Origin of the sequence: Neorhizobium puerariae (genome assembly GCF_042429745.1) — a bacterium.
Classification (GTDB): Bacteria; Pseudomonadota; Alphaproteobacteria; order Rhizobiales; family Rhizobiaceae; genus Neorhizobium; species Neorhizobium puerariae.
Genome location: NZ_JBHMAA010000004.1, coordinates 55422 through 110913, shown reverse-complemented (window position 1 = coordinate 110913; position 55492 = coordinate 55422). Strand labels below are relative to the sequence as shown.

The 55492-nt window shown below is 62.6% G+C and carries 55 protein-coding genes (3 of these 55 cut by a window edge); 23 read left to right on the top strand and 32 right to left on the bottom strand.

The annotated features are described in order from the left end of the window. A protein-coding gene (locus ACFFP0_RS02685) for an urease accessory protein UreD (protein ID WP_377255752.1) crosses the window boundary here: on the bottom strand, positions 1 to 15 show its start. 831 nt of this gene lie to the left of the window's left edge; only the first 15 of its 846 coding nucleotides appear in the window; its start codon is at positions 13 to 15; its stop codon lies off the left edge, out of view. After that, on the bottom strand, positions 1 to 1010 hold the 5' portion of the coding sequence (locus ACFFP0_RS02680) for a CE1 family esterase (protein ID WP_377255749.1). Its footprint begins 49 nt before the window's first position; 1010 of the gene's 1059 nt are visible here — the first part of the coding sequence; its start codon is at positions 1008 to 1010; the stop codon falls past the left edge of the window. Before ACFFP0_RS02680 ends, ACFFP0_RS02685 begins: the two co-directional genes overlap by 64 nt. Positions 1011 to 1317: 307 nt before the next feature. Beyond that, positions 1318 to 2013 (bottom strand): urea ABC transporter ATP-binding subunit UrtE, encoded by a 696-nt coding sequence (gene urtE, locus ACFFP0_RS02675; RefSeq protein WP_377255746.1) that lies wholly within the window; start codon positions 2011 to 2013, stop codon positions 1318 to 1320. Positions 2014 to 2072: 59 nt separating this feature from the next. Then, the gene (gene urtD / locus ACFFP0_RS02670; RefSeq protein WP_377255743.1) at positions 2073 to 2834 is read right to left on the bottom strand and encodes an urea ABC transporter ATP-binding protein UrtD; all 762 of its coding nucleotides are present in this window, start codon (positions 2832 to 2834) and stop codon (positions 2073 to 2075) included. A gap of 12 nt (positions 2835 to 2846) precedes the next feature. Beyond that, positions 2847 to 4019 carry an urea ABC transporter permease subunit UrtC gene (gene urtC, locus ACFFP0_RS02665; RefSeq protein ID WP_377255740.1) on the bottom strand — a complete coding sequence of 391 codons (1173 nt, stop codon included), beginning with the start codon at positions 4017 to 4019 and terminating at the stop codon, positions 2847 to 2849. Beyond that, positions 4016 to 5620: an urea ABC transporter permease subunit UrtB gene (gene urtB / locus ACFFP0_RS02660; protein WP_377255737.1), complete on the bottom strand. Its 1605-nt coding sequence runs from the start codon at positions 5618 to 5620 to the stop codon at positions 4016 to 4018. The genes urtC and urtB overlap by 4 nt, the downstream gene beginning before the upstream one ends. 167 nt (positions 5621 to 5787) lie before the next feature. Continuing rightward, entirely contained in the window at positions 5788 to 7077 is a 1290-nt protein-coding gene (gene urtA / locus ACFFP0_RS02655) for an urea ABC transporter substrate-binding protein (RefSeq protein WP_377255734.1), read from the bottom strand. A 237-nt stretch (positions 7078 to 7314) separates the two neighbouring features. On the opposite strand from urtA, the gene ACFFP0_RS02650 reads away from it, so the two are divergent. Next, positions 7315 to 7758: a DUF488 domain-containing protein gene (locus ACFFP0_RS02650; protein ID WP_377255731.1), complete on the top strand. Its 444-nt coding sequence runs from the start codon at positions 7315 to 7317 to the stop codon at positions 7756 to 7758. Between the two features lie 91 nt (positions 7759 to 7849). Here the strand turns inward: ACFFP0_RS02650 and olsC are convergent, their stop codons facing one another. Next, complete coding sequence (olsC, locus tag ACFFP0_RS02645; protein WP_512699789.1) at positions 7850 to 8689, bottom strand: ornithine lipid ester-linked acyl 2-hydroxylase OlsC; 840 nt, start codon at positions 8687 to 8689, stop codon at positions 7850 to 7852. 318 nt (positions 8690 to 9007) lie between these two features. Here olsC and ACFFP0_RS02640 point away from each other — a divergent pair, with 318 nt between their 5' ends. Together ACFFP0_RS02640 and ACFFP0_RS02635 are read left to right on the top strand one after the other, a co-directional pair. Continuing rightward, positions 9008 to 12394 (top strand): hybrid sensor histidine kinase/response regulator, encoded by a 3387-nt coding sequence (locus ACFFP0_RS02640; protein WP_377255727.1) that lies wholly within the window; start codon positions 9008 to 9010, stop codon positions 12392 to 12394. Next, positions 12387 to 13322 (top strand): response regulator, encoded by a 936-nt coding sequence (locus tag ACFFP0_RS02635; RefSeq protein ID WP_377255725.1) that lies wholly within the window; start codon positions 12387 to 12389, stop codon positions 13320 to 13322. Before ACFFP0_RS02640 ends, ACFFP0_RS02635 begins: the two co-directional genes overlap by 8 nt. Before the next feature lie 188 nt (positions 13323 to 13510). Here ACFFP0_RS02635 and ACFFP0_RS02630 read toward each other — a convergent pair whose 3' ends face one another. The 11 genes from ACFFP0_RS02630 to ACFFP0_RS02580 all read right to left on the bottom strand — a co-directional run bounded on the left by ACFFP0_RS02630 (position 13511) and on the right by ACFFP0_RS02580 (position 25333). After that, a complete protein-coding gene (locus ACFFP0_RS02630; protein ID WP_377255722.1) occupies positions 13511 to 14077 on the bottom strand; it encodes a hypothetical protein in 567 nt (188 codons plus the stop codon). Positions 14078 to 14390: 313 nt separating this feature from the next. After that, a complete protein-coding gene (locus tag ACFFP0_RS02625; RefSeq protein WP_377255719.1) occupies positions 14391 to 15506 on the bottom strand; it encodes a branched-chain amino acid ABC transporter substrate-binding protein in 1116 nt (371 codons plus the stop codon). Between the two features lie 141 nt (positions 15507 to 15647). Next, positions 15648 to 16001 (bottom strand): DUF6867 family protein, encoded by a 354-nt coding sequence (locus ACFFP0_RS02620; protein ID WP_377255716.1) that lies wholly within the window; start codon positions 15999 to 16001, stop codon positions 15648 to 15650. A gap of 24 nt (positions 16002 to 16025) precedes the next feature. Further along, positions 16026 to 16754: an ABC transporter ATP-binding protein gene (locus tag ACFFP0_RS02615; protein WP_377255713.1), complete on the bottom strand. Its 729-nt coding sequence runs from the start codon at positions 16752 to 16754 to the stop codon at positions 16026 to 16028. Beyond that, positions 16754 to 17632, bottom strand: coding sequence for an ABC transporter ATP-binding protein (locus ACFFP0_RS02610; protein WP_377255710.1), 879 nt, complete (start codon positions 17630 to 17632; stop codon positions 16754 to 16756). The genes ACFFP0_RS02615 and ACFFP0_RS02610 overlap by 1 nt, the downstream gene beginning before the upstream one ends. Further along, positions 17632 to 19020: a high-affinity branched-chain amino acid ABC transporter permease LivM gene (livM, locus tag ACFFP0_RS02605; RefSeq protein WP_377255706.1), complete on the bottom strand. Its 1389-nt coding sequence runs from the start codon at positions 19018 to 19020 to the stop codon at positions 17632 to 17634. Before livM ends, ACFFP0_RS02610 begins: the two co-directional genes overlap by 1 nt. Position 19021: 1 nt before the next feature. After that, on the bottom strand, positions 19022 to 19924 hold the full coding sequence (locus ACFFP0_RS02600) for a branched-chain amino acid ABC transporter permease (RefSeq protein WP_377255703.1): 903 nt from the start codon (positions 19922 to 19924) through the stop codon (positions 19022 to 19024). A 356-nt stretch (positions 19925 to 20280) separates the two neighbouring features. Continuing rightward, positions 20281 to 20829: a sarcosine oxidase subunit gamma family protein gene (locus ACFFP0_RS02595; RefSeq protein WP_377255700.1), complete on the bottom strand. Its 549-nt coding sequence runs from the start codon at positions 20827 to 20829 to the stop codon at positions 20281 to 20283. 8 nt (positions 20830 to 20837) lie between these two features. Then, the gene (locus ACFFP0_RS02590) at positions 20838 to 23795 is read right to left on the bottom strand and encodes a sarcosine oxidase subunit alpha family protein (RefSeq protein WP_377255697.1); all 2958 of its coding nucleotides are present in this window, start codon (positions 23793 to 23795) and stop codon (positions 20838 to 20840) included. After that, on the bottom strand, positions 23792 to 24073 hold the full coding sequence (locus ACFFP0_RS02585) for a sarcosine oxidase subunit delta (RefSeq protein ID WP_377255694.1): 282 nt from the start codon (positions 24071 to 24073) through the stop codon (positions 23792 to 23794). Before ACFFP0_RS02585 ends, ACFFP0_RS02590 begins: the two co-directional genes overlap by 4 nt. A 9-nt stretch (positions 24074 to 24082) precedes the next feature. Next, on the bottom strand, positions 24083 to 25333 hold the full coding sequence (locus ACFFP0_RS02580) for a sarcosine oxidase subunit beta family protein (protein WP_377255691.1): 1251 nt from the start codon (positions 25331 to 25333) through the stop codon (positions 24083 to 24085). Between the two features lie 250 nt (positions 25334 to 25583). On the opposite strand from ACFFP0_RS02580, the gene ACFFP0_RS02575 reads away from it, so the two are divergent. The 3 genes from ACFFP0_RS02575 (at position 25584) to sciP (ending at position 27958) form a co-directional block, all read left to right on the top strand. After that, on the top strand, positions 25584 to 26612 hold the full coding sequence (locus ACFFP0_RS02575) for a DUF2793 domain-containing protein (RefSeq protein ID WP_377255688.1): 1029 nt from the start codon (positions 25584 to 25586) through the stop codon (positions 26610 to 26612). A 215-nt stretch (positions 26613 to 26827) separates the two neighbouring features. Then, the gene (locus ACFFP0_RS02570; protein WP_377256037.1) at positions 26828 to 27475 is read left to right on the top strand and encodes a sugar transferase; all 648 of its coding nucleotides are present in this window, start codon (positions 26828 to 26830) and stop codon (positions 27473 to 27475) included. A 207-nt stretch (positions 27476 to 27682) separates the two neighbouring features. Then, positions 27683 to 27958 carry a CtrA inhibitor SciP gene (sciP, locus tag ACFFP0_RS02565; RefSeq protein ID WP_018327815.1) on the top strand — a complete coding sequence of 92 codons (276 nt, stop codon included), beginning with the start codon at positions 27683 to 27685 and terminating at the stop codon, positions 27956 to 27958. Positions 27959 to 28113: 155 nt separating this feature from the next. On the opposite strand, the gene ACFFP0_RS02560 is transcribed toward sciP, so the two are convergent. After that, positions 28114 to 28566 carry a paraquat-inducible protein A gene (locus tag ACFFP0_RS02560; RefSeq protein WP_377255684.1) on the bottom strand — a complete coding sequence of 151 codons (453 nt, stop codon included), beginning with the start codon at positions 28564 to 28566 and terminating at the stop codon, positions 28114 to 28116. A 107-nt stretch (positions 28567 to 28673) separates the two neighbouring features. Here ACFFP0_RS02560 and ACFFP0_RS02555 point away from each other — a divergent pair, with 107 nt between their 5' ends. After that, the gene (locus ACFFP0_RS02555; protein ID WP_377255681.1) at positions 28674 to 28952 is read left to right on the top strand and encodes a GNAT family N-acetyltransferase; all 279 of its coding nucleotides are present in this window, start codon (positions 28674 to 28676) and stop codon (positions 28950 to 28952) included. A gap of 234 nt (positions 28953 to 29186) precedes the next feature. On the opposite strand, the gene ACFFP0_RS02550 is transcribed toward ACFFP0_RS02555, so the two are convergent. Further along, on the bottom strand, positions 29187 to 29537 hold the full coding sequence (locus ACFFP0_RS02550) for a flagellar export protein FliJ (protein WP_377255678.1): 351 nt from the start codon (positions 29535 to 29537) through the stop codon (positions 29187 to 29189). A gap of 425 nt (positions 29538 to 29962) precedes the next feature. Here ACFFP0_RS02550 and ctrA point away from each other — a divergent pair, with 425 nt between their 5' ends. Beyond that, entirely contained in the window at positions 29963 to 30664 is a 702-nt protein-coding gene (ctrA, locus tag ACFFP0_RS02545; RefSeq protein ID WP_377255676.1) for a response regulator transcription factor CtrA, read from the top strand. Positions 30665 to 30799: 135 nt separating this feature from the next. On the opposite strand, the gene ACFFP0_RS02540 is transcribed toward ctrA, so the two are convergent. Both ACFFP0_RS02540 and chpT read right to left on the bottom strand, forming a co-directional pair. Beyond that, positions 30800 to 31162, bottom strand: a complete 363-nt coding sequence (locus tag ACFFP0_RS02540; RefSeq protein ID WP_377255673.1) for a response regulator — start codon at positions 31160 to 31162, stop codon at positions 30800 to 30802. 108 nt (positions 31163 to 31270) lie between these two features. After that, entirely contained in the window at positions 31271 to 31918 is a 648-nt protein-coding gene (gene chpT, locus ACFFP0_RS02535) for a histidine phosphotransferase ChpT (protein ID WP_377255669.1), read from the bottom strand. Between the two features lie 235 nt (positions 31919 to 32153). Here chpT and ACFFP0_RS02530 point away from each other — a divergent pair, with 235 nt between their 5' ends. Next, positions 32154 to 32702 carry a DUF1134 domain-containing protein gene (locus tag ACFFP0_RS02530; RefSeq protein ID WP_377256034.1) on the top strand — a complete coding sequence of 183 codons (549 nt, stop codon included), beginning with the start codon at positions 32154 to 32156 and terminating at the stop codon, positions 32700 to 32702. A gap of 149 nt (positions 32703 to 32851) precedes the next feature. Next, a complete protein-coding gene (locus ACFFP0_RS02525) occupies positions 32852 to 34063 on the top strand; it encodes a coiled-coil domain-containing protein (RefSeq protein WP_377255666.1) in 1212 nt (403 codons plus the stop codon). A 36-nt stretch (positions 34064 to 34099) separates the two neighbouring features. Here the strand turns inward: ACFFP0_RS02525 and ACFFP0_RS02520 are convergent, their stop codons facing one another. Next, positions 34100 to 34921: a TrmH family RNA methyltransferase gene (locus ACFFP0_RS02520; RefSeq protein ID WP_377255663.1), complete on the bottom strand. Its 822-nt coding sequence runs from the start codon at positions 34919 to 34921 to the stop codon at positions 34100 to 34102. An 11-nt stretch (positions 34922 to 34932) separates the two neighbouring features. Continuing rightward, positions 34933 to 35319, bottom strand: coding sequence for a hypothetical protein (locus ACFFP0_RS02515; protein WP_377255660.1), 387 nt, complete (start codon positions 35317 to 35319; stop codon positions 34933 to 34935). 38 nt (positions 35320 to 35357) lie between these two features. On the opposite strand from ACFFP0_RS02515, the gene ACFFP0_RS02510 reads away from it, so the two are divergent. The 6 genes from ACFFP0_RS02510 to rpoH all read left to right on the top strand — a co-directional run bounded on the left by ACFFP0_RS02510 (position 35358) and on the right by rpoH (position 40031). Further along, complete coding sequence (locus ACFFP0_RS02510; RefSeq protein WP_377255657.1) at positions 35358 to 36383, top strand: RluA family pseudouridine synthase; 1026 nt, start codon at positions 35358 to 35360, stop codon at positions 36381 to 36383. A gap of 59 nt (positions 36384 to 36442) precedes the next feature. Continuing rightward, positions 36443 to 37276 carry a helix-turn-helix domain-containing protein gene (locus ACFFP0_RS02505; RefSeq protein WP_377255654.1) on the top strand — a complete coding sequence of 278 codons (834 nt, stop codon included), beginning with the start codon at positions 36443 to 36445 and terminating at the stop codon, positions 37274 to 37276. A gap of 91 nt (positions 37277 to 37367) precedes the next feature. Further along, complete coding sequence (locus tag ACFFP0_RS02500; protein WP_377255651.1) at positions 37368 to 37529, top strand: hypothetical protein; 162 nt, start codon at positions 37368 to 37370, stop codon at positions 37527 to 37529. Between the two features lie 82 nt (positions 37530 to 37611). Beyond that, positions 37612 to 37929 (top strand): YjiS-like domain-containing protein, encoded by a 318-nt coding sequence (locus ACFFP0_RS02495; protein WP_377255647.1) that lies wholly within the window; start codon positions 37612 to 37614, stop codon positions 37927 to 37929. Positions 37930 to 38145: 216 nt separating this feature from the next. Next, entirely contained in the window at positions 38146 to 38934 is a 789-nt protein-coding gene (locus tag ACFFP0_RS02490; protein ID WP_377255644.1) for a class I SAM-dependent methyltransferase, read from the top strand. 194 nt (positions 38935 to 39128) lie between these two features. Further along, positions 39129 to 40031 (top strand): RNA polymerase sigma factor RpoH, encoded by a 903-nt coding sequence (gene rpoH, locus ACFFP0_RS02485; protein WP_377255641.1) that lies wholly within the window; start codon positions 39129 to 39131, stop codon positions 40029 to 40031. 123 nt (positions 40032 to 40154) lie between these two features. Here the strand turns inward: rpoH and ubiA are convergent, their stop codons facing one another. From ubiA to ACFFP0_RS02460, 5 genes are all read right to left on the bottom strand, one after another. Next, positions 40155 to 41069 (bottom strand): 4-hydroxybenzoate octaprenyltransferase, encoded by a 915-nt coding sequence (ubiA, locus tag ACFFP0_RS02480; RefSeq protein ID WP_377255638.1) that lies wholly within the window; start codon positions 41067 to 41069, stop codon positions 40155 to 40157. Positions 41070 to 41311: 242 nt separating this feature from the next. Then, on the bottom strand, positions 41312 to 42718 hold the full coding sequence (locus tag ACFFP0_RS02475; RefSeq protein WP_377255635.1) for a PepSY-associated TM helix domain-containing protein: 1407 nt from the start codon (positions 42716 to 42718) through the stop codon (positions 41312 to 41314). 158 nt (positions 42719 to 42876) lie between these two features. Beyond that, the gene (locus tag ACFFP0_RS02470; RefSeq protein WP_377255632.1) at positions 42877 to 43278 is read right to left on the bottom strand and encodes a DUF2946 family protein; all 402 of its coding nucleotides are present in this window, start codon (positions 43276 to 43278) and stop codon (positions 42877 to 42879) included. A 177-nt stretch (positions 43279 to 43455) separates the two neighbouring features. Then, complete coding sequence (locus tag ACFFP0_RS02465; RefSeq protein WP_377255629.1) at positions 43456 to 45903, bottom strand: hypothetical protein; 2448 nt, start codon at positions 45901 to 45903, stop codon at positions 43456 to 43458. Positions 45904 to 45961: 58 nt separating this feature from the next. Continuing rightward, the gene (locus ACFFP0_RS02460; RefSeq protein ID WP_377255626.1) at positions 45962 to 47260 is read right to left on the bottom strand and encodes an adenylosuccinate synthase; all 1299 of its coding nucleotides are present in this window, start codon (positions 47258 to 47260) and stop codon (positions 45962 to 45964) included. A 283-nt stretch (positions 47261 to 47543) separates the two neighbouring features. On the opposite strand from ACFFP0_RS02460, the gene ACFFP0_RS02455 reads away from it, so the two are divergent. Then, the gene (locus ACFFP0_RS02455; RefSeq protein ID WP_377255622.1) at positions 47544 to 48431 is read left to right on the top strand and encodes a DMT family transporter; all 888 of its coding nucleotides are present in this window, start codon (positions 47544 to 47546) and stop codon (positions 48429 to 48431) included. Positions 48432 to 48482: 51 nt separating this feature from the next. On the opposite strand, the gene ACFFP0_RS02450 is transcribed toward ACFFP0_RS02455, so the two are convergent. Beyond that, entirely contained in the window at positions 48483 to 49037 is a 555-nt protein-coding gene (locus ACFFP0_RS02450) for a transglutaminase-like cysteine peptidase (RefSeq protein WP_377255619.1), read from the bottom strand. A 257-nt stretch (positions 49038 to 49294) separates the two neighbouring features. Between ACFFP0_RS02450 and ACFFP0_RS02445 the strand changes: the two genes are divergently transcribed. Beyond that, the gene (locus ACFFP0_RS02445) at positions 49295 to 50083 is read left to right on the top strand and encodes a creatininase family protein (RefSeq protein ID WP_377255616.1); all 789 of its coding nucleotides are present in this window, start codon (positions 49295 to 49297) and stop codon (positions 50081 to 50083) included. A gap of 11 nt (positions 50084 to 50094) precedes the next feature. Here ACFFP0_RS02445 and ACFFP0_RS02440 read toward each other — a convergent pair whose 3' ends face one another. After that, positions 50095 to 51033 carry a LysR family transcriptional regulator gene (locus ACFFP0_RS02440; RefSeq protein WP_377255613.1) on the bottom strand — a complete coding sequence of 313 codons (939 nt, stop codon included), beginning with the start codon at positions 51031 to 51033 and terminating at the stop codon, positions 50095 to 50097. A gap of 191 nt (positions 51034 to 51224) precedes the next feature. Here ACFFP0_RS02440 and ACFFP0_RS02435 point away from each other — a divergent pair, with 191 nt between their 5' ends. From ACFFP0_RS02435 to ACFFP0_RS02415, 5 genes are all read left to right on the top strand, one after another. Beyond that, entirely contained in the window at positions 51225 to 52241 is a 1017-nt protein-coding gene (locus ACFFP0_RS02435) for an ABC transporter substrate-binding protein (RefSeq protein WP_377255610.1), read from the top strand. A gap of 264 nt (positions 52242 to 52505) precedes the next feature. Then, positions 52506 to 53330, top strand: coding sequence for an ABC transporter ATP-binding protein (locus tag ACFFP0_RS02430; protein ID WP_377255606.1), 825 nt, complete (start codon positions 52506 to 52508; stop codon positions 53328 to 53330). Beyond that, positions 53330 to 54160 (top strand): ABC transporter permease, encoded by an 831-nt coding sequence (locus tag ACFFP0_RS02425; RefSeq protein WP_377255603.1) that lies wholly within the window; start codon positions 53330 to 53332, stop codon positions 54158 to 54160. The genes ACFFP0_RS02430 and ACFFP0_RS02425 overlap by 1 nt, the downstream gene beginning before the upstream one ends. Further along, positions 54160 to 55485, top strand: coding sequence for a cytosine deaminase (locus ACFFP0_RS02420; protein WP_377255601.1), 1326 nt, complete (start codon positions 54160 to 54162; stop codon positions 55483 to 55485). Before ACFFP0_RS02425 ends, ACFFP0_RS02420 begins: the two co-directional genes overlap by 1 nt. Positions 55486 to 55487: 2 nt before the next feature. Continuing rightward, positions 55488 to 55492: the start of an FAD-binding oxidoreductase gene (locus tag ACFFP0_RS02415; protein ID WP_377255598.1), read on the top strand. It continues 1402 nt past the right edge of the window; the window shows 5 of its 1407 coding nt (coding positions 1-5); the start codon lies at positions 55488 to 55490; its stop codon lies off the right edge, out of view.

The following is a 55492-nucleotide window of genomic DNA, read 5'->3' as shown; positions in this document are numbered from 1 at the left end:
TGGTTGCTGTTGCACGTCGTCCCCTGAAGATCGGCTTGCTTTCCGCAATCCGATGCAACAGCCGTGCCAGACTTGGCGGTAGCGGGAGCGGCGGTGGCGATCACATCGGTGCTGTCGGCCTTGCTGAAGAACTCCCACATCCGTGACGCCGGATCAACATTCGGATCGAAGGCCGGCTTGACGGCCGTAACCGCAGCCACCTTGGTGACGCCTGCGGCGCCTTCTCTCGCCGCGGTCAGCACGGCCTCCGTGGCGGGCGCCGGCCTCGGCCAGACATGCGTACCGTTGGCGAAAACATAGGATGCGATGCGCGCACCGTTCTTGCATGCGCCATAGAGGCTGAACGTCACGTCATCCACCGTCTTCGGATCGCCGTTGCCTTTGCAGCCATCGAGTTCGGTCCAGCGCTGAACGGCAATCTTGAAACCGTATTGCCAGTAAGGCCCGCCGCCGCCGGCATAGGGGTTGGCGTCGTCCTTCACACCCGCAAACGCCATGATCGAGATCGGCCGGGCGGGATTGCAGTTCGCCTGCTCGGGCAGCCACTTGCCGTCGACCTCCATCGGCCGGCCGGCGCGCAGGGAATGCACGAAGCCCGCGGCGGCAAATTCGTCATGGCCGGAGCAGAGATAGGCCGACAGCATCCGCCCTCCGCCCGAATAGCCGGAGGCATAGATGCGCGCCGAATCCACGCAGAACTCCTCCTTGGCCTCTTCCACCGCGTCCTCGATGAATTCGATCTCGTCAAGACCGCCCGCCTGGGTGGTCACATAGGGCACGTTCCAGGCATAGGTGCCGGTGGAATTGCCGGGCAGGCTGCCCTGGAGCGCCATGACGATGAAGCCGTTCTTCTCCGCGACCTTGTCCCAGGCGCTCCTGTTCAACTGTCCCCGGGGATTGCTGTGGCTGCCATGGAAATCGAAAACGACCGGAACCTTGTCCTTGCCGCTATAAGATGAGGGAATGAAGAAGACGGCCGACCGGGCGACGCCATCGCTCTCGATGGTCATCGGGTGAAGTCCCGGCTGCATGGGCAGGCCGCATCCCGCTGCAAAGGCATTGCCGGTCATGGTGCCTAAAAAAGTCGTGGCGCCTAAAAAAACCGCCCCTGCCGCGAACAAACGGGCAAGAGCAGGACTGGAAGAGATACCGGCAACGCGAACGAAATCCATCAGCGCCTCATCATGGGTGCAAGAGGTGTATCAACAATGTGCGGGTGTTTGCTTCAAACGCCGCCTTGGTAACACATATCAGCCCATGATGAAACGCACGAAATGCTGCGACGCGATACAAACATTCACCAGTAAAAACAGCGGGTCACACCGTCAGGTGCCGCCTGGCTTCCGGCGTATCCAGCGTCTCGGCAGCCCCTTCATGCACGATCTCGCCGCGATCCATGATGTAGACCTGATCCGCAAGCTCCCGGCAGAAATCGAGATACTGTTCGACAAGAAGGATGGCCATGCCCGTGGTGTCGCGGAGATACCGGATCGCCCGGCCGATATCCTTGATGATCGACGGCTGGATACCTTCGGTCGGCTCATCCAGCACGAGGATCTTGGGGCGGGTGACCATGGCGCGGCCGATCGCAAGCTGCTGCTGCTGGCCGCCGGAAAGGTCTCCGCCCCGCCGGCCGAGCATCGATTTCAGCACCGGAAACAGCGAGAATATCTCGTCGGGGATGAACCTGTCCCTGCGCGCAAGCGGCGCATAGCCGCTCTCCAGGTTTTCCTGCACCGTCAGCAGCGGGAAGATTTCACGCCCCTGCGGCACGTAGCCGATGCCATGCTTGGCGCGAGCGTAAGGGGGAAGTCCGTTCAGGACCTCGCCCTGAAAGCTGATCGTGCCGCCGCTCACCGGATGCTGTCCCGTCACGGCGCGCAGCAGCGAGCTCTTGCCGACACCGTTGCGGCCAAGCACGCAGGTGATCCTGCCCATCTCGGCGTTAACCGAAACGCCTCGCAGCGCCTGCGCCGCGCCGTAGTGAAGATTGACGTTGTTGACTGTCAGCATGCCGCACCTTCCCTGGCCCCGTCATGGGAGGTTTCACTCCCTCAACGCAATGCCCGTAATTACCGCCCCAGATAGTTCTCGATCACCTTCGGATCGTTTGAAACAAAGTCGATCGAGCCCTCGGCCAGCACCGAACCTTCCGCAAGGCACGTCACCTTGACGCCGAGTTCGCGGATAAAGCCCATGTCGTGCTCGACGACAACGACCGAGCGTGTCCTGGCGATCTTCTTCAGAAGCACCGCCGTCTCCGCCGTTTCCGCGTCCGTCATGCCCGCCACCGGCTCGTCGACCAGAAGCAGCTTCGGCTCCTGCGCGAGCAGCATGCCGATCTCCAGCCACTGTTTCTGGCCGTGGCTGAGATTGGCCGCATATTCCTGCCTGCGATGCGTCAGGCGGATCGTATCGAGGATTTCCTCGATACGCGCCTTGTCCTCGGGCGTCAGCGTATAGAACAGCGTCGCGAAGACACCGCGGTCACGGTTGAGCGCCAGTTCCAGGTTGTCCCAGACCGTATGGCTTTCGAACACGGTCGGCTTCTGGAATTTCCGGCCGATGCCGAGCTGGGCGATATCCGCCTCGTCCTGTCTGGTCAGATCGATCGTATCCTCGAAAAGCACGATGCCGGTATCCGGCCGCGTCTTGCCGGTGATGATATCCATCATCGTCGTCTTGCCGGCGCCGTTCGGGCCGATGATCGCCCGCAGCTCGCCCGGCTCCACCACGAAGGACAGCGAATTGAGCGCCTTGAAGCCGTCGAAGGAAACGGAGACGTTTTCGAGATAGAGAAGACTTTTCGATCTGGTTTCAGCAATCGTGTTCATCGTCTCGCCTCCTTACTCGGCAGCCTGGACGGCCTGCGCGACCGTTGTCTCGTCGCCTCTTCCCTTCTCGGCCTCCGCCGCGGCCTTCAGCGCCTTCCGGGCCTTGAAGCCGTACTGGATGGTCCCGACGATGCCCTTCGGGAGGAAGAGGGTCACGGCGATGAAGAGGCCGCCCAGCGCATAGAGCCAGAATTCCGGGAAGGCGCCGGTGAAGAAGCTTTTCCCTGCATTGACCAGCACCGCCCCGATGATCGGGCCGATCAGCGTGCCGCGTCCGCCGACCGCCGTCCACACGACGACTTCGATCGAATTGGCCGGAGCGAATTCACCCGGATTGATGATGACGACCTGCGGCACGAAGAGCGCACCGGCGATGCCCGCCATCATCGCCGAGACGACGAAGGTGAAGAGCTTAATATTCTCGACGCGAAAGCCGAGGAAGCGCACCCGGCTTTCCGCATCCCGCACGCCGACAAGGACTTTGCCGAACTTCGAGCGCGTGATGGCGGACGCGATGACGAGGCAGAGCGCCAGCATGATAGCCGACATGGCGAAGAGCACCGCGCGCGTGCCATCCGCGGCCACCGGGAAACCGATGATATCCTTGAAGTCGGTGAGGCCGTTATTGCCGCCGAAACCCATGTCGTTGCGGAAGAAGGCGAGCATCAGCGCATAGGTCATCGCCTGGGTGATGATCGAAAGGTAGACGCCGTTGACGCGCGAGCGGAAGGCGAACCAGCCGAAGACGAAGGCGAGCAGGCCCGGCACGATCAACACCATGACCATGGCGAAGGCGAACCAGTCGAAACCGTACCAGAACCACGGCAGTTCCTTCCAGTTCAGGAAGACCATGAAATCCGGCAGGACCGGATTGCCGTAGACGCCGCGGCTGCCGATCTGGCGCATCAGGTACATGCCCATCGCATACCCGCCGAGCGCGAAGAAGGCGCCGTGGCCGAGCGAGAGGATGCCGCAATAGCCCCAGACGAGATCGAGCGCCAGGGCAAGCAGCGCATAGCAGAGATACTTGCCCATCAAGGCCATGGCGTAGGTGGGGACATGCAGCGCGCTGTCCGGCGAGGTCATGAGGTTGAGCGCCGGCACGAGGATCGCGATGCCGGCCAGGATCGCGGCGGCAATGACGATCTTCCCTTCGAGTGCCCGCAGGATGAAACCCGTGATCATGCTTCCACCGCCCTTCCCTTGAGCGCAAAGAGGCCGCGCGGACGTTTCTGGATGAAGAGGATGATGAGAACCAGAACCAGGATCTTGCCGAGCACGGCGCCGACCGACGGTTCGAGGAACTTGTTGAGGACGCCGAGCGAGAGAGCGCCCACCAGCGTGCCCCATAGATTGCCGACGCCGCCGAACACCACGACCATGAAGCTGTCGATGATGTAGCTCTGGCCGAGATTGGGCGAGACGTTGTCGATCTGTGACAGCGCCACGCCGGCAATGCCCGCGATGCCTGACCCAAGCGCAAAGGTGAGCGCGTCGACCCATGGCGTCCTGATGCCCATGGAGGAGGCCATGCGGCGGTTCTGCGTGACGGCGCGCATATTGAGCCCGTAGGCAGACTTCTTCATGACCACCAGCAGCGCCATGAAGATCGACATGGAAAAGAGCACGATCCACAGGCGGTTCCAGGTGATCGTCATGCCGCCGAGCGCGAACGAACCGGACATCCAGGACGGATTGCCGACCTCCTGGTTGGTGGGCCCGAAGATCGAGCGGATCGCCTGCTGCAGGATGAGCGAGACACCCCAGGTGGCCAGCAGGGTTTCAAGCGGCCGTCCGTAGAGAAAGCGGATGACGCCGCGCTCGATGACGAAACCGACGGCGCCGGTGATCAGGAAGGCCACCGGCAGCGCGATCGCCAGCGACCAGTCGAACAGGCCCGGCGCATTGGAACGGATCGCCTCCTGCACGATGAAGGTGGAATAGGCGCCGAGCATGACCATCTCGCCATGCGCCATGTTGATGATGCCCATCACGCCGAAGGTGATGGCAAGCCCGATCGCGGCAAGCAGCAGCACCGAACCGAGCGACAGGCCGTACCAGACGTTCTGCACCATGTCCCAGAGCTTCTGCTCACCTTCGATGGCATCGATCGCGGCGGCGAGATCGCCCTTCAGACCGGCATCGATCGAACCGGATACCGAATTCAGAATGCCGAGCGCATTGCGCCCCCCGAGGTTCCTGATCGTCTCGATGGCCACGCGCTTCTCGTCGATCGAACGATTGGAGGAAAGCACGGAAACGGCGCGCGCTTCCTCCATGCGGGTCTTGACTTCGCTGTCGGTCTCCTTGGCAAGCGCGGCTTCCACGAGTTCCAGATTTTCGGGACCCGGCGAGCGCAGCACGGCGTCGGCCGCCTGCAGCCGGACAGCCCGGTCCGGGCTCATGAGCGTCAGGCCACCCATGGCGGAGCGGATGACCCGGCGCAGATTGTTGTTGACCTTGATCTTGGTGACGGCGTTCTTCGGCGCCTGGCCGGCGGACATGCCGGTCAGCGGATCGATCAGCTCGAAACCGGAGCCGGCGGCCTTGGCGATGAAAACCAGATCGTCGGATTTGCGGAAATAGAGGTCGCCGTTCGAAAACGCATCCAGCGCCGGCACGACGCGCACGTCTCCGGTCGCCGCGATCTGCCCGATCAACGTTTCGGCTTCATTGAAATCGGCCTTCGAGAGCGCGTCGATCAAAGGCTTGGGATCGCTCTGCGCATGGGATGGTGCGACGAGTGAAAGGAGAAGGAAAATCAGACTGAAAAAACGGATGAGCATGCTTTTGTCCCCCGTGGAAGCGGCCGGGTGCCTTGCTCCCTCCTCTCCCCGGCGGGGAGAAGTGCCGAGCGAATGCGAAGCGATGAGGGGGAAGCCGTCAGGCTGTGCTTCCCCCTCATCCGGTCCTTCGGACCAATCTTCTCCCCAGGGGGAGAAGGGTTAACTCATCAGCTGCCCTTGCCGCCGCACTTGCCGGAAGCGACGTTGAAGTTGCCGCAGGAAAGCGGCTTGCGCCAATCGGAGATCAGGTTCTTGGAGTCCGGCAGGTAATCGGACCATTCGTCGCCGACCACGGCAGGCGTTTCCTGCACGATGTCGAACTGGCCGTCGGCCTGGATTTCGCCGATCAGAACCGGCTTGGTGATGTGGTGGTTCGGCATGACGGTGGACGTGCCGCCCGAGAGGTTCGGCACGGAAACGCCGATGATCGAGTCGAGAACCGCATCCGTGTTGGTCGTGCCGGCCGCTTCCACCGCCTTCACCCAGGCATTGAAGCCGATATAGGCAGCTTCCATCGGGTCGTTGGTGACGCGCTTGTCGTTCTTGGTGAACGCGTGCCAGGTCTTGATGAACTCGGCGTTGACATCGGCATCGACGGACTGGAAGTAGTTCCAGGCGGCGAGATGCCCGACAAGCGGAGCGGTGTCGAGACCGGCGAGTTCCTCTTCGCCGACCGAGAAGGCGACGACCGGAATGTCCTCGGCCTTGATGCCCTGGTTGGCGAGCTCCTTGTAGAAAGGAACGTTGGCGTCGCCGTTGATGGTGGAGACGACGGCGGTCTTCTTGCCGGCCGAACCGAATTTCTTGATATCGGAGACGATCGTCTGCCAGTCGGAATGGCCGAACGGCGTGTAGTTGATCATGATGTCGGATTCGGCGACGCCTTTCGACAGCAGGTAGGCTTTCAGGATCTTGTTGGTCGTCTGCGGATAGACGTAGTCGGTACCGGCAAGAACCCAGCGCTTCACGCCCTCGGTGTTCATCAGGTAGTCGACGGCCGGGATCGCCTGCTGGTTCGGGGCGGCGCCCGTGTAGAAGATGTTGCGGGAGGACTCCTCGCCCTCGTACTGAACGGGATAGAACAGGATGGAGTTCAGCTCCTCGAAGACCGGCAGGACGGACTTGCGGGACGACGAGGTCCAGCAGCCGAAGACGGCGGCGACCTTGTCCTGGGAGATGAGCTGGCGGGCCTTTTCGGCGAAAAGCGGCCAGTCGGAAGCGGGATCGACGACGACGGCTTCGAGCTTCTTGCCGAGCACGCCGCCCTTCTTGTTCTGCTCTTCGACGAGCATCAGCATGACGTCCTTGAGCGTCGTCTCGGAAATCGCCATGGTGCCCGAAAGCGAGTGGAGGACGCCGATCTTGATGGTGTCGTCGGCCGCAAAGGCGCCATGCAGCGCCGTCGTCGAAAGTACCGCGGCGAGCAATGCGCCACCGAGTTTTGCCTTGAATGTCATTGGATTCGAACCCCTCTTCTCGTTCGTTCCGCAACGAAGACCTAGCCGTTGCTTCGGCGACTATCGGGCGCTGCACCGCAAAACCGTATACGTAAAATGACGTACTCCGGGGGGAGAAGCGGGAAGACCGGAAACGTCGTCCAGCGGATGTCCGGCATCGATCGGAATGCCGAAATCGACGGTGGCGGGAAACTCCCGCTTCCGTCATGATGGCGCCATTGCATGGAGGGGAGAGACATGAGCATCGATGTCACGACGATCGGCTTCACCAAAACCACGGCCGAGGATTTCTTCAGCCGCGTCAGGGCCGCAGGGGTCAGGAAGATGATCGACGTCAGGCTCCACAACACCTCGCAGCTTGCGGGCTTCGCCAAATCGGACGACCTCGCCTTCTTCCTCAAGACGATCTGCGGCGCCGCCTACGTGCACGAACCGCTGCTCGCGCCGACCGAGGAAATCATGACGGCGTTCAAGAAGGAAAAGGGTGACTGGAACGTTTTCCAGAACGATTTCATGGGCCTGATGGCCGAACGCAAGGTGGAGAGCCATTTCAGGGCCGAAGAATTCGACGATAGCTGCCTGCTCTGCTCGGAGGACAAGCCCCATCGCTGCCACCGCCGGCTCGTCTGCGATTACCTGAACGGGAAATGGGGCGGCAAGCTCAGCGTCCGCCATCTCTAGGGTCGACCGGAAACCCCGCACGAGGCTGAGCGGGGACCACCCCCATGAGGAGGAACGACGCCCTCCTCCGTCGTGATCGCGCAGGCTCCAATCAGCCGTTTGCGCCGGGCCGGTTCCGCCAGGCTTCCGCCTGGGCGTAGAATTTCTTTTCCCATTCCTTGTGGTTGTCCAGCCCCTCCTTGATGAAGGGCGTGAAGATCGCCAGATGCATCAGCAGCCAGTTCACAAGTCTTGCCGGGAACCTGAGCGGCTTGACGAAGTCGACGAAGAGGACCACGCGCGTCTTGTCCGTGTGGTTCCAGGCCTCATGCTCGTAGGCATCGTCGAAGATCAGCACCTTGCCCTCTTCCCAGTGGCAGATCTGGTCCTTGACGCGGATCGCCAGCTTATCGCGCGGTTCCGGCACGACGAGGCCGAGATGCAGGCGCAGCACCCCGTTATAGGGGCCGCGATGGGCGGGCAGATGTTTTCCAGGCTCGAAGATCGAGAACATCACGGTCGTGAGTCCGGGAATCTTCTGCATCGCCTTCCAGGTCTCGGGGCAAGCCTGGATATTCTGCTCCGACCTCAGCCCGAAACCAAGCAGGAAAAATGTCTTCCAGCCCCTGTCGGTCGAGATCGTCTTCACGTCGGTGGAAATGTCCTGGAAGGTCGGCAGCTCGTCCTTGCGCACGAGGATGCGGTCGAGTTCGGCGCGAATGGCCGGCGCCGCCTTTTCGATCTCGGCCGCCCACGGGAAGGTGGCATTGTCATAGACCGGCGGGTTGCCGAGCCTGGCATATTTGAAATTCATTCGCTCCGCCCAGGCGACGATCGACATGAAGAAGCGGGTGGTCGCGCTCGGGCGGTTCATCGGTGCGATACCGGTAGTACCGAAGCTCTGTTCAGTTTTGCTGGAAGATGACGGTTTCACTTGCGAAGCGCCTGATATGGAAAGTTGATCTGATACGGTAAAGGCGCTTGCCGTCACGCCTTTTTCCGTTTTGGCACGTTACTTGACATGGGACGTCAAGTTCCAGCTTGCAAGCATGTGTGTCATATATGCGGCGTCATGGAACAAGATTGAGCCCGAGTGTGGCAGAAGAATCGCTCGCCCGCCGCCTGTGCCGTCACGCCGGAGGCGAAGAAATGGGCCGGCGGATGGCCTGACAAATACTTCGCACCTGCGAAAGCCTGCTTGCAAAACGCTGCGCCACAGCCGAAAGTGCCTAAACCGCAATCTTTCCTCGCAAGGCGCTAGAAATTAGGCATGGCAGCGCGGCAACGCATCATTCCTGTCCGGCGTGAATACAACCGTTGGGTCGCCAACCAGACGCTGGAAGACTATGCCCTGCGTTTCACCGCCAAGAGCGCGCGGCGGTTTTCATCAAGCCGGATCTCCCAGACGGCCATCGGCGCGATCTCCTTCCTCGCGCTGGAGGCGATCGGCGGTGCGATCACCCTTTCCTACGGCACGACCAACGCCTTCTTCGCGATCGTCGCGGCCGCGATCGCCATGCTGGTCATCGGCCTGCCGATCAGCCGTTATGCCATTCGCCACGGGGTGGATATCGATCTGCTTACCCGCGGCGCGAGTTTCGGTTATATCGGCTCCACGATCACCTCGCTGATCTATGCGAGCTTCACCTTCATGCTGTTCGCGATCGAAGCATCGATCATGACCGGCGCGCTCGATCTTGCCTTCGGCATCCCGCCCTGGATCGGCTACTTCATCAGCGCCGCGGTGGTCATTCCGCTCGTCATCTACGGCGTGCAGCTGATCTCGCGCTTCCAGCTCGTGACGCAGCCCTTCTGGATCGTGCTGAATATCCTGCCTTTCGCCTTCATCGCCTTTCTCGACTGGGAAAAGTTCGACCTCTGGCGGGCCTTTGCCGGCGTCAACCATTCGAACGCGCAGGTTGGCGGCGTCGCTCCTTTCAACCTTGTCGAATTCGGCGCCGCCTCGGCCGTCATCCTCGCACTGATGCCGCAGATCGGCGAACAGGTGGACTTCCTGCGCTTCCTGCCGCCCGAGGGGCAGCGGAAATGGCGCCACCGCATGGCGGTCTTCCTCGCCGGCTCCGGCTGGGTGATCGTGGGCGTGCCGAAGCTGCTGGCCGGCTCCTTCCTCGCCGTACTGACGCTCTCGACCGGCGTGCCGGTGCGCGAGGCTGCCGACCCGGCCCACATGTATCTCGCGGCCTTCGGCTACATGATCCCCAACGAGACGGCCGCCCTACTCCTGATGGCGGCCTTCGTCGTCGTCTCGCAGTTGAAGATCAACGTGATGAACGCCTATGCGGGCTCGCTCGCCTGGTCGAATTTCTTCTCGCGCCTGACCCACAGCCATCCCGGCCGCGTCGTCTGGCTGGTCTTCAACGTGGCGATCGCGCTGCTGCTGATGGAGCTTGGCATCTACCGGCTTCTGGAGGCGACGCTCGGCATTTTTTCGATCATCGCCATGGCCTGGCTCTGCACCATCTCGGCCGATCTCTTCATCAACAAGCCGCTCGGGCTCGCGCCGCCCGGCATCGAATTCAAGCGCGCCCATCTCTATGACGTCAATCCCGTCGGGCTTGGCGCGATGTTCGGGTCCGCCGGCGTGGCGCTCGCCGCCCATTTCGGCCTTTTCGGGCCGCTGATGGCCTCCCTCGCGACCTACGTGACCCTGATCGCCTTCCTCATCTCGCCGGTCATCGCATTTGCGACGCGCGGCAAGTTCTATCTGGCCCGCAAACCGCGTGAGAGCTGGAAAAGCCTCGGGTCCATCACCTGCTCCATCTGCGAACATCCCTTCGAGCCGGAAGACATGGCGTGGTGCCCGGCTTATGCCGCGCCGATCTGCTCGCTCTGCTGCTCGCTCGACAGCCGCTGTCACGACATGTGCAAGCCGCATGCGCGCCTGAACACACAGGTTGGCACGGTCGCCCGCTCCTTCCTGCCGGAGAGCGTCATCAACAGGCTGACGACCCGGCTCGGCCGTTATGCCATGACGGCCGTCGTCTCCATCTCCATCATCGGCACCATCCTGGCCATGATCGCCTATCAGGTCGGAGAAGCCGCTCCAGCCAATGCCGAGGTGATCTACGGCACGATCTTCATCGTCTTCTTCGTCTTCGCGATCATCGCCGGCATCGTCTCCTGGTTCTATGTGCTCGCGCATGACAGCCGCGTGGTGGCCGAGGAGGAATCCTCCCGCCAGAACACGCTTCTCCTGAAGGAGATCGCCGCCCACAGGAAGACCGATACCGCGCTGCAGGAGGCCAAGGAAACGGCCGAGGCGGCCAATCGCGCCAAGAGCCGTTATGTCGTCGGCCTCAGCCACGAATTGCGCACCCCCCTCAACGCGGTGCTCGGTTATGCGCAGATCCTCGAACGGGACGAAACCATCCCCGTCCCCCGCCAGTCGGCGATCAAGGTCATCAAGCGTTCCGCAGACCATCTCTCCGGCCTGATCGACGGACTGCTCGACATCTCCAAGATCGAGGCCGGCCGCCTGCAGGTCTATTCCAACGAGATCAACATCCAGGATTTCCTCGACCAGATCGTCGAGATGTTCGGCCTGCAGGCCCAGGCGAAAGGGCTTGCGTTCGAGCACGAGCGCGCCCGTTCCCTGCCCCGGTATGTCCGAACGGATGAAAAGCGCCTGCGCCAGATCCTCGTCAACATCCTGTCCAACGCCATCAAGTTCACGGATGAAGGCAGGGTCCGCTTCGATGTCGCCTATCGCAGCCAGGTCGCGACCTTCACCATCTCCGATACCGGCCGCGGCATCGCGGAAAAGGACCTCGCCCGCATCTACGAGCCCTTCCAGCGTGGCGAGGCAGACAGCGTCCGCCCCATGCCGGGGCTGGGCCTCGGGCTCACCATCACCCAGCTTCTCACCAACACGCTCGGCGGCGAGATTTCGGTGACGAGCAGGAAGGACGAAGGCTCGACCTTCAGGGTAAGGCTGATGCTGTCCGCCGTCGAGCGGCCGAACACGGCGCCGGCGGCCGAAAAGAAGATCGTCTCCTATACCGGTCCCCGCCGGACCATCATGGTGGTGGACGACAACGAGGATCACCGCGACCTGATGCGCGAGGTTCTCTCGCCGATGGATTTCGTCGTGCTGACCGCGGGCGGCGGCCCGGATTGCCTGACCCTGATCGAAGGCATGACGCCGGATCTCTTCCTGGTCGACATCTCCATGCCCGGCATGAGCGGCTGGCAGCTCGTCGGCAAGCTGCGGGAGATCGGCCAGACCGCCCCCGTCATCATGCTGTCCGCCAATATCGGCGACGGGTCCGGCGCCAATGCCGGCGACGAGATGCACAATGATGCAATCGCCAAACCGGTCGATATCCGCCGGCTGGCGGACAAACTTGCCGCCCATCTCGGCCTTGTCTGGATCTATGAAAACGAAACGGTCCTGCCTTTGCCCGTGGGACCGAAGCCGTCGGTCAGAAGTCCGGGGACGAACCATGTCCAGGACCTTTTGCGGCTCGGCGAAATCGGATACGTCCGCGGCATCGAGGCAAAGCTCGCAGACTTGGCGAAGGACGAGGCGAACCGGCCGTTCACGGACGAACTGGGCGCCTATGTGCAGGCCTTCGATCTCGCCGGCTACATGAAATTCCTGACCCGCCTGGAAACAGAGAGGACGAGTGATGGCTGAAACGGCCCTTCCGCGCGATATCGTCCTGCTCGTCGACGACAGCCCGGATGCGCTCGGCTTCCTGACCGAAGCGCTCGAAAAATCCGGCTTCTCCGTGCTGATCGCCACGTCCGGGCAGGCTGCGCTCAACATTGTCGAACGCATCACGCCGGACCTTATCCTGCTTGACGCCGTCATGCCCGGCATGGACGGGTTCGAGACCTGCCGCCGGCTCAAGACCAATGCCGCGGTCACCCAGGTGCCGGTCATCTTCATGACCGGGCTGACCGAGACCGAACATGTGGTCAACGCGCTCGATTCCGGCGGCGTCGACTACCTCACGAAGCCCATCAACATCGATGAACTGCGCGCCCGTATCCGCGTCCATCTTTCCAATGCCCGCTCGGCGCAGAGCGCGCGCGTGGCGCTCGACGCCGCCGGCCGGCATCTGCTGGCGGTCAAGGCCAGCGGCACGATCCACTGGTCCACGCCCCAGGCGACGCGACTGATCAATGCCGCCACCGGCAGCGACGACGGCCTCGATATCGTCTCCCGCCGTCTCACCGACTGGATGACCGAGCGCGACAGGCCGGGCTTCGCCCGCGATGCGGCCTTCGCGCTTGCCGAAGGTGGACAGGCAAGCCTGCAGTTCACCTTTCTTGGCGCGATCGGAGCCGACGAGTATCTCTTCCGCCTCACCGCCAGCAACCGGCGCCCGGACGACGAGGTCCTGCGCCAGCATTTTGCGCTGACCGTGCGCGAATCCGAGGTGCTGCTGTGGATCGCCAAGGGCAAGTCGAATCGCGATATCGGCGATATCCTGGGCCTGTCTTCCCGCACGGTGAACAAGCATCTGGAACAGATCTACGTGAAGCTCGGCGTCGAGAACAGGGCATCGGCGGCAGTCAAGGCCGCCCATGTGCTGCACGGCGAGGAACGGTCGGCGTAGAGCGCGAAACGACCCGGAAAACCGTTTCCAGCGGCAGATACCCGAGGCCATGACCGAGGGCCGGAGCGCCCCATGCAAGAGCCGACCGGTTCCCGGACTGGTTGCAGCAGCAAACGCCACGAACCCGAAGCGGAGAACGACATAAGCCGGCCTCGCGCCGTCGCTGTACGCGGCCCGGCGAACCCCGCCTATGCCGATGGACTGTTCACGCCGCAGGCGGCATTGGAAAGTGTCGCTTCGATTTCGTCGGTTATCAGCTGCGGACTCTGCAGCAGGAAAGCATTCAGGGCGTTAAGCGCTATCGGCCCCAGGGCCTGGTTCTGCCGTCCGGCATTGTTGGCATCGGTTATCGCCTGGAACGAATCGAACTTCGCCTGGTACGCAACCTGCAATTTCGTCCTGCGTTCACCCGTCATATAGGGCCTGGCTTCCCGCCAGATGCGGTCCACCGCGTTTCCCATGCTCTGAAGATTGCCGAATAACGTCCGCAGCTTTTCGGGATCGGTCGGCAATATCGGGAGCCCGCCGCTCGGATTGTACATGATGATGGCGATTTCCTTCAGAGAACTGTCGATATCGGGAAATCGACTTTGAATGATCTCGTTTAAGCTTTCCACTTTTGTATTGCAAACTGAATAGGATTGCTTGATCTGCTCAACGTCTTTTTGAGATGAACAGGAAACGACCGCCGAGAATATGCTCACCAATACGGCGCATGCAGATGCACCTGCGTTTATTTTTTCATGAACCGTCATACGCACCCCCAATAGCCGAAGCAATTAAAGCAGGTTTTCTACTTTAAGTCGAGAATGCAGCCTGAAACATATTCAAGACCGGCAAATGTGAACTCACCGACTGAGGATGAGAGCTTGGATGAACAGCGACGACGCCTGTCCGGACTACTTTTTACTCAAGCTTCAAGTCCGCCATGAACATTGTTGGAAGCAGGGTTCGCAACAGCTTCCAGGATCGGGCGCGGGCTGAACGTCCCGCCCAAACGCGAAGAAGCCCGGCAATGCCGGGCTTCCCGCAGGGCGTATTCCCGATGCGGACCGATCCGCAACGAAATTACATTTCGTTATAGGTGTACTTGCCGTCGGAGCCCTTGCCCCACTTGTACATGACGTAGTCCGGGCGGGTGATGTCGCCCTTCTTGTCGAAGCCGATCTCGCCGATCGCGGTCTTCCACGGGCCGGAGGACTTCATGGTTTCGGCAACCTTCTCGCCTTCCGTGGACTTCGCCTTTACAGCGGCCTGCGCGATGATCTGCAGGGCCGCATAGGAATAGAGCGTATAGGCTTCCGGTTCGAAACCGGCCTTGCGGAACTTCTCGACGAGTTCCTTTGCGGCCGGGTTCTTGCGCGGGTCGGGAGCGAACGTCATCAGCGTGCCGTCGACGGCGTCGCCGGCAATCGAAGCAAGCTCGTTCGAAACGATACCGTCGCCCGACATCATCGGAGCCTTGACGCCCTGGTCCTTCATCTGGCGCATGATGAGGCCGGCCTCGGTGTGCAGGCCGCCGAAATAGACGAGCGTGACGCCCGCTTCCTTCATCTTGGCGATCAGAGCCGAATAGTCCTTGTCGCCGGGCGTGATGCCTTCGTAGATGACTTCCTTGACGCCGGCGGCGTTCATCGCCTTCTTGGTTTCGTCGGCGAGACCCTGACCGTAAGGGGTCTTGTCATGGACGACCGCGACCTTGCCGGTCTTGAAGTTGTCGGCGATGTACTTGCCTGCGACACCGCCCTGCTGGTCGTCACGGCCGCAAGTGCGGAAGGTGTTCCACAGGCTGCGCTCGGTGAAGGTCGGGTTGGTGGAAGCCGGCGTCACCTGGATGATGCCGTTTTCGGCGTAAACTTCCGAAGCCGGGATGGAGACGCCGGAGTTGAAGTGACCGACAACGAACTTCACGCCGTCGGCGACGAATTTGTTGGCGACCGAAACGCCCTGCTTGGCGTCGGAGACGTCATCTCCGAGAACGATCTTGATCTTCTCGCCATTGATGCCGCCGGCGGCGTTGATGTCGGCAGCGGCCTGCTCGGCGCCCTTCTGGAGCTGCGCGCCGAAGGCTGCGTTCGGGCCGGTGAGCGGGCCACCGACGCCGACGAGGATATCGGCCCATGCGCTGCCGCTGAAAGCGACCATGGCCGTCAGCGCAACAGCGGAAAGAAGAGACTTCTTCATTGATTTACTCCCAGTTTTTAAAGCGGGTTGGGTTTTGAAAAGCCGGCGCGATACCCACCACGATCAGGCCGGAAATTGTTCCACTCTAGGTTCGGTTTGAGGCTCGACCTAAACCAATCTGAAGACAGTTTCGCCTGCCTGTCAATCTTTCTTCTTCCAGGAAAAAGCCGAGGTCGGCTCGTACAGCCAGTAGTAATTCTGCACCATCTGGCGGGTCCTGCGGATGCGGAATCCGGCAATCGAGAAGACGGCCAGAAGCACCACGTCGACGACGTAATAGAAGCCGCTGATGAACGGTCCCTGGAACAGCGCATAGTGCAGGAAGCGCATCACGATGCCGAGCAGCAGGGTGTAGACGACCACCGTCGGAATGCCGCTCCAGCCCTCCGCGACGGCCCGGCCGGTGCGCCAGGCGGTCCAGAACCCCATCACCAGCACGAAGAAGCGCAGAACGAGGCGGACGCCCGTATCGTCTTCGAAGAAAAGTCCCTGCATATCAAATCTCCCTTCCCGGCCCGTTCAATGCCGTCCGCCCTCGAGATAGGCGGCACGCACTTCCGGATTGGCGAGAAGCTCCTTGCCGGAACCAGTCATCGTCACCTTGCCGTTGACCATGACATAGGCGCGGTCGGAGAGTTTCAGCGCTGCGAATGCGTTCTGCTCGACGAGGAAGACGGTGAGTCCCTCGTCCTGGTTGAGCTTCTTGATCGCCTCGAAAATGCCCTTGACGATGAGCGGCGCAAGGCCGAGCGACGGCTCGTCGAGGAGAAGGAGCTTTGGCCGCGCCATCAGCGCGCGCCCGATCGACAGCATCTGCTGCTCGCCGCCCGAAAGCGTGCCGCCGCGCTGGCCCTGACGTTCCTTGAGGCGCGGGAAGAGCGCGAAGATCTTCTCCACGTCTTCCTTGAAATACCTGAGATTATCGAGGTTTGCGCCCATCTGCAGATTTTCCAGCACGGTCATGCGCGGAAAGATGCGCCGGCCTTCCGGCGACTGGGCGATGCGCCTGCGGGCGATGAGATGCGTCGGCAGGCGGGTGATGTCCTCGCCGTCGAAGACGACATGGCCGACACGAGCCTGCGGGCTGCCGCAGATCGTCATCATCAGCGTCGACTTTCCGGCGCCGTTGGCGCCGATCAGGCTCACGATCTCGCCTTTGCTGACCTCCACATCGACACCCGCCAGCGCGCGGATATTGCCGTAATAGGTCTCGACGCCCTGCACTTTCAGAAGGGTTTCACCGGCCATCAGTGCGCCCCTCCTTCGAGTTCTTCCGCAATCACCTCATGCACCTCGTCATCCTCGACGCCGAGATAGGCGGCGATCACCTTCGGATCGTTCTTCACCTGGTCCGGCGTCCCGTCGGAAATCTTCTGGCCGTATTCCAGCACCACGACATGGTCGGAAATTTCCATGACCACCGACATGTCGTGTTCGATGAGCAGGATCGAGACACCTTCGTCGCGGATCGAATGAAGCAGTGTATTGAGTGCGGCGGACTCGCGCGGGTTGAGACCGGCGGCCGGCTCGTCGAGGCAGAGCAGTTCGGGGCCGGTGCACATGGCCCGGGCGATCTCGAGGCGCCGCTGGGCGCCGTAGGGCAGATCGCCGGCCGGATCGTCGGCGCGGTCGATCAGCTCCGCCTTTTCGAGCCAGTACTGCGCCTTCTCGATCGCCGCCCTGGCGGCATTGCGATAGGCCGGCAGGCCGAGCAGGCCGAGGATCGTGTAGCCCGAAGCCTTCATCAGCACATTGTGCTGGGCGACCAGCAGGTTTTCCAGCACCGTGAGGCCTGAAAAAAGGCGGATGTTCTGGAAGGTGCGGGCAACCTTGGCGAGCTTGGTGATCTCGAAATCCTTCAGCCGTTCGAGAAGGTGCTCCTTCCCGTCCCGCTGCCTGAGCACGATCATGCCCATGGTCGGCTTGTAGAAACCCGTGATGCAGTTGAAGACGGTCGTCTTGCCGGCGCCGTTCGGGCCGATCAGCGCGGTGATCTCGCCGCGCCGGGCCTCGAAGGAGAAGTCGTTGATGGCCATCAGGCCGCCGAACTTCATCGACAGGTGCTCGACCTTGAGGATGGTGTCGCCAGTCATCGTGGAAGTCATCGTGTCCGTCTGGGGGGTCATCAGCCGTGCCCCTCCTTGGTGAAGCTGCCGGAAACCGCCTTGCGCTGCTTCAGGAAAGCCGTCGGCTCCCTGCTGCCGACGAAACCGCGCGGCTTGAAGAGCATCACGACGATCATCGCGAGCCCGAAGAGCAGCATGCGGTAAAGTTCCGGCGTGAAGTCCGGCCCGAAGATCAGCTTCAGGAATTCCATCTCGCGCAGCAGCTCGGTTCCACCGACCATGACCACCGCGGCGATCGCGATACCGGTCAGCGACCCCATGCCGCCAAGCACGACAATCGCGAGGATGACCGCCGATTCCAGGAAGACGAAGCTTTCCGGCGAGACGAAGCCCTGGCGGGTGGCGAAGAAGGAGCCTGCGAACCCGCCGAACATCGCACCGGTCGCAAAGGCCGTGAGCTTGGTCGCGACTGTGTTGATGCCCAGCGACCGGCAGGCTATCTCATCCTCTCGCAGAGCCTCCCAGGCCCGGCCGATCGGCATGCGCCGCAGCCGGATCGTCACGTAGGCGGTAACGAGGCAGAGCGCCAGGATCACGTAGAAGAGGAAGATCTTGTAATAGGCCGACGACATCGGCAGGCCGAAGGACTTGGCGAAATTGTTCGGCGCCCCGACATCGAAGGACCAGAGCCCGAAGATGCTGGCCTTCTGGATGCCCGAGATGCCGAACGTGCCCCTGGTGACATCCGTCCAGTTGATGAGGACGAGGCGGATGATTTCCCCGAAGGCGAGCGTCACGATCGCCAGATAGTCGCCCCGCAAGCGCAACACCGGAAAGCCGAGAATGACGCCCCACAGGGCGGCAAACATGCCGGCAAGCGGCAGCAGCAGCCAGAAGGACAGGCCGAGATGCTGCGACAGCAGCGCATAGGAATAGGCACCCACCGCATAGAAGGCCACGTAACCGAGATCGAGCAGGCCGGCCAGCCCGACGACGATGTTGAGACCCCAGGCGAGCATCACGTAGATGAGGATCTGGATGCCGAAGTTGTCGACATATTTCAGCGAGCCCTGGGTGCCGAACAGCCAGACGGCGACCATCGGATAAAGCAGCAGCGCGATCAGGGCGATCTTGAGGAAGTGCTTGTGGAAAAAGCCCTTTTCCTCGGAGATTTCGAGGATGCCGCTCTTGGCCCTGGCAAGCTTGCGGCGGTCGACATGCGGCTTGATGAAACCGACGGTCAGGAAGCGCCCGAGCGCGGCCACGCCGACGAAGACCGCCAGCAGCCCCCAGCGCGTGCGCCAGACGAGCCGGTTGTCGATATCCTGATAGGTCTCGATGCCGACATAGAGAAGGAACATGCCGAAGGCGATGGCGCCCGCGAAAATGCCCTCCTTGACGGCCCGCATCATCAGGCCGGAAGAAGTGTTTTCAGATGGGGCAGCCATGTCAGACCTTCTCCACTTCCGGCCGGCCGAGAATGCCCGTCGGCTTGAAGATCAGCACGAAAGCAAGGATCGCGAACGTCGCGACATCCTTGTAGGCGATCGTGAAATAGGCCGACCAGAGCGACTCGATGAGGCCGATCAGCAGCCCGCCCAGGACCGCGCCCGGCAGCGAGCCGATGCCGCCCAGGACCGCGGCGGTGAAAGCCTTCACGCCGGGAATGAAGCCGTCGTTGAACGACGCCACGCCGTAATACATGAGGAACATCGTGCCCGCGACGGCGGCGAGCGCTGCCCCCATGACGAAAGTGACGGAAATCGTCCGGTCGACGTCGACGCCAAGCAGGGCGGCCATCTTGCGGTCCTGCTCGGTGGCGCGCTGCGCCCGCCCGAGCGGCGTCTTGTTGACGACATACCAGAACGCGAAGAGCAGCACCGCCGTGACGACGACGATGATGATCTGCTTCAGCGAGATGGTGATCGCACCGAGATGGTAGACGTCCGAAACGAGCTGCGGAATCGGCTTGTTTCGCGGCCCCTGCGTCACCTGGATAAAGTTCGACAGCACGATCGACATGCCGATGGCGGTGATCAGCGGCGCCAGCCGGAACGAACCGCGCAGCGGCCGGTAGGCGACCCGCTCGATCGTCCAGTTCCACAGCCCCGTCATCAGCATGCCGACGACCAGCATGATGAGCAGGAGTAGCGCCACCGGAATGCCGGCGAAGAAGGACGTGAGGATCAGAAAGATGATGAGAGCGGCAAAGCCGCCGAGCATGAAAATGTCACCATGGGCGAAGTTGATCATGCCGATGATGCCGTAAACCATCGTATAGCCGATTGCCACGAGGCCATAGATGGACCCAAGAGTCAGCCCATTGATGAGCTGCTGGATAAAATACTCCATATATTTTCCCCTGGATGCGGTCCGTAGGATAGCCGCATCTCTTGTATTTCGCCCCTTGCGGGATCTTGAGTTCTTGTGCGCAATCCATAACGGTTTCGTAAGAAATGTGAAGACAAAAAGCCGCGAGATGGGCAAAATCCCGCCACTTCTTAACAATCTGACTCCACAAGGATCATAAATTCCAAAAAACCGGCAGATCCTGTCAAAAAATTAGCCAGACGCCCGGCTTTGCGAAATTTTCGCAGCGCCCCGTTTCCTTGCCAAATGCCTCCGGTCGGCAGCCTGCCGCCGCCGGCAGGCCCTCGATGCGGTCTCGTCCGCCGTCCAGCCTGTTATCGGTCGGTCGCCTGACGGCGTCAGTCGGAAAAGCTCCGGCTCAGCGCGTGTTCCCGGCCCATTTCCATCAGCTCGTCGAAGGCCGAGCCGGCGACCGGGCGCGGCACGATGATCTCGAACGTATCCGGTCCCGTACGGGCGACATTCGCCGCCACATGGCAGCACATCATGTTGGCGGACTGCCTCTGTGCGAAAACATCCGGATGCAGGTCGACCGCCACGCATCTCGCCAGGATTTGCCGCACGCTCGGGCCGGAAATCACCAGCAGCACTTTCCCGTCGCTCTGGTCGGCGAAGGAAGCCCCGGTCATGCCGGACAGCACGCTCGCAACGGTCTCCGCGCGCGCGGTCTGCGAGACGGCAAGCCACTCGGAAGGGCCACAGAACCGCGGCACGATGTCCTCCGCCTTCCGCAAGCTCTCCGCCACGGCCGCCTCGTGGCCGACATGGGCCAGAACCGAAAAGATCACGGGACGCCGCACCACGACCAGGTGGTTGGGATTCGGATCGTTTTCGAAACCGGAGATGTGATCCTCAAGGACATGCCGGTGAAGAAGATTGTTCGCCATCGGTAGCCTCACGGATTGAGTTTCGCGTTTTCGGGATCGACGAAGACCGGAGAGCAGACTTCGGCCAGCACCTCCGAGCCGCGCAGCCCATCCCACGCCACGATCCTCTCGCCGAACCGCTCGCGGCCGGATTTCAGCATCGCCAGCGCAATGAAATGGCCGAGTACCGGCGAGAAGCAGGCCGACGAGACGAAACCCTGGTCATTGGCGAGCGACGGCTTCGCCTGGTCCTTCAGGAGATGGGCGCCCGCCTTGATCTCCTTGTCCGCCTCGACCGGCTTCAGGCCGACCAATTGCAACCGGTCGGCGGCCGTCAGGCCAAAACGGGTGGAAAGCCGCTTGCCGATGAAATCCGGCTTCTGCATCGCCATCATGCGGCTCAGGCCCACGTCATCCGCCGTGGTGCGTCCCTCAAGCTCGTTGTGGGTGACGTGCCCCTTCTCGATGCGCAGCACGTTGAGCGCTTCGACGCCATAGGCCGAGATGCCGTCCTCGCGTCCCGCCTCCATGATCGCGTCTGCGACCGCCTCTCCGTAACCGGCCGGAACCGCAAGCTCGTAGGCAAGCTCGCCGGAGAAGGAAATGCGGAAGAGCCGGGCCTTCAGGCCGCCCTGCAGCGTCACCTCGCCGGCCGCCAGGAACGGGAAGGCCGTATCGGAAATATCGTCCTGCACGATGCGGCCGAGGATCAGCCGCGCCTTCGGCCCGGCAAGCGACATCTGCGCCCACTGGTCGGTCGAGGAGACCAGCCGGACGTCGAGATCCGGCCAGAAGGTCTGTGCCGAGAATTCCAGGTGGGCGAGCACCTCTGCCGCACGGGATGTCGTGGTGGTCAGGACGTAGTGGTTCCCGGAAAGCCGGCTGGCGGTGCCGTCGTCGAAGACGATGCCGTCCTCGCGCAGCATCAGGCCGTAGCGTGCCTTGCCGACCGGCAGTTTCAGAAAGCTGTTGGAATAGACCCGATCGAGGAACTCCGCGGCACCCGCTCCGAAAATCTCGATCTTGCCGAGGGTCGAGACATCGCAGAGCCCCGCGTTGGAGCGCACGTTCAGCACTTCGCGGTTGACGCTATCGCGCCAGTTCTTCTCGCCGTCCCTCGGAAACCACGCGGAACGATGCCACAGGCCGGCTTCGACGAAGGCCGCGCCGTTCTTCCTCGCCCAGCTGTGCAGGGGCGAGACGCGGACGGGCGCCGCCCGTTCCGCCCGGACACCACCGGCCAGCGCTCCGAACGAAACCGGCGTGTAGAAGGGCCGGAAAGTGGTCGTGCCGATCTCGGCCGGCGACACGCCGCGCATGCCGGCGACGATGCCGGCCGCATTCACGTTGCCGAGCTTGCCCTGATCCGTCGCCATGCCGGCCGTCGTATAGCGCTTGGTGTGTTCGATGTGACGAAAGGCCTCGCGCTGGGCAAGGCCGAGATCGCCGACATGCACGTCGTTCTGAAAATCGACGAAAGCCTTGTCCTTGCCTCCCGGCACGTACCAGAGCGGTGAAAAGGACGGATCGTATTCGCCCTCGACGTCGGGAATATCGGTCTCGTAGGCGGCAAAACCGAGATCCCGCGCAAGCGCGACCGCCTTTGCCGCGCCGTCCCTCAGGCAGGCGGAAATCCTGTCGAAGCCGGCAGCGGAACCGGCCGGAACGAAGGCCGCGCCGATATCCGGCGCAAGAAAAGCCTGTTTCTCGTCCGACCACACGGGTTTGGCGCCGCGCTGGCACATGAGATGGACGACCGGCGACCAGCCGCCCGACATGGCGAGCGCATCGCAAGCCACCACCTCCTCGAAACCGGACCGTTCGGCGATCAGCGCATCGATGCGATGCCTGCCCTTGGTGGCGATCACCGAGCCGTTGCGGATCAGCCGCACGCCATCCGGCACCGGATCGGCCGATTGCGGCCTGGCGTCGATGATGGCCGCGACCTCGATACCTTTGGCCGAAAGGTCGGCCGCGGCGCGATAGCCCGAGCCGCCGTTGGTGAAGACGGCGACCTTGCTGCCGACGGCAACGCCGTAACGATTGAGATAGCCGCGCACGGCCTCAGCCGTCATCACGCCGGGCTTGTCGTTGCCGCCGAAGACCAGCGGCCGCTCCTCGGCGCCCGAGGCAAGGATCGACCGTTTCGCGACGATGCGCCACAGCCGTTCCATCGGCAGATCCGGCGATGGCGAGGCGACGTGCTTCTGCACCCGCTCGACCGCGCCGAAGACCATGTCATCATACCAGCCGAACACCGTCGTGCGCGGCATCAGGGTGACATTCGGCAGCGCGGCCAGCTCCGCGGCGACGGCGCTTGCGAAGTCCGCAGCCGGCAGGCCACCGATCGCAGCGCTCTCGCAAAGCAGCGCGCCGCCCAGCCTGAACCCTTCATCCGCAAGGATGACGCGTGCCCCGGCGCGACCGGCGGCAAGCGCCGCCATCAGCCCCGCGGCGCCGGAGCCGATCACCAGCAGGTCGCTATGCGCCCAGGATTTCTCGTAGCGATCCGGATCGGCCTGCATCGTGACCTTGCCGAGACCGGCCGCGCGGCGGATCAGCGGCTCGTAGAGCTTTTCCCACAAGAACCCCGGCCACATGAACGTCTTGTAGTAGAAGCCGGCACCAAGAAAGGGCGATAGGGGATTGTTGACCGCCGCGAGATCGGTTCTCAGCGAAGGCCAGCGGTTCTGGCTGGTGGCAACCAGACCATTGTAGAGTTCAGCCGTTGTCGCACGGACATTCGGCTCGCCGCGCGCCCCCGCGCCGATCGTCACAAGCGCATTCGGCTCTGCCGATCCGGCCGTCACCGCCCCCCGCGGCCGATGGTACTTGAAACTGCGGGCCATCAGCATCTGGTCGTTGGCGAGAAGCGCGGAGGCGAGCGTGTCGCCTTCGACCCCCCTGAAGGTTCGCCCGTCGAAGGTGAAGTTGAGCGGCTGGCCGCGATTGACCATGCCGCCAGAACCGAGGCGATGGGCGGTCATCCGGCAGCCCTCGCCCGCTCGAATTCCGCCGCATCCGTCACGCCGAACACCTCGTGGGTGAGGGTGTCGCGATCGACCACCAGCCAGCGCCGGCAACCGGCGGCATGGTGCCAGTATTCCTGATACCGTCCCTTAGGATTGTCCCTCACATGGACATAGCGGTGCCACTCCTCGTCCTTCGCCGCCGGCGGCGGACGCCTTGGCGCGGCGGCGCCCCGGATCGAAAACTCTTCCTTCGGCCTTACGCCGCAGTGCGGACAGTGAATCAGACTTGCCATGGGGATGTCTCAGTGAAGGTTTGGCTGCGGACCCCCGCCCGCTTCATCGATCGCATAGCCGCGCTCGAACCGGTCGAGACGCATGAAACGGGAGACGTGATGCGATTCGTTCCTGGCGATCAGATGGGCGAAACAGAAGCCGGAAGCGGGCGTCGCCTTGAAGCCGCCATAACACCAGCCGCAATTGAGGTAGAGGTTGTCGACCGGCGTGCGGTCGATGATCGGCGAACCGTCCATCGACATGTCCATGACGCCGCCCCAGCTCCGCAACACCTTTGCCCGCGACAAGCCGGGAATGAGCGAGACGCCCTCCTCCATCGTGTGCTCGACGGTCTGCAGATTGCCGCGCTGCGCATAGGAGGAATAGAAGTCGATCTCGGCGCCGAAAACCAGCCCGCCCTTGTCCGACTGCGAAATGTAGAAGTGTCCGGCCCCGTAGGTGATCACATGATCGATCACCGGCTTGAGCCCTTCCGAGACGAAGGCCTGCAGCACATGCGTCTCGATCGGCAGTTCCAGATCGGCCATGCGCCCCACCGTCGTCGTATTGCCAGCGGCCGCCAGCGCCAGCTTGCTGCAGCCGATGAACCCCTTCGTCGTCTCGACGCCGACGACGATGCCGTTCTCCCGGCGGACGCCGGTCACCTCGCAATGCTGGATGATGTCGACGCCGCGCTGGTCCGCACCGCGCGCATAACCCCAGGCAACCGCGTCGTGCCGCACGGTCCCGGCCCGCCTCTGGTAGAGCCCGCCGAGGATCGGGAACCGCGCATGGTCGAAATTGAGATACGGCATCATCTTGCGCACCCGCTCCCGGTCGAGCAGTTCCGCATCGACGCCGTGCATGCGCATGCCGTTGCCCTTGCGGGCATATTCGTCGCGCTGGCCGTCCGAATGGAAAAGGTTGACGATGCCGCGCTGCGACACCATGGCATTGTAGTTGAAGTCCTTTTCGAGCCCCTCCCAGAGCTTCAGGGAAAACTCGTAGAAAGGATTGTTGCCTTCCAGCAGGTAGTTGGAACGGATGATCGTCGTATTGCGCCCGACATTGCCGGAGCCGATATAGCCCTTTTCCAGCACCGCGACATTGGTGATGCCGAATTCCCTGGCAAGATAATAGGCGGTCGCGAGACCGTGCCCGCCGCCGCCGACGATGATCACATCGTAATGCGGCTTCGGCTGCGGCTCCCGCCAGGCAGGTTTCCACAGCCGGTTGCCGGAAAGCGCGTGCTTGAAGATGGAATATGCCGAATAGCGCATGCATCGGTCCCGTTCATTGCGGTCACACATTCGCATATGCGAGAGAAAGGACAAGCGCAATCAGGACATTCATGACGCTGATTGCGGGAAAGGCCGGTCAGGGCCGCAACCGCGGCTTTCCGGACATGGCGCATTGCCGCGGGCATGTTTCGGGCAGGCCGGCCAAGGTTTCTCAAACGCTTAGCCTCCACCGCCTCCCCGTTCCCCGCGCGAGCCGTAGACTCGCCGGCGAGCAAGAACGGAGAGAGCCATGGCCGAGACCACCGTCAACCTGAAGATGCCCTTCATCCTGCCTTCGCAGGCGCAGAAGCATGTGACCCACAACGAAGCGCTGCAGAGGCTGGACGCCCTGGTGCACCTGACGATCCTGGCCGAGCAGCCCGCTCCACCCAGCTCGCCTCCGGAAGGAGCCTGCTATCTGGTCGCGACGACGCCCACCGACGCCTGGACCGGCAAAGGGGGAAGGATCGCCATCTGGCAGGACGGCTTCTGGAGCTTCGCCGAGCCGAAAGGCGGCTGGCGTGCCTGGTTTATCGCCTCTGCCGCACTCAAGGTGTTTTCCGGCGTCTCCTGGCAGGACATTCCGTTGCCTGACAGCGGCAGCTTCGCCGAACTCGGGATAAACGCCACGGCGGACAATACGAATCGCTTCGTCGTCTCCGCCGCCGCCAGCCTCTTCAACCACGCGGGCAACGGCCACCAGATCAAGGTCAACAAGGCCGCGTCCGGCGACACGGCCTCCCTGCTCTTCCAGACGAACTGGACCGGCCACGCGGAAATGGGCCTTGCCGGCAACGACGCCTTCTCCGTCAAGGTGAGCGACGGCGGCGCCTGGAATACCGGCCTTTCGATCTCCCCCGCCGGCCACGTCTCCCGGCCGAACCAGCCGACGGCCCGCGCATACCGGACGGGTGTCAGCTTCGCGCCGACAGCCGGCCAGCAGAGCGGTTTCACGACGCTCGCCCTCAACCAGGGCGGATTTACCCTCGGCGCGACAGCGCCCGGAGGCGGCAACCGCGTCGTCGTGCCGGCAGCCGGCCCCTACCTCCTCGGCCTCAATGTCGCGGTGCTGACATCGTCGGGTCACACCACCAGCCTGATGCTCAACGGAACGCAGACGCTCATTTTCATGAACGGTGTTGCCGGGGGAGCACAAATGCAGTCCGCGACAGGCGTTTTTTCTCTTTCCGGGGGCGATTACCTCACCCTGGGGCATGCGGGTACCGCACAATTGGAGCTTGGAGCGGGCAGGACGGAAATATCTTTGACTATGCTGTGATGCTGCGATGCGAAAAAGATTCTATTCATCGTTAACCAGATCTTAACTTGGCTGATGACACCCGCGACGAGGTGTTATATTAAGGGGCATCACTAGCCGGCAGGGGGCTGCGGGACAAAATGCGGGTGACCGGTTTGAGCGTTTCTAATCTGCATGACGACACAGCTTATGTGGCGGTTAACGGCAGGGACGTTGCGCCGCTGACGTCGTCAGTTATCCAGGACACGGCCATCCTCGACGGGCGGGGCGGGAGCACCCAGCTGCAGCTTTTCGTCAAGCGCGCGATCGATATCGGCGTTTCGCTGGCGGCCCTGCTCGTGCTTCTGCCGCTCCTGCTGCTCGTTGCGTTCATGATCCGCATGGACAGCCCGGGGCCTGCCCTCTTCACGCAGGTCCGCTGGGGCAAGGACTGCCGCAAGATCCGGGTATACAAGTTCCGCTCCATGCGCACCGATCTGGGTGACGCGACGGGGGTGGCCCAGACGGTCAAGAACGATCCGCGCATTACCCGAATCGGCGCCCTCATCCGCAAGACCAATATCGATGAATTGCCGCAGCTCCTGAATGTCCTGAAAGGCGACATGTCGCTGGTCGGGCCGCGCTGCCACGCGATCGGAATGCTCGCCGCCGGCATCCCCTACGAGGACCTCGTTCCGGACTATCATCGCCGCCATTCGGTGAAGCCGGGCATGACCGGTTTGGCACAGATGCGCGGCCTTCGCGGGCCGACGGATCGTCCCGGCAAGGCGCGCGCCCGCATTGCCTGCGACCTTTATTACATCGACAATTTCTCGATCCTATTCGATCTGCGCATCATGTTCGGAACCGTCCTCGCAGAACTTCGCGGCGGCAAGGGTTTCTAATCACTGGCCTTTTTCATGCCGCCCACCCAGGAACGGCAAACGTCCGGCACCCGGTTGCCTCCGGCCCGGGGGCTTGTTGCCGTCTGCGGCAGAACACGCAGAACGACCATCGGCAAGCTCTGCACAAATGCTGCAACCTGTTTAGTCAAATGTTAAAACTGGGGCGCTAGGGTTCGCGATGTGGTCTTGTGTTGTGTAGAGAGTCCAATGACCGAAATGATACGCCCCCGAGTAAAATATGTCATCGGTCCCGATGGCAGCCCGTTGACGATTGCCGATCTTCCACCGGCCAATACGCGCCGCTGGGTCATCCGGCGAAAGGCAGAGGTGGTTGCCGCGGTTCGCGGTGGCCTGTTGAGCTTGGAAGAAGCCTGTGAGCGTTATACCCTCACCGTCGAAGAATTCCTGTCCTGGCAGTCCTCCATCAACGATCATGGCCTTGCTGGCCTGCGCACCACACGCATCCAGCAGTACCGCCACTAGGAGCAATCCCAGGAAAATTGGAGACCGGTTTTCCTGGAATTGCGTCGCACCGAGCACGAATTCGCGGGTTCCGCCCGCACGCATGACAAGGATGCCGCTGCCCCGGTTGCAGCGGCATTTTTAGTTTGTCCGGTTTGTTTGTACCGTAGCGTCGCTCAGGTCCCCTTCGGGCCGATCCTCGCCAGCGACGGCAAAAGCCCGGCGATCACCGCCGAGGCCGCGTAGAACCAGAGCCCCGGCTGCGAAACCGCGGCAGCCAATCCACTGCTCTTTGCCGCGAAAACCACGATCGCCACCAGCATGACATCCATCATCGACCATCTGGAAAGATGCGGCAGCACCCGGCTGAAAAGCCCCGCCCTGCCGGCGAGACCGGAAAACTGCATCGCAAGCCCGGTAAGCTTGAAGACCGGAAACACGATCGAAAACAGCCCGACCACCAGCGCCAGCCCCACATCTCCGGTCTGGAACAGCGCCCCCACCAGCTCGATCAGCGACGGCGTCTCGCTGAAGAAATAAAGCCGCTCGAAACGGATGATCGGCAGGACGAGCCCCAGCGCCAGGAAAACCGCGGCGAGCACGAGAAGAAGCGGCCGCAGCCAGTTCATCGCTTTCCCCTGTTGACGATGCGTAACCTTTCAGGACGCCCTGTCGCTATTTCCCTCGGGCCTGTCACGTATTACATCATCCACGATCAGGAAAAAGCGGAGCGATCATGAATATTGCAAACGAGGAAACCGGATCTGGCGGGCGTTATGTCGCGGAAGTGGACGGTCATTATACCGAAATGACCTATTCGCGCGCCTCTCCCGAACTCATCATCATCGATCACACCGGCGTTCCGGATGCGCTGCGCGGCAAGGGAGTCGGCCAGGCGCTGGCGCTGCATGCCGTCGAAGAAGCCCGCAAGGGCGGCTGGAAGGTCATTCCCCTCTGCCCCTTCTTCAAGGCCCAGGTGGAGCGCCATCCCGATTGGCAGGACATTCTCCGCTAGTGCATCCTGCGCTCAGGTGGAATCACCTGAACGCAGATAAGATGCTCCAGATTCAAAGGATCAGAGCGTCCTTGGTGCGCCGTTCGGGCGTACGGCGCTCTGGCGCCTGCAAGATCGCGACACGCTCCGCGGGAAAAGCGCCGGCGCCGGGCCGGAACACCAAAACGGAAAAGGGGCACTGGCGCCAAGGCGCCGCCCCACGTTGAAACATTCAGCAACGTACCGCCCGGTTTGTCAGGCCCGGGCGCGCATTCCGCCGTCACGCTCTTCGAGCGCCGAAGCTTTGGCGAGTTCCGCTTCCGCTTCCTCAAGCGCCAGTTCCGCACTTTCCTGCTGAACCTTCAGCTCGCGAATCGAGACCTGCAGATTGTCCGCCCTTTGGCGGGCTGCCTTTGCAAAGGTCGGATAGGCGAAGTGATTCGGATCGGCGATGCCCGATTTCTTCTCTTCGAGGGTGATCTGATGTTCGAGCTCCTTGGCCATTCGCTCGAATTCGGCCATCATCATCTGCAACTGCTGCAACTGGCGGCGCTTTTCGTTAACCTGAAAACCCTTCAGGCGAACCAGGCTGTCACGCGACTTCATACGCAATACTCCGTGGATAGCGAGACCCAGACCCGTACATCCGGCTTGTCACACTCCGGACCAAAAAATTTCTGCGGCGTTAACAAAATAGCCTCCGCATTAACCTTTCATTTACGGGCATCATTAATGATAAGGACGATCGTTTAAGGGTCGGTAAATGCCAAGGCCTGAATTGGCCGCGACGATGTGCGAGTCGAATGAATCACTTAGCGGAATTTCCTCATCCGCTGATTCAATCTTGGTGATGGCCAATCCCTAAGGGAAATCAGGCGGCTGCTAATTTTGCTTAATGAATTGATGTACCTTGCCAGGGTGAATCATAATTTGTTAACCATTTAGTGGCAGCTTCCAAATCAGGCACAGTCTGGATCCGTAACGAGTAAGGGGGCGAGAAGGTACCTTACGCGGCGGTAAAGGGGAAAATTATGCGGGTTCTACTCATCGAAGATGACAGCGCGACTGCCCAGAGCATCGAGCTGATGCTGAAATCGGAAAGCTTCAACGTTTATACCACCGACCTCGGTGAAGAGGGCGTCGATCTCGGCAAGCTCTACGACTACGATATCATTCTCCTTGACCTCAACCTCCCCGACATGTCGGGTTACGAAGTGCTCCGCACGCTGAGGCTGTCGAAGGTCAAGACCCCGATCCTCATCCTGTCCGGCATGGCCGGCATCGAAGACAAGGTTCGTGGCCTTGGTTTCGGCGCCGACGACTACATGACCAAGCCGTTCCACAAGGATGAACTGGTCGCCCGCATCCACGCGATTGTCCGCCGCTCGAAGGGCCATGCCCAGTCGATCATCATCACCGGCGAACTGATCGTGAACCTCGATGCGAAGACCGTCGAAGTCGGTGGCCAGCGTGTGCACCTGACGGGCAAGGAATACCAGATGCTGGAGCTTCTCTCGCTCCGCAAGGGCACCACGCTCACCAAGGAAATGTTCCTCAACCATCTCTATGGCGGCATGGACGAGCCGGAACTGAAGATCATCGACGTCTTCATCTGCAAGCTGCGCAAGAAGCTTGCCAATGCCGCAGGCGGCGCAAACTACATCGAAACCGTCTGGGGCCGCGGCTACGTGCTGCGCGAACCCGACGGCAGCGATTACGCCGAAATCGCCTGATCTCCCTCGCCTCCCCCTTTCAAAACGCCCGCCAGCCAACTGGCGGGCGTTTTATTTTGCCTGCGGCGATGCGTAAATGAAAATGGCGGCCCATCGAGAGCCGCCGTCGACAAAGGAAATTGAGGATCGCGGGCTTCAGGCTGCCTGCGCCAGCCCCGAGAAGACCGAGGTCAGGATCTTGCGGTCGAAAGGCTTCAGAAGGAAGTCGTCGGCCCCGGCGCGCTTGCCGACCATCATCTTCCTGAGGTCCGCCTCGATCACGCAATAGAAGATCCGCACGCTCTTGCCATTCGGCAGGGCGCGAACGGCGGCGATGAGTTCGAGCGCGCCTTCCAGGGCGGCATCGACGATCATGAAGTTCGGCAGTTCGGTGTGGCAGCGCGTGATGGCTTCGCGGGCGCTGCCCGCTTCGGCGACGAGAAAGCCCAATTCGGAGAGTATCCGCTTGCCGACCTTGCGGACAATGTCCGAATTGTCGGCAATCATCAAACGCTGCATCGCATTCTCCCTGATGCTAGCCGCCCGCCCTGGGGCTACGAACGACTATCTTTAGGGGTGCGGCACTAAGGAATGGTTACCTGGAGGCGAAACGGGTGCCGATTCGCGTCAGGCAGCCACACTTTCGGCGATGAAGACGATCTTGTCCTCGGAAACCACGTATTTCAGGTCCATGTCGCACTCTTCGGCAAGCAGGACCGTGTAATAGGGCTGGATCGAATGGGCGTCGACCGGCTCTTCCAGGGTGCCGGTGGAGATCTCGGCGAATTTCGCCGGCACACGCATCATCCGCCCCTTCACGGTGATGATGAACTTCGCGTCGTATTCCGGATTCTCCAGCACCACGTCGACCGAACCGCCGCGGGGAATGCCCGCATAGGCGACGAGGAAAAGGTTGAGAAGCAGCTTGACGCGATTCTTGGCGATGATCGCCCTTGGGCCGCTCCAGGTGACCTCGGTCTTCTTCTCGGCCGCGGCATAGTCCTTCGCGGCCTTTTCCGCCTCGCCGGTGTCGATCGACGCGCCGACCGAGCCCGATGCGCCGAAGGCGAGACGTGCGAATTTGAGACGGACGGAAGCATTGAGCGCGGACGTGCGGATGAGATCGAGCGCGTCGCTGTCCGCGGCTCCCTCGTCGAGCAGTTCGAGGCCGTTGTTGATCGCGCCGACGGGAGAGATCACGTCATGGCAGACGCGGCTGCACAGAAGTGCCGCAAGATCTGGCCCACTGAGGGTGAGATTCGGATTCTTCGGCATGTAGGTCTCCTGCTGTACGAATGGCCCCGGCTTCGTTCTGCCACGTCAAGATTGCGTGGAGATGGAGCAATGCTGCGGTCATAATGACACCATATTTGGTAAACCGATTGTTAAGACCATGCCTCCAAAATAGCCGGGCCTTAAGCATGATGCGTGAGGCAGGCTCTGGACGATACAATTGATGGATCTGACAATGCGCATCCGCACATTTTCCACCTTCGCCCGGTTTGCCGCGATGGTGTTTGCCATGGTCGCAGCCGCGCTGCTCTGCGCTGGCCCTGCCTCTGCCCAGCAGAGTTCCAGCCAGTATTCGGCCCAGGAGATCGTCGATGCCGGCCACGGCTTCTTCGGCTCCACCAGCGGTGGACTTGCGAAGGTCGTCGAAAACGCCTTCCAGAAATACGGCCTGCCGAACGGCTACATCCTCGGCCAGGAAGGTTCCGGCGCCTTCATCGCCGGCCTTACCTATGGCGAAGGCGAGCTTTATACGAAAAATGCCGGCCAGCACCCCGTCTTCTGGCAGGGCCCCTCGCTTGGCATCGATTACGGCGGCCAGGGCACCCGCGCCATGATGCTGGTCTACGACCTGCCCTCCGTCGATGCCCTTTATGCCCGCTTCGGCGGCGTTTCGGGCTCGGCCTTCGTCGTCGCCGGCGTCGGCATGACCGTGCTGCGCAACAATAATGTGATCCTGGTGCCGATCCGCACCGGCATCGGCGCCCGCCTCGGCATCAACGTCGGTTATCTGAAGCTCACCCGCTCGCCGACCTGGAACCCGTTCTGAGGCCAGGCATTCATCCTCCGGTCGCCGGAGGACCTCTCGTGGATTTCATCCTGGCGGCCGGTCATCCGCCTCCTGGGCGCTTGCCGGTTGAATGCGCCCGTGCTTAAACAGGGCGCGCACTCCGATCCAGCTCGCGAAACGGCATCGTCGTGATCGAATTTGTTCTTCTGTTCGGCTTGGGTTTCTTAAGCGCCGCACTCCTGGCGATGCTGGTCGCGCCGGCAATCCACGGGCGCGTCGTCCGCTACACCGAAAACCGCATCAAAGCGACGCTACCGATCAGCCCGCAGGAAGTACGCGCCCAGCGCGACATGGCACGCGCCGTCTATGCCGCCGAAAATGCCCGCACCAAACAGGAGCTGGTTCAGGAGCGGGACAGGACCGTAGCGCAGCAACTTCAGAACGACGCCCTCGCCGAAGAGGTCAAGCGCCTTCAGGGAGAGGCTGCCGATCTGCGCAACCAGATCGAAAACATGGATGTCGAGGCCGCCGACGCCCGCTCGCGCCTGCGTCAGGAAGACAGTTATATCCAGCAATTGAAAGCGGCGCTGCAAGCCGCTGAAGAGGCCGTCACAGCCAAGGACCTCGAGATCGAGACCCTGCAGCAGCGCCAGGTTCGGATGATGACCGATGCCGACAATTTCCGCATCGACCTTTCCACCCGCGATACGGAGGTGGAGAACCTGAAGTTCCGCATCACGGCGCTGCGCGACGAACGCGATACACTGCGCAACGACGTGCGGCTGCAGACCACACGCGCCAAGGACGCCGAGACGCGGCTGGCCCAGGAGGAAAACCGGGTCCAGCGGCTGGAGGACAAGCTGGCCCGCGAGATCGCCGACCGCACCGACAGGGAAGAGGCGCTGGAACGGCGGATTGCCGAAATCGGACGCCTCCGGGAAAAGCTCAAGGCGGCCAACGCCGAGGCACGGGAGGCAAGCCGCGCCCTTCGCGATTCGGCGCACGGAAAGCCGGGCGTGAAGGCATCGGCTCCGCGAAAGAAGATCAATCCGGAGGATATCAAACTGCGCGAACTGCCCCATGCGCCGCCGCCGGAACAGGCCCGGATTTCCAAGGGAGCCGACGACAATCCGGGGATAGCGGAAATGGCCGAAGAAACCCGCAGCCGCGCCGCGGCGCTCTCCAAGCGCCTGCAGGACGGCGACAGAGGCGATGACGAGGCGATCCGCCAGGAACTCGCGTCGATCGCCGCCAACATGGTGGCGTTGACCGCCGCCGTGGAAGGCACGTCCTCGCCGATCCACAAGATCCTGTCCGGAAAATCCGGTAACGGCAAACGGGAAAGCCTGTCGACCCGGTCGAAGAAGGCGCTGGCCGCCGTGCGAGAAGGCACGAGCTGAGCGCTCAATTAGGCACCGAAGGTGACGCCCCGGCCCCTACAATCTGCCCTGTGCCATGGCGATCTCGTAAAGCGCGATGCCGGTCGCCGTCGCGGCATTCAGGCTGTCCAGGCCCGGCGCCTGGGCGATCCGTGCAGTCCTGATGCGCGACAGGATATCGCGTGGCAACCCTTCGCCTTCCGTGCCGGTGATCAGCGCCATGCGGCCGGAGGCCGGAACGTCGCGGATTTCCACCGCGCCGGAGGGTGAGAGCCCCCAAACCGCAAACCTCTGCTCCGTCAGCGCGGCGAGGATATCGGCCGTCGTGCCGCTCCTTGCATAGGGCACAGAAAGAACCGCCCCGACCGAGACGCGCAGCGCCTTGCGGTAAAGGGGGTCGCAACAGGCCCCGTCGAGCAACACGGCATCGGCGCCGAAGGCGGCCGCGTTACGGAAGATCGAGCCGATATTGTCGTGATTGGAAATTCCGAAGCACGCGACGACCAGAGCCTGTTCAGGCAGGCCGCCGATCAACTCGGCGGTAGTTCTCTCCTGCCTGCGCCGGCCCAAGGCCAGGACGCCGCGGTGGAGATGAAAGCCGGCGATCCGGTCGAGCACGGCGCTGGAGGCGACATGGACCGGCACATCCGCCGGAAACTCCGCGAGGATTTCCGCCAGACCGGGAACCCGGTTTTCGAGCAGCAGGATCTTCTCCGCCACAAAATCGCCGCCTCTCAGATGAGTGGCGGCGAGCATCCGGAGCACGACCGTTCCTTCGGCGATGAACCGCCCTTCCCGGCCGGTCAGGTCACGCTCCCGGATCGACCGGAATTCGCCGATCCGGGGATCGTCCGCGTCGTCGATGCGGATCGGCTCCATGATGGCGACCACTATCGCGGAACGGCGATCGTCACATCCGCGACGATGCGGCCGGCGGCAAGATCGAAGACCAGCGCCTTCTGGCCGCCGTCGAGCAGGCCGTAGAAAAGGATCTGGCTGCCGGAGAGCGACACGGACTGGACGGCAAAGCCGGCCGGCAGTTCCGCGGTCGCCGCAAGCGGCTGGCCGGCGGGAACCGAGAACCCACCCGTGGAGGCGACCGGCGCCGGCGTATCGGGACGTTGCGCGACCTTGTAGACAACGGCCGCAAGGACCGCCATAAAGCAGACGAACAAGATCCCGCCCGAAACGAGCTGCAGGAGCACCATCTTCCGGCGGATTCTCTCCATTGCCGGATCAAGCGGCTCTTCCTGTTCCTCGATATCGGGTTGGGGCATGGGGGCGTCCTTGTCTGGAATTCTATCGGAATGATTGAATGAACGATCCCTTTAACGAAGCAGAGCGCCCGAGAAAAGTCCTCACCGCCGGAGAAGAGGCGGAAGGCCGGCTGGATGCCTGGCTCACCCTGGAGCTGGAGGGCGAATTCTCCCGCAGCCGTATCAAGAGCCTGATCGAACAGGGCGCCGTCCTGTTGAACGGCAGGCCGGTCACCGAGCCGAAGAAAAAGATCGCGGCGGGCGACAAAATCGAGATCGGACTTCCCGAGCCGGAGGACCCGGAGCCCAAGGGCGAGGATATCCCGCTCGATGTGCTCTATGAGGACGACGACCTGATCGTCATCGCCAAACCCGCCGGCCTCGTCGTCCATCCCGGCGCGGGCAACTGGACGGGCACGCTGGTCAACGCGCTGATCCACCATTGCGGCACGAGCCTGTCCGGCATCGGCGGCGTCAGGCGTCCCGGCATCGTCCACCGCCTGGACAAGGATACGAGCGGCGTCATGGTCGTCGCCAAGAACGACATCGCCCACCGGCATCTCGCCGAACAGTTTGCCGACCATGGCCGCTCGGGACCGCTCGAACGCGCGTATCAGGCGGTGGTCTGGGGACGTCCGAAGGGGCTGCGCGGCACGATCGACGCGCCGCTCGGGCGCTCCGGTTCCGACCGGACCAAGAGGGCCGTGAAGCGTGAGGACAGCGACGGCGCCCGCGAGGCCGTCACCCATTACGAAGTGATCGAACGTTTCCACGAGAAGCCGGACGCCACCGCTCTCGCCTCGCTGATCGAGTGCCGGCTGGAAACCGGCCGCACCCATCAGATCCGCGTCCACATGGCCCATATCGGCAATCCGCTGATCGGCGACCCGGACTATTCCGCAGGCTTCAGGACCAAGGCGAACCTTCTGCCGGAGCCGGCGAAGGATATCGTCAGCCGCTTTCCGCGTCAGGCGCTGCACGCCTATCTGCTGGTCTTCGAACATCCCCGCACCGGCGAGGTGATGGAATTCGAGGCTCCCGTGCCGAAGGACATGGAAGAGCTGATCGACGCGTTGAGAGCATGAATCGGGTGGTTGCCGGCGCCGGCTGAGCGTATATTGCCGGACGACAATGGGAGGCCCCAATGAGCCAGTTCGCCGTCCGGAAGCTGCTCGATACCGACCTGATCAAGGTCCGCGACGTCGTCTGCAACGGCGAGTGCCGGCATCGGAGCGACGAGGAATGCTCGCACGCGACGAGCCTGGTCTTTCCGTATCGCGGCGTGTTCATACGGCATGTCGGCCGGGACGATACGGTTGCGGAAGCCAACCAAGTGCTCTTCTTCAACTGCGATCAGGGCTACCAGATCAGCCACCCGGTGGAAGGCGGCGACGCCTGCCTCAGCATGGACGTTCCCGAGGCCATGCTGGATGAGCTGGTGCCGCAGGCGCATCGCAATCCCAGGGGGGCTCGCTTCGTCTTCAACAAGCAGCGGCTACGCATCGACGCCCGCGCCCAGGCTCTCGTCGCCCTGCTCCGCCATAGCCTGATGCGCGGCAGGGCCGAAACCCTGGAAGGCGAAACACTGGCCATGACACTGGTGCGACGCGCCGTCGGGGAACGGACCGCCCGCGCCGCGACGGCGAGCGCCGGCCGCCAGAAATTGGTGGATCGGGCCAAGCTCGCCCTCTCTTCCGACCTCGCCCGCCGCTGGACGCTTGCCGAAATCGCCGCGGAGGCCGGCGTTTCGCCCGTCTACCTCACGCAGGTCTTCCAGCAGGTGGAAGGAACGCCGCTCTACCGCTACCAGCTCCGGCTCAGGCTCGCCCGGGCGCTCGACCTGCTCGGCAGCTATGACGATCTGACCCGGCTCGGTCTCGAACTCGGCTTTTCGAGCCATAGCCATTTCTCCGCCGCCTTCCGCCAGGCCTATGGACGCACGCCGGCGGAGTTCCAGCGTTTCGCCGGGCTCAGATAGCATCCGACAAGATCGCTAAAGATTCTGACAGCGGGAATACCCGCCAAAATGCTTTTCTTCTCTCGCAAGCTCAACACCGGGAGATGACACCATGAAAGAGAACACCTGCGCGGCCTGCGACTGCGAACTCGACGCGACGCGGATTGCCGTGAAGATCGGCGGCAAGACGGTGGAGGTCTGTTGCGAGGAATGTGCCGAGGCGCTCCGGGAGGCGGAAGCTGCGGCCAGACCCATCCAGACCGCAGACAAATAAGCATGAAGGAGGCGGGAGCAACCGCCCGCCTCGCTAAAAAAGCCGGTCGACCGTGACCGGCCGTCATTTCGGGAGAAAAGCCATGAGGAATGAGAACCGGGCGGTCTTCGACCGCGTTTCGGAACACTATGATCTTGCCATTCACCTGCCGCATCTCGCCGGCAATCCGGTCGCGGCGGAGGAGGAGAGTGCCGAACCACCCGTCAGGCGGACACCGATCGGCCGGCTGATCCACCTGATTGCCGAAACATTGCGCCGCCGCCGCAATCGTCTGGCGCTGCTTGAACTCTGCGACGATCAGCTGAAGGATATCGGCCTCTCGCGCAGCCAGGCTTATGGCAGCGACTACAGCCGTTACCGCCGCAGCAGCTCGCACGCGTTGGAACGGAAAGGTCCGTGAAGCATCTCGGGAAGGTGATGAAGTTCAATATGATGCATCATCTTTCATAAGCCAATCGTAACATGCAGAAGCACTGACAAAATTTTGCTCGATTCTTCATACTTCCTGCGTTTCAAAATGAAATTCGGATATCTTCAAGTTAAAAATCCTGGGTTGTACACAGAAAAATCCGTATCTGCATTTCAATACAAGCGGGATTCGAGAGACGTACAGGACATGAACTCAGCCCTCCGGAAATTCATTTTCCACGATCTGCAAATGATCGAGGGCTATATCGACCCGCCCGATTCACTGGTCTTTCTTTCTCTTCTGCAGGCTCAGCAGAGGAATGGGCTGGAGGGCGGCATCGCGGAGATCGGCGTCTTTTACGGACGATCCTATTTCCTGCTCCGGAAGATCAGCGAAGGCAGCAGCGCCAGGGTCCTCGGAATCGACCTCTTCGACATCGGACGGACGACGGACGGTGCCGCACCCCAGTATAACCGTTTCATCGACAACGGCAGGCGCCTCGGTCTGGCTGTCGAAGAGGATCTCATCATCACCGGGGATACTGCCCGGTTGAAGGCGGAGGACATTGTCGGAAAGGTCGGTCGCACGCGTTTCTTCAGCATAGACGGCGGTCATATGCTCCATCACGTCGTCACCGATGCCGCGCTGGCGACGGATACGCTTGCCGATCACGGCATCATCGCCTTCGACGACACGTTCAATCCGGCCTGGCCGGAAGTCACGGTCGGGGTTTCCGACTTCCTCCGGCAGAAGGAAGGCGCCTTCTCGGCATTCTGCATGACGAAATACAAGACCTATGTGTGCCGCACCGGGTTCCACGCCTTCTATGAGAAAGTGATCGCCGAAGCGAAGGACCTGCTCGCGTTCGACCATGTGAAAACGGAGTTCCTGGGTTCAAATGTCGCACGATTGCACAATCCCATGAGCCGCCGCATGGTCTATGAATTGATGGTGCGATCGGGAATGAGTGCGTTTTCGGAGCGAGTCTACCGGTAGGAATCATATGGGCGGAACATTACGAGACTGTAATGGTATAACGCATCCGTGATCTCTTGAATCACGGTTCCGCCGTACTTATTTGTTAGCTGGGTTGGTGCGGGGTCGGAAATGACCCGCGCCATTTCGGTTCGCCTTCAGCATGCATCGCTAATCTCAAGAGGGAGCCGACAACGATCGGAAAGGGGTGCTTTATGGCCCGCAATACTTTGCCTTCCATTACCGCCGGCGAAGCCGGCCTCAACCGTTATCTCGACGAAATCCGCAAGTTCCCGATGCTGGAGCCCCAGCAGGAATACATGCTTGCGAAACGCTATGCCGAACATGGCGACCGTGATGCCGCCCACAAGCTGGTGACGAGCCACCTGCGCCTCGTCGCCAAGATCGCCATGGGTTATCGCGGTTACGGCCTGCCGATCGGCGAAGTCGTATCCGAGGGCAATGTCGGCCTCATGCAGGCCGTCAAGAAGTTCGACCCGGATCGCGGCTTCCGTCTGGCGACCTATGCGATGTGGTGGATCAAGGCGTCCATCCAGGAATACATCCTGCGCTCCTGGTCGCTCGTGAAGATGGGCACGACGGCCAATCAGAAGCGCCTGTTCTTCAACCTGCGCCGGCTGAAGGGCCGCATCCAGGCGATCGACGAGGGCGATCTGAAGCCGGATCAGGTCAAGGAGATCGCCACCAAGCTGAACGTTTCCGAAGAGGAGGTGGTTTCCATGAACCGCCGCCTCACGGGTGACGCCTCCCTGAATGCGCCGATCCGCGCCACCGAAGGCGAATCCGGCCAATGGCAGGATTGGCTGGTGGACGATCACGATAGCCAGGAAGAAGTACTGATCGAACAGGACGAGCTCGACACGCGCCGCCGGATGCTGTCCAAGGCCCTGGGCGTGCTGAACGACCGCGAACGCCGCATCTTCGAGGCCCGTCGTCTGTCCGAGGACCCGGTGACCCTGGAAGAACTCTCGGCCGAATTCGACATCAGCCGTGAACGTGTCCGCCAGATCGAGGTTCGCGCCTTCGAAAAGGTGCAGGAAGCCGTGCAGAAGGAAGCGCTCGCCCAGGCGAATGCGCTCCGGGTCGTCGACGCCTGACCAGGCAAAACGGGCAACGGAAAGGGGCTGCCGCCGCAGCAGCCCCTGAACAAAAGGGCGAAATGCTCGCTGCCGCAAGAATCTGCCGCATGGCTTCAAAACCTGCGGCAGATTTTTTTCTGCTCACCATGTGCCGATGAAGGCCGCGCCTGCCAGCAGCACGCCGGTCAGGATATTGGCCATGAACAGGCGGAAATTCACGTCCGGGCGGACAAGGTCGATCCGCCAGGTCTGCCAGGCAAGGTGCGCGGCGATCACCAGCATTCCAACGGCATAGGGCAGCGACATGCCCGACATCCAGCCTCCAAGCGACCACGCCGCGACCGTCACGGCGTAGAACAGGGCAATGCAGGCCTTGCCGCGCCGGCCGAACAGGATCGCCGTCGATTTCAGGCCGAGGCGGGTATCGTCCTTCACGTCGACATAGGCGTAGACGGTGTCATAACCGATCTGCCACGCGACGGCCCCGAGCCACATCAGCACGGCGCCAGGCGGAATCTGCCCTGTAACCTCGGCCCATGCCATCGGCATCCCCCAATTGAACGCCGCTCCGAGAACCGCCTGGGGCCAATGGGTGAAGCGTTTGCAGAGCGGATAGATGAATACGAGCGGCAGGACGCATACCGCGACCAGACGCGTATAGGGCGTCAGGAAAAACAGAAGCGAAGCCGCCAAAGCTAGCTGGGCGATCAGGAAGACAAGTGCCTGCCGCACGCCGATCTGCCCGCTTGCCAGAGGGCGAAAGCGGGTCCGCTCGACATGGCCGTCGAACTTCCGGTCGGCAATGTCGTTGACCGTGGAGCCGGCGCTTCTCATCAGCAGGGCGCCAAGGGAGAAGACAGCCAGTTGCCGCAGGTCCGGAAAGCCGTGCGATGCCTGGACAAGCGCGGCCCAGCAAGGGAAGAGCGTAAGCCATATTCCGACCGGACGATCGAGCCGCGCCAGACGCGTATAGGGCCGCCATGCCATGGGCAATCGGCGATCCACCCAGTCGCCACGGCGAATATCGCTCAGGTCCGAATGGCTCAAAGTGTTCATGGGCGTCATCCAAATCTCTTCGTCGTGAAAACAGGGCTCTGCGACAATCGAGGCGCAGAATGCTTCACCAGGATATTTTAGGCAAGGAAGACCGTCCGCAACGCCGGCGCTGCGAACGGCGGGTTCAGCGCCACTCCCTGCGCTGCTTCCACATCGGCGACCACCTGCCGGGCAAGACGGGGAAATGCCGGCCTCCGCGGTTTACCGCGGAACACCGGCACCCTTCTCCGGCCGATCTCAGGCTATGCCGGTTTTTCACCCTTGCCCGGATTTTCCCAGAGCCCCGTCAGGCCCCAGCGAACCAGGTCGATGCAGACGAAGGCGGCCAGGCTGGCGCCCATCAGGGGCAGCGCCCAGCCAAGCGCGATGGCGGCGATGACGGAGAGCAGCTTTGCCCGGACGGAAAGATAGGACCATGCCTTGATCAGCGTGCGCTGCGCATTGCCGGGCGACGGTCGCCGCAGCCACCAGATGCGGTATCCATAGACGATCGCCACCATCAGCGCGATACCGAGCGCCGCCATGACGATCTGGTTCGCCATCCCGAACAGGATGCCCATATGCGCATCGATCCCCCAGCGGATCAGCTTGGCGACGATCGGAAACGTCTCGAAATCGGCCCGGCTGGTGATCGCCATGGTGTCGGGGTCGATCGCGATCGTATCGACCTGTGTCGGCCATCGACGATCATATTCGCGCACCATCCACGCCTTTCCGGCCGCGCGTGGCGGACGGATCTCGACCATCGGCGAATCGATGCCGCCCGCCCGCGCCACGGCAAGAACCTCGTCCGTCCGGGCCGCCAGTTCCGCTTCCGACATCAGCGGCGCGGATGACGGCGCGGTTGTCCCGCCATGTCCCTGGTGTTCCGCATGCTCTCCGCCGGCGGCGGCATTTCCACCCCCGAGATCGAGCGATACGGACGGCGTGATCCATCCCGCTTCCGTGCGGAAACGGTCGATATTGTCGCCGGCCCAGCGCGACCATGTCAGGCCCGTCGCCGACAGGAAGAGCAATCCGACGGAGATCCAGAGGCCGATCGTTGTGTGCAGGCGCCGCGCCGACGCACCTCTCGCGCTCGCGGATTTCGGAGTTCTCTTCTGCCAGAACCACAGGAGCACGCCGCCCAGAACGGCTACCCACAGCCACGAAGCGGCCAGTTCGCTGTAGTTGCGCCCCAGATCGCCGAGCAGCAGGTTGCGATGCAGGTAGTCGAGCGCCGTGCGGAACGGCAGGATGCCGCTCGTCCCGTAGACGACGAGATCGCCCTGGACCGCGAGCGAAACCGGATCGATGAAGATCGCCCGGTTTTCCGAATCGCCGAGGCCCGTCTGCGTGAACATGACCCGCGTCGCCTGCCCGTCCCCGGCCGCCGGCCGGACAGCGAAAAGCCTCGGCCCTTCTCCGACGGCGGAACGGGCGGACTGGATCTGGACCGCCAGAGGCTGCGGGGTGCCGGCCGTCTTCGACAGCAACTGTTCGCGATAGAGAACATCCTCGATCTGCGGCGTCAGCACATAGAGCGTGCCGCTCAGGGCCGCGACGAAAATGAAGGGGCCGATGAACAGCCCCGCGTAGAAATGCAGGCGCATTACGAAGAGTCTGAGGGCCGACGAAGACGCGCCGGTCGCTGGACGGACGGTCTTCACGGCGTGCCTCCCTTCGGAAGGCATGAACATGAGGTGTAGCGCATGAAGCGTGTCCGCAAGCAGGCGCGAAGCGCCGCCACAACGGGTCGGAAGGAAAACATGATATCTCCATCAATCACGGGTGGACCGGCGGCAAGCCCGCCGGCAGACGAACGACGTCAGAACCGGATGGGAGATATAGGTGGAGCGCGCGCTTCCCTCGTCAGGCCGAGCGCGCGGGGCGTGACGCCTGTTGTGCCGGAAGTATCCGCCGCGGCCACCTCGACGAGCAGAGGCGCGACAAGCGCCGGCCCGGAAACCGGCAGCGGAGATGTCAGCGAAGAAAACGCCTGGCAGGCCATGCCGCAACAGGAAGGCCAGGATTTTTCGGCAGGCTCCCGCTGCGTCGAAGCGCCGGCGCCATGTTCCGTGCAGATGATGCCGGCCTCGTCGTCGAGCGACATCATTCCGGCTTGCGCATAGCCGCCGATCATTCCCTGCAACAGCAGCATGAACGCGATCAGGGCGGAGAGAACCCCGCCGCTCGCCGCGTCGCCGATGATCTGCCTGATTATGCGCATCGCCCTTGATGATCGGTCATGCCGAGTCTGTCAACGCGACATTCTCGCCCGGCCGACCGTGCGCATTGCTGTCGACCGCGCACATTGCCGATGCGCCGCACCGGTTAACCGCCGCACGGCCAACAAAAAAATCCGCCCACGACGGTCGCAGGCGGATCTCTGGTGATTCAACGCGTTTTACTGGCCGGTCGGCGTCGCGCCGAGCGTGCTCCATTCGCGGATCGCTTCGTTGAAGACGCGCTCGCCTTCCGGCCCCTTCTGGAGCGTGAGCAAGGCTCTGCGGCCATTGCGGTAGGCGACCGGAATGTCGATCCAGTTGCGGCTGCGCAGCAGTTCCAGATTAGTCGCGCGCGCATCCGGGAAATCGTTGAGCGCGATCATGTGGAAATCGTCGGTGATCTTGGCCGGCACGGCGATCAGCGCGTTGCCGCGATCCTGCTCCGTCTGCTTCATCGCGATCCGTTGCACGCTGTCGATCGCTCCGCCTTCGAAATCCGGCGGCACGGCGAAGACGATCTCGATCAGATGGCTTGCCGGCAGCGACGGGTCCGTGTTGCGCTTCAGCGTGACAAGCGCGGAAAGCCCCCTGGCCGGCACGGTGATCCGGCCCTGGACGACAGGCTCCGGCCGGCCGCCCTGCCCCGGTTCGCGTTGCAGCGCCCAGGAGACGGCCCCATCGATCGCCGTCGGCGCCGTCTGGCCGATCCGCTCCTCATAGAGGAATATCTTCTCGCCCGCGAGCGCCGGTGCATCCGCCGGGCTCGTCGCGGGAGCATTGCCGGCCGGCGCCGCAACATTCGGGGCAGGTGCAGCCGGGGGCGTTCCTGTCGGAGCGGTTCCGTTGGACGCCGGTGCCGTTGCCGCAGGCGCCTGCCCGTTGGGCGAAGCGGCCGGCGGCGTGTTGAGCTGGGCGACCGACTGGCCTTCGGCGTTCTGGGCCAGGCTGCCCGTGCCGCCCGGACCCTCGTCGACCTCGCTGCCGTCCGCCATCAGGCGCTGGGTGAATTTGCTCGCGGCCGTGGTGCCGTCTGCCGGACGGGGTGCCGCGGGAGCCGGGGTATTGGCCGCATTGTTCTGAGGCGCCGGGCTTGGCGCCGCGGGCGTCTGGCGCGGCGGCGGGGCAGATGGCGCGGGCGCGGGCGTCTGCTGCGCCGTCTGGCTGCCGGACAGGCTCGATTCGATCAGGCCGTCCACCATGTCGTTCAGCGAATCCCGGTTGAGCCAGATCGCATAGCCGCCGGCGCCGACCAGAGCCAGGCCGATGACGGTAAGGATGATGCCGGCATAATTGCGCTTGCGGACCGGCGTGACCCGATAGGGCCGGGCCGGGGCAGGCATCAGGTCGTCGGCATCGGCGTCCGTATGAAGCGCGTTGCGCGACGTCCCGCCCGCTGCGGAGCCGTTCTTGCTGAAACCGATCAGTTCCTCGAGATCGCCCCAGGGGTCGCTCTCGGCAGGCTTGGCGTCCGTCTTCGGCTGCGGATTGACATAGTCGGCGAAAGGATCGGCGCTCGCCGCGCCGGCTGCCGCAGGCTGCGGCGGAATATCCGGAAGCTCGGAAACCGAGGGCATCCGCACCGTATCGGCAGCGGCATGGGTCGCCGGGTCGAAATGCGCATCGACAGCTTCCGCCTTGGCTCCCTGGTCGATCGGCTCGACAGGCCCCGCCGGCACCAGCTCGGGCACATCGTTCCAGACGGCGGCCACACCCTGCCCCTCGCTGGAAGCAGGAGCGGGAGTTTCCTGCCAGCCCCAGTCTTCCTCGGGCTTCGGCGTTTCAGCGGGCTGCTGTGCATGGTTGTCCCACCCGCCCGTGACCTCGGGAGCGGTGTGCTGCTCGACCTCCGGTTCATCATGCGCGGCGTAGGAGACGGCGTCCTCGACCGGCCTGATAACAGCCGGTTCCGGTTCCTTCGGGAAAAGCCGGACGGGCTCGGGCTCCGGGTCGACATGGGCCGGCGCGTCGAAGGAAGGCTCGTCCGGCGGCAGGTCGTCGCGCCAGTCGCCGTATTTCGGGGCGGCCAGTTCCTCGTGGGCGGCCAGCTCCTCATGGACCATCGGAGCTTCAGCCACCTGATGCAGGGCGACGGGCTCCTCGGCGCGCGGCTCTTCGGCGACCGGTTCCGGCGGGATATCCGCGTGAGCCGGCGCTTCGTGGATGTCTTCGTGAGGAGCAGGCTCAGCCTGCGCCTCTACCGATTCGGGCTCGTAAGCTTCGGCAGGCTCCGGCACATGATCGGCGGCGGCAGCCGGCTGCTCCTGCTCAAACTGCTCGGCTGCGGGCAGGCCGGCATATTCCTCGGCAGCCGGTTCCTCCATGCGAGATTCGGAAACCGGTTCCCCGACATGCTGATCGGCCGGCGCATCCTCGACGCCTTGCGGTGCGGCGGCGACATCTTCGGCTGGTTCCAGTGCCTCGGCATGTTCGCTTTCCACCTCGATGATGGCAGCTTCGAGCTTTTCCATCTGCCGGCGCAGCATGTCTTCCGGCGGGCGTGGCTTCATGTTCTCGAGCTGCCGCTGGACGGCGCCACGAGCCTTGTCATACACCTTCGCACGCATTTCCGGCGTGTTGTTCGCCAGCCCGTCAACGGCGCGGCGGATCACCGCAACAAAATCAGCCATCAGCACTTTCTCATGATGGCCGGCTCCTCACCGGCCCACTGGTAATCAATCGTGAACCTTAATCTTCAAATGGATCAGTCACAAGTATGGTGTCGTCCCGCTCCGGACTGGTGGAAAGTAGCGCAACCGGCGCGCCGATCAATTCCTCCACCTGTCTGACATATTTGATCGCCTGCGCAGGCAGGTCCGCCCATTTGCGGGCGCCGACCGTCGATTCCTTCCAGCCTTCCAGCGTGACATAGACCGGCTCGACGCGAGCCTGCGCACCCTGGCTTGCCGGAAGATGGTCGATCTGGACCCCGTCGAGCTTGTAGCCGACGCAGATCTTCAGCTCGTCAAGCCCGTCGAGCACGTCGAGCTTGGTGAGCGCGATGCCGGTGATTCCATTGGTGGCCACCGACTGGCGCACCAGCGCCGCGTCGAACCAGCCGCACCGACGCTTGCGGCCCGTCACGGTTCCGAATTCATGGCCCTTCTCGCCGAGGAACTGGCCGATCTCGTCCTTGAGCTCGGTCGGAAACGGCCCCTCCCCCACGCGCGTCGTATAGGCCTTGGTGATGCCGAGGATATAACCGAGCGCGCCCGGCCCCATGCCCGAACCGGCCGCGGCCTGGCCAGCGACGGTGTTGGACGACGTGACGAACGGATAGGTACCGTGGTCGATATCGAGCAGCGAGCCCTGCGCGCCCTCGAAAAGGATGCGCGCGCCCTTGCGGCGCTCCCTGTCGAGCAGTTCCCACACGGTCTCGCGGAACGGCAGCACGCGGTCGGCGACCGAGGTCAGCTCCTGCATGATCGCCTCGTGGGAGACTTCCTTTTCTCCCAGCCCGCGACGCAGCGCATTGTGGTGGGTGAGGATACGGTCGACCTTGCCCGCCAGCGATTCCATGTCGGCGAGGTCCATGACGCGGATCGCGCGTCGGCCGACCTTGTCTTCATAGGCCGGGCCGATGCCGCGGCGGGTCGTCCCGATCTTGGTGCCGCTGTTGGAGGCGGCGTCCTCGCGCAGACCGTCGAGCTCGCGGTGCAGCGAGAGAATCAGGGTCGCATTGTCGGCGATGCGCAGGTTTTCGGGAGTGACCTTGACGCCCTGCCCCGCAAGCTTGTCGATTTCCGCGACCAGCGCATGGGGATCGAGGACGACGCCATTGCCGATCACCGAGATCTTGCCCGGGCGCACGATGCCGGAAGGCAGCAGCGAAAGCTTGTAGCTGACACCATCGATGACCAGCGTGTGGCCGGCATTGTGACCGCCCTGGAAACGCACCACGATATCGGCGCGTTCAGAAAGCCAGTCGACAATCTTGCCCTTGCCTTCGTCACCCCATTGCGAACCAACCACGACTACGTTCGTCATCTTTGCTTCCTGTGCTGCGGGCAAAGCCCCACGCGACCACACGCACTTCTCCCGTAGATCAGTTTTGATTTACGGTCGATGCGCCATTCCGATTTTACCGCAGATCCCGGCATCGAAAGCGCAGGGCCTGCAAACGGGCGCATCTATAATGCCTTGGCCCAAGGAAAGCGACCTGTTTGTGACTCTGTCGTGGTTTTTACGTGACAAAAGCGCGAAGCTCGCGCTATTTCCCGCTCCGACCCTTCAAATCGCCGCCGTCCTGGCCGGCGCGGGAGACTTAATTTTGCATAAACAGGCCTATCTTTCCCTCGTCATCGCGACGCTGTGCTGGGGCGGCAATGCGGTGGCGGGCAAGCTTGCCGTCGGACATGTGAGCCCGATGATCCTGACGTTCTGGCGGTGGTTCTTCGCCGTCGTCATCATCTTCGCGATCTCCCTGCCGCAGATCAGAAAGGACTGGCCGGTCGTAAGGAAGCACCTGCCGATTCTGATATTCCTGGGGATATCGGGCTATGTCGTCTTCAATGCGGCGCTCTACACGGCGGTCAACTACACGACGGCGATCAACGTGACCGTCGAACAGGTGCTCATCCCGATGCTGATCTTCGTGATGAACTTCGCGCTGTTCCGGATGAAGGTCTCGTGGGCGCAGATCTTCGGTTTCACCCTGACCTTCGTGGGCGGCCTCATCACGGCCGCGCACGGGGATATCCAGACGCTCTGGACGCTGACCGTGAACATGGGGGACGCGATCATGATGATCGCGATCGTCGGTTATGCCCTCTATACGGTCGCGCTCCGGTGGCGGCCCATGATCGACTGGCGGACGCTGATGGCCGTGCCGGCGCTCGTCGCGCTCGTCTTCTCGGCTCCCCTCGCGGCCTGGGAATATGAAAGCGGCCGGATGATCTGGCCAGACCTGACAGGCTGGATCGTGGTGCTCTACACCGCCGTTTTCGCCTCGCTGGTGGCGCAGGTGCTCTACATCGTGGCGGTCGGCAAGATCGGCGCCAACCGGGCCGGGCTGTTCATCAACCTCGTGCCGGTCTTCGGCACGCTGCTTTCCGTCGTCATCATCGGCGAGGACCTGCAGTTCTTCCATGTCGCCGCCCTGGCGCTGGCACTCGGCGGGATCGCGATCGCCGAATGGGGCAAACCCGCCTCCGCGTGACGGGGAGACGGGTTATCCTCAAAGGACGGCTGGAGCGGGCGTTGCAGCCGCTCAGATATCGTAATAGGCGCGCGTGATCGAAGGCGCCGGCTCGCGGATCGCGCGCTGGGTCCGGCTGGCGGACATGTCGATCACCGGGCTGTCATTGCCGAGCAGGACTTCGCCACCATCGGTCGCAACCACCAGCACGCGCTCGATGCGGCCCTCCGCGTTGACGGCATAGGCGATCCGCATCGCCCTGGCCGGCCAGCCGAGCGAGATCAGGTGATCGCGCTTCAGGTCGGCGCAGTCGAAGCAGGCTTCGGCGCCTTGCGCGAGCGATGCCTCGCCGGCGATGCCGTCGAAATAGCGGTCCAGCTCGGATATCGTTCCGTTGACGGCCGAGTTGATCCGCAGCAGTTCGCGCCGCTTGGCGAAGGTCAATGTCAGCGCGGCGTCCTCGGCGTCGTCATGACGCTCGATCGTCGGAATCCCCGACGTGTGCATCTGCGCCGCAGAAACCGACGAAAGCGCCCGGGCGAAACCGCCGGGACCTGCAGCATTGGCTTCCTTGCCGGAAATGAGGGCCGTCAGGACGACCGCGGAAATAATGAGTTTCTTGATCATGACGCTGCACCCTGTTTTCACCGGACGGCTTGTCCGCCGTCTCGTCCCTTGATGGCACAACCATACGCGGGATGGTTTTCCCGGCACTTAAACGGATAGATGCAATTTTACTGAAATCCGCTTTTTTCCCGTCCTGGCACAACCTCCTGCCGGCTGCGCACGCAAAAAGGCACCGCACCGGGCGGAAATTGATGCTTTTCGAGACGTACCCTATCTCCTAACCCTGTCGGGGACATGGACAGAAAGGCAGGGCAGACATGGGCAAGCCGTTTTACTGGAACGAACTCAACACATACGATTTCGCTCACCTCTCGCCTCAGAAGACCATCGCGATCCTGCCGATCGCCTCGACGGAACAGCACGGCCCGCATCTGCCGATCGCGACCGATGTGGCGATCGCCAACGGCATGCTCGCCGAATTGAAGGCGCAGCGTCCGGAGGAGCTCGACATCCTCGTGCTGCCGACCCAGGAGATCGGCAAGGCGAACGAGCACGTCTACGGTCCGGGGTCGCTTTCCTTCGGGCCGGAAATCCTGATCCCCGCCTGGACGGCGATCGGCGCCAAGGTGGCGGAAGCCGGCGTCCGCAAGCTCGTCATCGTCAACTCCCACGGCGGAAACGTCGACATCATGAGCATCGTCGGGCGCGAGCTGCGCGTCCGCCACCAGATGGCGGTGATCGGCACGCAATGGGGCCGCTTCGGCCACCCGCCGGGCCTCATCAGCGAGCACGAGCAGAAATACGGCATCCATGGCGGCGAGGTGGAGACCTCGCTGATGCTGCACTTCCGCCCCGACCTCGTGCGGATGGACAAGGCCGGGAACTTCGTCTCCAGGGCGGAAAGCCGTTCAAGATTCATGCAGCCGACGCCGCCGCATGTGCTTTCCTGGCTGGCCCATGACCTGAACCCCAACGGCGTCGTCGGGGATGCATCCAAGGGAACGGCCGAAAAAGGCGCCGTCATCTGCCGCCATCAGGTGGCGGGCTTCATCGAGATGCTGCGCGAATTCGAGAGCTTTTCACTCAGCGAACTCTATTCCCGCTGAACGGCCCGCCCCTATGGCTGCGGCGGCACATGCCCCTTGGCCTCCAGCTCGGCGACGATCGACGCAAGCTCCGAAAGCAGGAATTCGACGAACAGGCTCGTCGCCGTATCGAGCGTCGCGCGCGAGCGGGCGAAAAGCTTCATCGGCTGATGGCGGACATGCGGATTGGCAAGCGGCCGGAAGATCAGCTCGCCGCGCCGGCATTCCGGCAGGACGTCCAGCGGGTTCAGCAGCGTGAGCCCGGTGCCTGCCTTAACGAGTTTCTTCAGCATCTCCGAGGCATTGGTCTCGATCACGGGCTCCACCGGCACGGAAAGCGGCGACAGCGCCAGATTGATGATGTTGCGCAGGCTCGTGCCGGGCTGGGCGAGCACCAGCGGCTCCTGGACGACATCCGCCAGGTCGACCGGCCCGTCGCCCGCGAGATGATGCCCCGGCGGTATCACCGCCCCGATCGGAATGTCGAAATTGGCGAGTGTCCGGATGCCGGGCGTCGCGGGGATATTGAAGCCGAGACCGATATCCACCTCGCCGGAAATGACCGGCTGGATCGTGTTCGAAGGCCCGTCATTCCTCAGGTGAATGCGCACGCGCGGATGCCGGGCGACGAACCGCGCGAGGATTTCCGGCAGCGGACCCGCGGCAAGCCCCACGGTCGAGACCAGGGCCACCTTGCCGGCCTGCGGCATCTTCAGGCCGCGGATGCGCGATTCCATCCGCTCGTAGGTCTTCAGCACGTCGCGGATGTGTTCGATGCAGAGTTCGCCGGCCGCGGTCAGCTTCAAGCCGCGCGGCATGCGCTCGAAGATCGGCGCCCCCAATTCCTCCTCCAGCGCCAGGATCTGCCGGTTGATCGCGGAGGATGCGACATTCAGCCGGGCCGCCGCCTTGCGGATCGATCCGCACCGCGCGATCTCGTCGATATAAAGCAGCTTTCGCGAATGCAGCATTTTATCCCCGGCCCCTCATTGCATATTTTTTGATCATGCCGCACAATTTAGCACATCAAATTCCAACCGATGCCCGAAAGGCATCAATGCGGACGAATTTTGATGCTTTTCAAAGAGCAACGCAACCGTACAAATGCTGTGAATGAAGTGCTCTCACGATGCCGAAAGGTTTAACAGGGGAACCGAGCGACATGTCCAACGCATTGACGATGAAAAGTTTTCTGGCCGCTTTGGGCCTTTCCGCGATGGCGCTTGCCGCAGAACCGGCCGCAGCGCTCGATGAGGTCACCTACGGCACCAACTGGCTAGCCCAGGCCGAGCATGGTGGCTTCTATCAGGCCGTTGCCGACGGCACCTACGAGAAACACGGCCTCAAGGTGAAGATCGTGCAGGGTGGCCCGAACGCCGCCAATCGCGCGCTCCTGATCGCCGGCAAGGTCGATTTCTACATGGGCGGCCCGCTGGGCGACATGGACGCCGTGAAACAGGGCATTCCGCTGATCAGCGTCGCCTCGATCTTCCAGAAGGACCCGCAGGTCCTGCTCGCCCATCCGGATGCGGGCGTGGAAACGTTCGCCGACCTCGCCAAGCTGGATACGATCTTCATGGGCAAGGAAGGGTACGTCACCTATTTCGAGTGGATGAAGAAGAACTTCAAGGGCTTCCGCGACGACCAGTACAAGCCCTACACCTTCAACCCCGCTCCTTTCATCGCCGACAAGAAATCCGCCCAGCAGGGTTACCTGACGTCCGAACCCTATGAGATCGAGAAGCAGGCCGGCTGGGCGCCGAAAGTCTTCCTGATCGCCGATGCCGGATACGGCCCCTATTCGACGATGATCACCACCACCCAGCCGATGATCGACAAGAAGCCCGATGTCGTGCAGCGTTTCGTGGATGCCTCGATCGAAGGCTGGTACACCTATCTCTACGGTGACAACAAGGCAGCCAACGAGCTGATCAAGAAGGACAATCCGGAAATGACGGATGGCCAGATCGCCTATTCGATCGCCAAGATGAAGGAATACGGCATCGTCGAATCCGGCGACGCCCTGACAAAGGGCATCGGCTGCATCACCGACGAACGCTACAAGAAGTTCTTCGACAGCATGGTCGCGATCAACGTCGAACCCGCCGGTCTCGACTACAAGAAGGCCTACTCCACCAAGTTCGTCTGCAAGGGCGTCGGCATGGCGTTGAAGAAGTGAAAAGCGGTCGGGCAAGGCCCGGGCAATCGATCCAGTGAATCGATTGCAGCGACGAACGCCCCGAGCCCAGGCGAAGGGCCGGGTGCGGCAAGCTCTGCGGCTCGCCTCTCCCCAGCGGGGAGAAGCGCCGAGCAAAGCGAGGCGATGAGGGGATGACATGAGGCTTCGCCTCCCCCTCATCCGGTCCTTCGGACCACCTTCGCCCCGGCGGGGAGAAGAGAGACCGAACAGCCTGCATACGTCCCAAATCGCATAAGGCCCGTAATGACCACGTCCCAAGCACCGTTGATGCCAGCCCCGGGAGATACGCGCAAACGCCCGCTGGTCGTGATGCGCAATGTCTCCAAGATGTTCTCCAGCGGTACGCTCGCGCTGTCCGACATGTCGCTGACGGTCGAGGGCGGCGAGTTCGTCAGCCTGCTCGGCCCGTCCGGCTGCGGCAAGTCGACGGCGCTCAGGATCATCGCCGGGTTGGGCGATGTCTCGACCGGCGCGATCGACTGGCCAAGCTCGCGCATCAATTCCAGGGGCCTGCCGGAGGGCGACATCTCCTTCGTCTTCCAGGAGCCGACCTTGATGCCCTGGCAAACGGTGTTCGGCAATGTCTACCTGCCCTTGAAGCTGCGCGGCGTTTCGAAATCCGCCGCCCGCGACGAGATCATGAAGACGCTCGCGACCGTGGGCCTGCAGGACTTTGCCGACGCCTATCCGCGCGAGCTTTCCGGCGGCATGAAGATGCGCGTCTCGATCGCCCGCGCGCTGGTGACGAAGCCGAAGCTGCTTCTGATGGACGAGCCCTTCGCCGCGCTCGACGAGATCACCCGCCAGAAGCTCAACGACGACGTGCTCCGGCTCTGGCGCGAAACGGGCATTACGGTAATCTTCGTCACGCACTCCGTCTTCGAGTCCGCCTATCTGTCGAACCGCATCGTGGTGATGAAAGCACGGCCCGGCCGCGTCCACGCGGATTTTCCGCTGATGACCAGCATGAGCCGCGACGCCCATTACCGGACGTCGGAAGACTATCGACAGGCCTGCGAAAAGGTCTCCAACATGCTGCTCGAAGCGATCGGCGGGGAGGAACACTGATGGCAACCGATCCCGGTCTTGCACCGCCGAAGCCCGGCTTCCGCAACCGCGATACGCTGCTGCGCACGCTGATCCCGGTTTGCGTCGTGATCTGTCTCGTCCTGCTCTGGCAGCTCATCATCACCGTCAACAGCATCCCGCAATACATCCTGCCGGGGCCGATAGCGGTCGCAAATTCGCTCTACAACGACTGGGGCACGCTCTGGCCCGCGCTCTGGGTGACGACGCAGATCACCATGCAGGCGCTGGCGCTCGCGCTTATCGGCGGGGTCGGCATCGCGATCTTTCTGGTCCAGTCGAAATGGATCGAAACGGCCTTCTACCCGATCACCGTCATCCTGCAGGTCACCCCGATCGTGGCGATCGCGCCGCTGATCCTGATCTATGCCCCGACGACGCAGGTGGCGCTGCTCATCTGCGCCTTCCTCGTCGCCTTCTTCCCGATCCTGTCGAACATGGTGCAGGGCCTGAAGAGCGTCGATCACAACCTGCTCAATCTCTACGATCTCTATGGCGCCTCCCGCTGGCAGACGCTGCTTTACCTGAAGCTCCCCTCCTCGCTTCCCTATTTCATGACGGGGCTGAGGATCGGCGGCGGCCTGGCGCTGATCGCCGCCGTCGTGGCGGAATTCGCGGCAGGCTCCGCGGGCGCCGGCTCCGGCCTTGCCTTCCGCCTGCTCGAATCGCAATATCGCCTGAATATCCCGCGCCTTTTCGCGGCACTTGTCCTGCTTTCCGCTCTTGGCGTGGTGATCTTCGCCATTACCTCCTTCATTTCCTGGTTCTTCCTGCATCGCTGGCATGAAAGCAGCCTGAAGAGAGAAAACTGATGACGGCCTTCACGACGCTTCCCGACAGCCCGCGTTTCACATTGACCGATGCCACGCTGCCCGCCGTGCTGGTCAAGGGTTTTTCCGCCCCCGCCCGTGAAGGCCTCGTCCACGCGGATATCGTCATCGCCAGCGGCAGGATCGAAAAGATCCTGCCGGCCGGCTCGGTGCCCACCGATGCCGTCGTGGCGGACATGCCCGGGGTCGATCTCAAGGGCGGCATGGTCTGGCCCTGCTTCGCCGACATGCACACCCATCTCGACAAGGGCCATATCTGGGATCGCCGCCGCAACCCGGACGGTTCCTTCATGGGCGCGCTGCTGAACGTCCGCGAGGACCGGGAGAAGAACTGGTCGGCGGACGATGTCCGCACCCGCATGGAGTTCTCGCTGAAGACGGCCTACGCGCATGGCACCAAGCTGATCCGCACCCATCTCGACAGCATCCCCCCGCAGCCGCGCATCTCCTTCCCGGTGTTTTCGGACATGCGCGCCGAATGGAAGGGCCGGATCGATCTGCAGGCCGTCGCCCTGTTCCCAATGGAAATGATCTGGGAAGAAGCCTTCTTCACCGATCTCGTCTCGGTCGTCGCCGAACATGGCGGCCTGCTCGGAGGCGTGCCGCAGATGTGGCCGGATCTCGACGCGCGCCTTGATCTCCTGATGCGCACCGCCGCCGACAAGGGCCTCGATATCGACCTGCATGTCGACGAGACGGAGGACAAACAGGTGCTGGCGCTGGAAAAGGTCGCCGAGGCGAAGCTCCGCAACCGCTTCCAGGGCGCGGTCACGGTCGGCCATTGCTGCTCGCTGGCAAGGCAGGACGACGAGGTGGCGAAACGCGTCGTCGACAAGGTCGCCGAGGCCGGCCTCTCGGTCGTGTCCCTGCCCATGTGCAACATGTACCTGCAAGACCGCCATGCGGGCCGCACGCCCCGCTGGCGCGGCGTCACGCTGTTCCATGAACTGGCGGCGGCGGGCGTCAGGATTGCGGTTTCCTCCGACAATACCCGCGATCCGTTCTACGCCTATGGCGACATGGACCCTGTCGAAGTGTTCCGCGAGGCGGTGCGCATCCTGCATCTCGACCACCCGCTCAACACCTCCGCCCGTGTCGTCACCTCGACGCCTGCCGAAATCCTCGGCCGGCCTGACATCGGCATCATCGCCGAAGGCGGCCCCGCCGATCTCGTCCTCTTCAGCGCCCGCCGCTGGAGCGAATTCCTTTCCCGTCCGCAGGCTGACCGCATCGTGATGCGGAATGGCAAGGGCATCGACCGTCGCCTGCCGGACTACCGTGACCTGGACCCGATTTTGGACAAGTGAACATGCC

What these genes read in the sequence shown, in the direction of transcription:
- urtE (WP_377255746.1), bottom strand. Translation starts at nt 2,013, where the DNA reads ATGCTGACAGTCAACAACGTCAATCTTCACTACGGCGCGGCGCAGGCG.
- urtD (WP_377255743.1), bottom strand. Translation starts at nt 2,834, where the DNA reads ATGAACACGATTGCTGAAACCAGATCGAAAAGTCTTCTCTATCTCGAA.
- urtC (WP_377255740.1), bottom strand. Translation starts at nt 4,019, where the DNA reads ATGATCACGGGTTTCATCCTGCGGGCACTCGAAGGGAAGATCGTCATT.
- urtB (WP_377255737.1), bottom strand. Translation starts at nt 5,620, where the DNA reads ATGCTCATCCGTTTTTTCAGTCTGATTTTCCTTCTCCTTTCACTCGTC.
- urtA (WP_377255734.1), bottom strand. Translation starts at nt 7,077, where the DNA reads ATGACATTCAAGGCAAAACTCGGTGGCGCATTGCTCGCCGCGGTACTT.
- ACFFP0_RS02650 (WP_377255731.1), top strand. Translation starts at nt 7,315, where the DNA reads ATGAGCATCGATGTCACGACGATCGGCTTCACCAAAACCACGGCCGAG.
- ACFFP0_RS02640 (WP_377255727.1), top strand. Translation starts at nt 9,008, where the DNA reads ATGGCAGCGCGGCAACGCATCATTCCTGTCCGGCGTGAATACAACCGT.
- ACFFP0_RS02635 (WP_377255725.1), top strand. Translation starts at nt 12,387, where the DNA reads ATGGCTGAAACGGCCCTTCCGCGCGATATCGTCCTGCTCGTCGACGAC.
- ACFFP0_RS02630 (WP_377255722.1), bottom strand. Translation starts at nt 14,077, where the DNA reads ATGACGGTTCATGAAAAAATAAACGCAGGTGCATCTGCATGCGCCGTA.
- ACFFP0_RS02625 (WP_377255719.1), bottom strand. Translation starts at nt 15,506, where the DNA reads ATGAAGAAGTCTCTTCTTTCCGCTGTTGCGCTGACGGCCATGGTCGCT.
- ACFFP0_RS02620 (WP_377255716.1), bottom strand. Translation starts at nt 16,001, where the DNA reads ATGCAGGGACTTTTCTTCGAAGACGATACGGGCGTCCGCCTCGTTCTG.
- ACFFP0_RS02615 (WP_377255713.1), bottom strand. Translation starts at nt 16,754, where the DNA reads ATGGCCGGTGAAACCCTTCTGAAAGTGCAGGGCGTCGAGACCTATTAC.
- ACFFP0_RS02610 (WP_377255710.1), bottom strand. Translation starts at nt 17,632, where the DNA reads ATGACCCCCCAGACGGACACGATGACTTCCACGATGACTGGCGACACC.
- livM (WP_377255706.1), bottom strand. Translation starts at nt 19,020, where the DNA reads ATGGCTGCCCCATCTGAAAACACTTCTTCCGGCCTGATGATGCGGGCC.
- ACFFP0_RS02600 (WP_377255703.1), bottom strand. Translation starts at nt 19,924, where the DNA reads ATGGAGTATTTTATCCAGCAGCTCATCAATGGGCTGACTCTTGGGTCC.
- ACFFP0_RS02595 (WP_377255700.1), bottom strand. Translation starts at nt 20,829, where the DNA reads ATGGCGAACAATCTTCTTCACCGGCATGTCCTTGAGGATCACATCTCC.
- ACFFP0_RS02590 (WP_377255697.1), bottom strand. Translation starts at nt 23,795, where the DNA reads ATGACCGCCCATCGCCTCGGTTCTGGCGGCATGGTCAATCGCGGCCAG.
- ACFFP0_RS02585 (WP_377255694.1), bottom strand. Translation starts at nt 24,073, where the DNA reads ATGGCAAGTCTGATTCACTGTCCGCACTGCGGCGTAAGGCCGAAGGAA.
- ACFFP0_RS02580 (WP_377255691.1), bottom strand. Translation starts at nt 25,333, where the DNA reads ATGCGCTATTCGGCATATTCCATCTTCAAGCACGCGCTTTCCGGCAAC.
- ACFFP0_RS02575 (WP_377255688.1), top strand. Translation starts at nt 25,584, where the DNA reads ATGGCCGAGACCACCGTCAACCTGAAGATGCCCTTCATCCTGCCTTCG.
- sciP (WP_018327815.1), top strand. Translation starts at nt 27,683, where the DNA reads ATGACCGAAATGATACGCCCCCGAGTAAAATATGTCATCGGTCCCGAT.
- ACFFP0_RS02560 (WP_377255684.1), bottom strand. Translation starts at nt 28,566, where the DNA reads ATGAACTGGCTGCGGCCGCTTCTTCTCGTGCTCGCCGCGGTTTTCCTG.
- ACFFP0_RS02555 (WP_377255681.1), top strand. Translation starts at nt 28,674, where the DNA reads ATGAATATTGCAAACGAGGAAACCGGATCTGGCGGGCGTTATGTCGCG.
- ACFFP0_RS02550 (WP_377255678.1), bottom strand. Translation starts at nt 29,537, where the DNA reads ATGAAGTCGCGTGACAGCCTGGTTCGCCTGAAGGGTTTTCAGGTTAAC.
- ctrA (WP_377255676.1), top strand. Translation starts at nt 29,963, where the DNA reads ATGCGGGTTCTACTCATCGAAGATGACAGCGCGACTGCCCAGAGCATC.
- ACFFP0_RS02540 (WP_377255673.1), bottom strand. Translation starts at nt 31,162, where the DNA reads ATGCAGCGTTTGATGATTGCCGACAATTCGGACATTGTCCGCAAGGTC.
- chpT (WP_377255669.1), bottom strand. Translation starts at nt 31,918, where the DNA reads ATGCCGAAGAATCCGAATCTCACCCTCAGTGGGCCAGATCTTGCGGCA.
- ACFFP0_RS02530 (WP_377256034.1), top strand. Translation starts at nt 32,154, where the DNA reads ATGGTGTTTGCCATGGTCGCAGCCGCGCTGCTCTGCGCTGGCCCTGCC.
- ACFFP0_RS02520 (WP_377255663.1), bottom strand. Translation starts at nt 34,921, where the DNA reads ATGGAGCCGATCCGCATCGACGACGCGGACGATCCCCGGATCGGCGAA.
- ACFFP0_RS02515 (WP_377255660.1), bottom strand. Translation starts at nt 35,319, where the DNA reads ATGCCCCAACCCGATATCGAGGAACAGGAAGAGCCGCTTGATCCGGCA.
- ACFFP0_RS02510 (WP_377255657.1), top strand. Translation starts at nt 35,358, where the DNA reads ATGAACGATCCCTTTAACGAAGCAGAGCGCCCGAGAAAAGTCCTCACC.
- ACFFP0_RS02505 (WP_377255654.1), top strand. Translation starts at nt 36,443, where the DNA reads ATGAGCCAGTTCGCCGTCCGGAAGCTGCTCGATACCGACCTGATCAAG.
- ACFFP0_RS02500 (WP_377255651.1), top strand. Translation starts at nt 37,368, where the DNA reads ATGAAAGAGAACACCTGCGCGGCCTGCGACTGCGAACTCGACGCGACG.
- ACFFP0_RS02495 (WP_377255647.1), top strand. Translation starts at nt 37,612, where the DNA reads ATGAGGAATGAGAACCGGGCGGTCTTCGACCGCGTTTCGGAACACTAT.
- ACFFP0_RS02490 (WP_377255644.1), top strand. Translation starts at nt 38,146, where the DNA reads ATGAACTCAGCCCTCCGGAAATTCATTTTCCACGATCTGCAAATGATC.
- rpoH (WP_377255641.1), top strand. Translation starts at nt 39,129, where the DNA reads ATGGCCCGCAATACTTTGCCTTCCATTACCGCCGGCGAAGCCGGCCTC.
- ubiA (WP_377255638.1), bottom strand. Translation starts at nt 41,069, where the DNA reads ATGAACACTTTGAGCCATTCGGACCTGAGCGATATTCGCCGTGGCGAC.
- ACFFP0_RS02470 (WP_377255632.1), bottom strand. Translation starts at nt 43,278, where the DNA reads ATGCGCATAATCAGGCAGATCATCGGCGACGCGGCGAGCGGCGGGGTT.
- ACFFP0_RS02465 (WP_377255629.1), bottom strand. Translation starts at nt 45,903, where the DNA reads ATGGCTGATTTTGTTGCGGTGATCCGCCGCGCCGTTGACGGGCTGGCG.
- ACFFP0_RS02460 (WP_377255626.1), bottom strand. Translation starts at nt 47,260, where the DNA reads ATGACGAACGTAGTCGTGGTTGGTTCGCAATGGGGTGACGAAGGCAAG.
- ACFFP0_RS02450 (WP_377255619.1), bottom strand. Translation starts at nt 49,037, where the DNA reads ATGATCAAGAAACTCATTATTTCCGCGGTCGTCCTGACGGCCCTCATT.
- ACFFP0_RS02445 (WP_377255616.1), top strand. Translation starts at nt 49,295, where the DNA reads ATGGGCAAGCCGTTTTACTGGAACGAACTCAACACATACGATTTCGCT.
- ACFFP0_RS02440 (WP_377255613.1), bottom strand. Translation starts at nt 51,033, where the DNA reads ATGCTGCATTCGCGAAAGCTGCTTTATATCGACGAGATCGCGCGGTGC.
- ACFFP0_RS02435 (WP_377255610.1), top strand. Translation starts at nt 51,225, where the DNA reads ATGTCCAACGCATTGACGATGAAAAGTTTTCTGGCCGCTTTGGGCCTT.
- ACFFP0_RS02430 (WP_377255606.1), top strand. Translation starts at nt 52,506, where the DNA reads ATGACCACGTCCCAAGCACCGTTGATGCCAGCCCCGGGAGATACGCGC.
- ACFFP0_RS02425 (WP_377255603.1), top strand. Translation starts at nt 53,330, where the DNA reads ATGGCAACCGATCCCGGTCTTGCACCGCCGAAGCCCGGCTTCCGCAAC.
- ACFFP0_RS02420 (WP_377255601.1), top strand. Translation starts at nt 54,160, where the DNA reads ATGACGGCCTTCACGACGCTTCCCGACAGCCCGCGTTTCACATTGACC.